Raw genomic sequence first — 57,671 nt, 5'->3', positions numbered from 1 at the left:
TACCGGCAATGAAGACGTTTACATCATCGTATCCGGCAAAGGCATGTTTACCGATAGCGAAGGCAAACAAATCGAAGTCGGCGCCGGCGACATTACCATCGCCCGCCCCGGTCAGTCCCATGCACTCAAAAATATCGGCAAAAAGCCGTTGGTATTCTTGGATCTGATTGCCGAGACCGCTGGCGCTAAAGCCGCCGAAACCAAGTAATGCTTTCAATGAAAGCAAACCATCTGCCATGACTTTCTGCCTTACCCAAACCCGGCAGCAGAGAGATTGTTCCGTTTTTATTTAAACCCACATACAAGCTAAAGGCCGTCTGAAAACCACGCTTCGTTTTCAGACGGCCTTTTTTTCTCAAAAGTCTTATCATATAAATAATGAAATGTTATATAATAACAGCCTTTCAAAATATGATGAGAAACTAAAATGACACAAACCACACTCAAACCCATTGTTTTATCTATTCTTTTAATCAGCGCCCCGATTCTCTCCCAAGCGCATGAAACCGAGCAGTCGGTTGACTTGGAAGAGGTTACCGTCGTCGGCAAAAGCCGTCCGCGCGCCACGTCGGGGCTGTTGCACACTTCGACCGCCTCCGACAAAATCATCTCCGGCGATACCTTGCGCCAAAAAGCCGTCAACCTAGGCGATGCTTTGGACGGCGTACCGGGCATTCATGCCTCGCAATACGGCGGCGGCGCGTCCGCTCCCGTTATTCGCGGTCAAACAGGCAGACGGATTAAAGTGTTGAACCATCACGGCGAAACCGGCGACATGGCGGACTTCTCGCCCGACCATGCCTTGATGGTGGACAGCGCCTTGTCGCAACAGGTCGAAATCCTGCGCGGCCCGGTTACGCTCTTATACAGCTCGGGCAATGTAGCCGGCTTGGTCGATGTTGCCGATGGAAAAATCCCCGAAAAAATGCCTGAAAACGACGTATCGGGTGAAGCCGGATTGCGTTTGAGCAGCGGCAATTTGGAAAAACTGACATCCGTAGGCATCAATATCGGCTTGGGTAACAACTTTGTGCTGCATACCGAAGGCTTGTACCGCAAATCGGGCGATTACGCCGTACCGCGCTATCAAAAAGAAGAAGGCCGTCTGAAACGACTGCCCAACAGCCATGCCGATTCAAAAACAGGCAGCATCGGCCTGTCTTGGGTTGGGGATAAAGGTTTCATCGGCGTAGCGTACAGCGACCGTCGCGACCGCTACGGCCTGCCTGCCCACAGCCATCTCTACGACGACTGCCACGCCGACATCATCTGGCAAAAGAGCTTGATCAACAAACGCTATTTGCAGCTTTATCCGCACTTGTTGACCGAAGAAGACGTTGATTACGACAATCCGGGCTTGAGCTGCGGCTTTCACGACGACGATAATGCACACGCCCATGCCCACAACGGCAAACCTTGGATAAACCTGCGCAACAAACGCTACGAACTCCGCGCCGAATGGAGGCAGCCATTCCCCGGTTTTGAAGCCCTGCGCGTACACCTGAACCGCAACGACTACCACCACGACGAAAAAGCAGGCGATGCAGTAGAAAACTTCTTCAACAACAAAACACACAACGCCCGTATCGAGTTGCGCCACCAACCCATAGGCCGTCTGAAAGGCAGCTGGGGCGTGCAATATTTGGGACAAAAATCCAGCGCGCTTTCCGCCATCCCCGAGACCGTCCAACAACCGATGTTGATTGGCAACAATGTGCGCCATTACAGCTTTTTCGGTGTAGAACAGGCAAACTGGGACAACTTCACGCTTGAAGGCGGCGTACGCGTGGAAAAACAAAAAGCCTCCATCCAGTACGACAAAGCATTGATTGATCGGGAAAACTACTACAACCAACCCCTGCCCGACCTCGGCGCACACCGCCAAACCGCCCGCTCGTTCGCACTTTCAGGCAACTGGTATTTCACGCCACACCACAAACTCAGCCTGACCGCCTCTCATCAGGAACGCCTACCGTCAACGCAAGAACTGTACGCACACGGCAAACACGTCGCCACCAACACCTTTGAAGTCGGCAACAAACACCTCAACAAAGAGCGTTCCAACAACATCGAACTCGCGCTGGGCTACGAAGGCGACCGCTGGCAATACAATCTGGCACTCTACCGCAACCGTTTCGGCAACTACATTTACGCCCAAACCTTAAACGACGGACGCGGTCCCAAATCCATCGAAGACGACAGCGAAATGAAGCTCGTGCGCTACAACCAATCCGGCGCCGACTTCTACGGCGCAGAAGGCGAAATCTACTTCAAACCGACACCGCGCTACCGCATCGGCGTTTCCGGCGACTATGTACGAGGCCGTCTGAAAAACCTGCCTTCCTTGCCCGGTAGGGAAGATGCTTACGGTAACCGTCCTTTCATCGCACAGGACGACCAAAACGCGCCTCGCGTTCCAGCTGCGCGCCTCGGCTTCCACCTGAAAGCCTCGCTGACCAACCGTATCGATGCCAATTTGGACTACTACCGCGTGTTCGCCCAAAACAAACTCGCCCGCTACGAAACGCGTACGCCCGGACACCATATGCTCAACCTCGGCGCAAACTACCGCCGCAATACGCGCTATGGCGAGTGGAATTGGTACGTCAAAGCCGACAACCTGCTCAACCAATCCGTTTACGCCCACAGCAGCTTCCTCTCTGATACGCCGCAAATGGGGCGCAGCTTTACCGGCGGCGTGAACGTGAAGTTTTAAAATCGGACAGGCAAACAAAAAAGGTTTTCAGACGGCCGTCTGAAAACCTTTTTCTTGTTTTAACCAATCATTTAAAACTGACTATTAATCTTTCAATACATCTTGCACAGCCGCTTGAATTTTAGCCGCCGCCGCTTCGATTTGCTGCTGTTCGGTAGATTGGTTTGCCACTGTCTCAACCGGAGCAGCTTGTGAAGCCGGAGTAGCTTGTGAAACTGGCGCGGCTTGTGGAGCTGCGGCTTTAGGCTCAGATTCAGTTTGCGGCGCAGTCAGCGGCAAACGCGCCAATACAGTGCTGACGCCGGTAACTTTATCACCAATCGCCACTTGCGCCTGCGCATCGACAGGCAGATACATATCCACGCGCGAACCAAAGCGGATAAAGCCATAGCGTTCGCCGCGAGACAGTTTCGCGCCTGCTTGGGTGTAGCACAAAATACGGCGCGCCACCAAACCGGCCACTTGAACAAAAGTAATTTCACGACCAGAAGCCGTAGTCGCCAACACCGCATTACGTTCGTTTTCCGTGCTGGCCTTGTCCAAATCCGCATTCACGAATTTGCCTTTGTTATAGACCACTTTCGTTACCGTACAATCGGCAGGCGATTTTTGCGAATGCACGTTGAACACGTTCATAAAAATACTGATTTTCAAAGCATCGACATCACGATACGGATCGCGTGCGCGCTCGACCACCACGATACGGCCGTCAACCGGACTCAACACCGCCTCAGGATTTTGCGGAATTTCACGCGCAGGGTCGCGGAAAAACTGCAGTGCAAATACGGTAAACACCCAAAACGGCAAAGACCACCAGCCGCCGCACATCGACACCAGCAGGCTCAAAGCCAAACCGCCGCCGATAATCGGCCAGCCCTCACGGGCGATAATCGGGTGGGGATACAAACGGTTCATCACTTATCCTTCATTTAATAATTTCAAAATTGCCGCCATTATATCTGAAACTCCAAACATTGAGGCCGTCTGAAATGTTCAGACGGCCGGTGTCTTTTGTAAAAAATACTCAACATAGATAAAGTTTCAGTTTCGGCAACACAATGACGCAGCGTCCTCAACAAGCGACTCACATGAGCTAACAACTCGCCGCAAATATCATTTTGACCAAACCTCCGCCCTCGATTATCTCGACAAACCCAGTATGACCGCCAACACTAGCCAGATCCAATGCCGACGGCGCGATGTAGAAAACAAAGAGCGTTGAGACAGCAAACGCGTTTGGCTCAACTGATACGCCACATCTGCGAGCTTAATCAACTGATTGCCCTGTCGTGTTTTGCTTTCTTCCGCTTTACGCAGTTTCAAATTTTCCGCTTCAATCCGCAGCCGCACCAGCTTGGCTTCCAAAAGCAGCAGCTCGCGCGCTTCTTCATACTCCTGTTGCTTCATCGTCCGCATCCTTATCTATCTCACCACGCAAATACGCAATATCCGACCGAATATCCTGCAAGGTTTCAGCCACGCGACTGCCCTGCTCCCGATAATCTGCCGATACTTTGCGGAACAATACGGCAATAATCAGCAGGCTCACGAAGAAAATGCCGAAAAATACCCACAAAGCGGCCACATCCGTCAGCACGCGGTTCAAGCCGAACAGCAAACCGACCAAGCCCACCATCAACAGCGCGCCGGACAATACCAGCCAAATCGCCAATCGGAACACATTCTCCGCCTGACGCGTCAAATCCAAGCTCAATACCTGCAAACGCAGCAGCAGCAAATCCGCGCCCTGATTCAACAAAGCCTTGCCATGTTCAAAACGTTGGCGAATTCCCATCTTAACTATCCTTTTTTTCAGGAAAACATAAGGCAGAGGCCGTCTGCACGGCGCAATGAAATCCATGATTTCATGTGCACGCCTGTTCAGACGGCCTTAACATATTCGCATTAACGGCGGTTCAACAACACACCGACAACCAAACCGGCCAATGCGGCAAAACCCATCGCATAGTATGGTTTTTCATGCACCACTTCATCAGCGTGTTTGGCACCGCGTTTCAAGCGCGCACCAGCATCTGATTCTAATTCGGAAAAAAGCTCTTTGCCTTCTTTCAAACGCTCCTGAGCCGCTTCTTCAAACTGCTCGTATTTTTCACGCGCACGCTCGGCATGATGGCGCAGACGCTCGCCGGCTTCTTCTTCAAAACGGCTCAAACGCTCTTTGGCCACAGCCAATTTTTCCTCCAATTTGGCTCGGGCTTTGCTGCCCTCTTCCGAACCGGCTTCAACACCATTGCGGTACAACTCTTCCACATCATCCATCACTTCTCGGATGTCTTTCAGCAAAGCCTCGCGACGTGCTTCAAAATCGTGTTTTTTCATGCTTTTCTCCTTGATATAGGTTGATATGGTTACAGACTATTTATCTGTTAATAAATTATAACCGTTTATTTCCAAATAAACGTTAATTTAAATTAAATTAAGTGCTTATTCTGAAAACAAGCAAATAAAATTTAAAAAAGGCCGTCTGAAAACTTCAGACGGCCTTTTCAATTCAGCTTAAAGACTTAAGTCTTATGCCAAACCTTTTGCTTTCAACACTTCCAGCATAGTAGTACCCAACTCGGCAGGACTGCGGGTGTAAGCGATACCGGCTTTTTCGAAAGCGGCGAATTTTTCTTCGGCAGTACCTTTACCGCCGGAAATAATCGCACCAGCGTGGCCCATACGTTTGCCTTTAGGAGCGGTAACACCAGCAATGTAACCTACAACAGGTTTGGTTACGTTGGATTGGATGTATTCGGCTGCTTCTTCTTCCGCAGTACCGCCGATTTCACCGATCATGATGATGGCGTCGGTATCTGGGTCTTCTTGGAAGAGTTTCAGTGCGTCGATTTGGTTCATGCCAGGAATCGGGTCACCGCCGATACCGATACAGGTTGATTGACCCAAGCCGAGTTTGGTGGTTTGTGCCACAGCTTCGTAAGTCAATGTACCGGAACGGGAAATAATACCGATGCGACCTGGAGTGTGGATGTGGCCCGGCATAATACCGATTTTGCACTCACCCGGAGTAATCACGCCCGGGCAGTTAGGGCCGACCAAGCGGGTACCGTTGCCGTTGGTTTCCAAGTAACGTTTGGCTTTGAGCATGTCCAAAGTAGGCACGCCTTCGGTAATCACAACGACCAAGCCTACGCCTGAATCAACGGCTTCAACGATAGAATCCAAAACAAACGGAGCTGGAACGTAAATTACAGATGCGTCAGCGCCGGTTTCTTTAACGGCTTCTTTCATGGTGTTGAATACAGGCAGGTCCAGATGGGTTTGACCGCCTTTGCCTGGGGTAACGCCGCCGACAACTTTAGTGCCGTAAGCCAGAGCTTGTTCGGAGTGGAAAGTACCGTTTTTACCGGTGAAACCTTGAACCAATACTTTGGTGTCTTTATTAATCAATACGCTCATTCTTTTCTCCTTAGGCGTTTACGGCTGCAACAATTTTTTCGGCTGCGTCATTCAGGCCGTCTGCAGAAGTCAGTTTCAGACCTGATTCGTTCAGGATTTTCGCGCCGAGTTCGGCGTTGTTACCTTCCAAACGAACAACGACAGGAACGTTGACGTTGATTTCTTTAACGGCTGCCACGATGGCTTCCGCAATCATGTCGCAACGTACGATACCGCCGAAGATGTTGATCAATACGCCTTTAACGGATTTGTCTTCCAAAATCAGTTTGAACGCTTCAACCACGCGGTCTTTGGTTGCGCCGCCACCAACGTCCAAGAAGTTGGCAGGTTGGCCACCTTTCAGTTTGATGATGTCCATAGTAGCCATCGCCAAACCTGCACCATTAACCATACAGCCGATGTTGCCTTCCAGGGCAACATAGTTCAGGTCGAATTCGGAAGCTTTCAGCTCACGTTCGTTTTCTTGAGATTTGTCGCGCAAAGCGGCAATTTTCGGCAGGCGGTAGAGCGCGTTGCTGTCGATACCGATTTTGCCATCTACGCAAGCCAGCGCGCCGTTTTCGCGAACTGCCAATGGGTTTACTTCAAACAGGGCGAAGTCGTTTTCGATAAACGCTTTGTACGCGCCGGTCATCAGTTTGACGAACTCGTTGATTTGTTTGTCTTTCAAGCCCAGTTGGAAGGCAACTTCGCGAGCTTGGCAAGGTTGCAGGCCAACCAGCGGATCAACGGTTACTTTGAAGATTTTTTCTGGAGTTTCGGCAGCAACTTTTTCGATTTCCACGCCACCTTCGGTAGAAGCCATGAATGTAACGCGGCGGGTAGAACGGTCAACCACTGCGCCCAAGTACAGCTCAGTTTGAACCGGATACATATCTTCGCAAACCAAAACGCTGTTGACAGGTTGGCCGTTGGCATCGGTTTGGTAAGTTACCAAGTTGGTGCCAATCAGGCTTTCAGCCACTTCTTTAGCTTCTTCGCGGCTTTTAACGACTTTTACGCCGCCCGCTTTACCGCGGCCGCCGGCGTGTACTTGTGCTTTGACAACAGCGAATTTGCCGCCCAATTTGTCGTAAGCTGCAGCGGCTTCTTCGCCGTTGTGTGCCAAAATACCGCCTTGTACGGGCAAACCGTAGCTAGCCAGCAGTTCTTTAGCCTGATACTCGTGTAAATTCATGGATTTCTCCTTAAGGTGAGTGGGTTTTAGGAATCGCCCTGCGGCCAATCCCATATTTTCAGACGGCCCTACTATTTACTGAAGGGCAACCACATCCGCGCCAGCAGATACATGGCTGCACCGCCTCCCCCGAGAATAAAAAAGACGATGCCTTTTTTACGCGAATTCGGGCAGAGCAGATAAACGGCAAGGCTGAAACTGATAAACAACAATGCCACGCGCCAAACCAATTCTTTATCTTTGAAACGGTTGAGCGTATAAGTTTCGGTCATCATCACATACATCTGCCACAATGCGGCCATACACATGCTGATGATGCCCATCGGTATAAAGAAAATACCGACTATTTCTTTGTTCATAATGAATGTAAATGCTGTGTGTTTGTCTGACGGAATTATAAATCAGAAAACGAAGCTCTCGAAACATTCAATTTGTCGAAGGCCTTAAGGCCGTCTGAAAAATTTCAGACGGCCTTAATGTCTATCAACCGTGCAAAGCGCGTTTGTCGGCCGCCAATGCAGCTTCGTGAACCACTTCGGACAAGGTTGGGTGGGCATGGATAATGCGGGCGATGTCTTCGCTGCTGGCGAAGAATTCGAGCGCAGTCACGCCTTCGGCAACCAATTCGCTGACAACCGGGCCGATCATGTGTACGCCCAAGATACGGTCGGTTTTGGCATCTGCCAACACTTTAACCGTACCTTTGGCTTTGCCCATTGCCAATGCGCGACCGTTTGCACCGAAACCTGAAGTACCTTTTTTGTACTCTACGCCTTCGGCTTTGAGCTGCTCTTCGGTTTTACCCACCCAAGCGATTTCAGGGTCGGTGTAAATAACAAACGGTACGTTGTTGAAGTCGATATGCGGTTTTTGACCGGCAATGCGCTCGGCAACGGCAACGCCTTCGTCCATGGCTTTGTGTGCCAACATCGGGCCGCGAACCACGTCGCCGATTGCCCATACGTTAGGCAGGTTGGTACGGCATTCGCCATCTACCTTGATAAAGCCGCGCTCGTCTTTTTCCAAGCCTACGGCTTCGGCGTTCAGGCCTTTGGTGTTTGGAATACGGCCAATAGCAACGATCAGTTTGTCGAATACTTCGGTTTTGGCTTCACCGGCAGCTGTTTCGTAAGCAACGGAAACGCCTTTGCCTTCAGATTTGATGTCGCCGATTTTCACGCCCAATTCAATGCTCAAGCCTTGCTCTTTAGTGAAGTATTTGAAGGCTTCTTTGGCGATTTGTTGGTCGGCAGCAGCCAGGAAGGTCGGCGCAGCTTCAAGAATGGTAACTTCTGCACCCACGCGGTTCCATACGGAACCCATTTCCAGACCAATCACGCCGGAACCGATCACGCCGAGTTTGGCAGGCACTTCGGTCAGGTTCAATGCGCCTTCGTTGTCCAAAACGTTCACGTTGTCGATAGCGACTTGTGGCAGCGGACGCGGTACGGAACCGGTTGCTACGATGACGTGTTTGGCTTCGATAACGGTTTTCTCGCCTTTGTTATCGACTTCGATTTGGTAAGCATCGCCATTTTTACCGGCAAAGGAAGCAGTACCGAACAGGCTGGTTACTTTGTTTTTTTGGAACAGGAATTTCACGCCGCCGGTCAGCTTGGTTACGATGGCATCTTTGCGCTCAATCATTTTGGCCGCGTCGAATTTTACGTCGCCGACAGTGATACCGTGTTCGGCAAACTCGTGTTGCGCAGCGTGGAAATGTTCGCTGGATTGCAACAGGGCTTTGGAAGGGATACAGCCCACGTTCAAGCAAGTACCGCCCAATGCAGGGGCATTGCCTGCTTTGTTAACGCCTGCATCGACGCAAGCGGTTTTAAAACCCAGTTGCGCGGCACGGATGGCGGCAACGTATCCGCCCGGGCCTGCACCAATCACTACTACATCATATTGAGACATCGTGTCATCCTTTGCTTTTGCAGTATCTCAAAATAAAAACGATACTTTTTGTTTCTTTTTTATTTTGAATGACTGCGTTTTGATGGTTTTAAGAAAAGGCCGTCTGAAAGTCCATATCTGCCGATTCATTCGAATCAAATGTTTCAGACGGCCTCAATCGTTTGTTGAGCCTATTGTAGCACGATACTACATTACGCTACATCTAAATAAAAATTCAGACGGCCTTTTCATTAACAAATAAAAGGCCGTCTGAAACGATTACAGATCCAACAACAGGCGAGCTGGGTCTTCCAACGCGTCTTTAATGGCTACCAAGGTCAATACAGCTTCGCGGCCGTCGATGATACGGTGGTCGTAAGACAGGGCCAGATACATCATCGGACGGACAACAACTTGACCGTTTTCAACCACGGCGCGCTCTTTAGTGGCGTGCATACCCAAAATCGCAGATTGAGGTGGGTTGATGATCGGGGTAGACATCATAGAACCGAAGGTACCGCCGTTGGTAATACTGAATGTACCGCCGGTCAAATCTTCGATAGCGATTTTGCCGTCTTTGGCTTTTTTCGCGTAATCAACAATTGCTTGTTCGATGTCAGCAATGCTCATTTGGTCTGCATCGCGCAGAATTGGTACAACCAGACCGCGTGGGCTGCCAATTGCGATACCGATGTCGAAGTAGCCGTGGTACACGATGTCTTTGCCGTCAACAGAAGCATTCACAACCGGGTATTTTTTCAGGGCGGCAACAGCGGCTTTAACGAAGAAGGACATAAAGCCCAGTTTCACGCCGTGTTCTTTCTCGAATTTATCTTTGTACTTCGCACGCAAGTCCATGATTGGTTTCATGTTGACTTCGTTGAATGTAGTCAGAATGGCGTTTTCTTGTTGAGAAGCCAGGAGGCGTTCGGCAACACGGGCACGCAGGCGGCTCATCGGTACGCGTTCTTCAGGACGTGCGCCTACAGGAAGTGCAACAGCAGGAGCAGCGGCTGCGGCAGGTTTGGCAGCAGCATTTTGTACGTCTTCTTTCAATACGCGACCGTCACGGCCGGAACCTTGCAATGCGTTCACATCAACACCGGTCTCGGCAGCCAGTTTGGCGGCGGCAGGCATAGCGGCGTTGTTTTGTGCAGCAGCAGGAGCGGCGGCTGGGGCTGCTTCGGCAGGCGCAGCGGCTGGAGCTTCGGCGGTGGCAGTAGCAGCTGTATCGATGCGTGCCAAAACTTGATCAGCAACAACGGTTTCACCGTCTTGCGCTACGATTTCAACCAATACGCCGGCTTGTGGAGAAGGTACTTCCAAAACCACTTTGTCAGTTTCGATATCGATCAGGATTTCGTCACGGGCAACTGCTTCGCCAACTTTTTTCTTCCATTCCAAGAGCGTGCCTTCAGATACGCTTTCAGACAGCATAGGTACTTTTACATCAATAATCATTTTGTGTCTCCAATGGCCCTTTCAGACGGCCTGTTGTGTGTTTTTAATTCTGCATATGGGCATTCCGCCTGAGCAGCCTCAGACGGAATGCCACTTGGTTTACAACGCCAAAGCGTCTTCAACCAATTGTTTCAATTGAGCAATGTGTTTGCTTGAGTAGCCCACTGCAGGCGATGCGCTGCTTGGACGACCGGCATAAGACAGTTTTTGCTCTTCGCTGATAACGTCCTCGATGCGGTGGCGGATTTGGTAGAACGCGCCTTGGTTTTTCGGCTCTTCTTGTGCCCAAACCACAGATTTTGCGTTCGGATATTTCGCCAGTTCAGCTTTAACCTCGTCGTATGGGAACGGATACAGCTGCTCAACGCGGACGATAGCAACATCATCTTCCAGTTTACGCTCAGCACGACCAGCTTCCAAGTCATAGTAAACCTGACCGGCACACAATACCACGCGTTTCACGCTGTCGTTGCTTGCGCGTTCAGCAGTATCGCCGATAACCGGACGGAAAGTCGAACCTTCGGTGAAGTTTTCCAGCGGGCTCATTGCACCTTTGAAGCGCAACAGGCGTTTGGACATGAAAATCACCAGCGGTTTGCGGTATGAACCCAAGACTTGACGTTGCAAGATGTGGAACATTTGCGACGCTTCAGACGGCATGATGACTTGCATATTGTTCTCGGAACACAGTTGCAACCAACGTTCTACGCGTGCAGAAGAGTGCTCAGGGCCTTGACCGTCGTAGCCGTGCGGCAGGATGGTGGTCAGACCGCACAAACGACCCCACTTGGTTTCGCCTGAAGACAGGAATTGGTCAATAGTCACTTGTGCGCCGTTGGCGAAGTCACCGAATTGAGCTTCCCAAATGGTCAGCTTGTCAGGAGCGGAGCAGGCAAAGCCGTACTCGAACGCCATCACGGCTTCTTCGTTCAAAATGGAGTCGATAACCAGGAACTCACCCATGCCTTCGCCCATATGACGCAGAGGAACATAAGTACCGTCGTCCCATTTTTCACGGTTTTGATCGTGCAATACTGCATGGCGATGTGAGAATGTACCGCGACCGGAGTCCTCACCGGAAATACGTACGCCATGACCTTTAGTCAGCAGGCTTGCGTATGCCAAGGTTTCGGCCATACCCCAATCGATGGCTTGTTTGCCGGATGCCATGGCTTTACGCGCTTCAATCACACGTTTCGCAGTCGGATGCAGGGCAAAGCCTTCCGGTACAGCGGTAAACTTCTCGGTAAGACGCTCAATATCTGCGGCAGGCAAACCGGTTTCGATGTGTTCGCGCCAATCTTTGCCTTGGTATTTGCTCCAGTCGATTTGTGTGCGTTGAAAGTTGCTCAAAGTTGTTTGTTCAACATGTTCGCCTTTGTCCAAAGCATCACGGTAGGCTTGGATGTAACCGTCAGCTTCAGCTTGAGTTACCACGCCTTCGGCAATCAGTTGCTCGGTGTACAAAGCACGCGCACCTGGGTGTTGTGATACTTTTTTGTACATCATCGGTTGGGTTAAGGTCGGATCATCGCCCTCGTTGTGGCCCCATTTACGGTAGCAAACAACGTCGACCACGATGTCTTTATGGAATTTTTTGCGGTAATCCAAGGCAGCTTGGATGGCAAAGCAAACGCGTTCAGGATCATCGCCGTTAACATGGATAACCGGAGCGGAAACCATTTTCGCGATATCGGTACAATGTACGGTAGAACGGGTATCGCGGGTATCGGAAGTCGTAAAGCCGATTTGGTTGTTGATCACGATGTGAACAGTACCACCGGTGGTATAACCGCGTGTTTTAGACAGGTTGAATGTTGCTTGGTTAACACCCAAACCAATAAATGCGGAGTCACCGTGAATCAATACCGGCAAGACTTTATCGCGGCCGTTTTCGCCCAAACGTTTTTGTTTGGCGCGTGCAGAACCTTCCACTACCGGGTTAACAATTTCCAAGTGTGACGGGTTAAATGCCAAAGAAACGTGCATCGGGCCGTGTGGCGTAGCGATGTCGGAGCTGAAGCCCATGTGGTATTTCACGTCGCCGCTAGGCAATTTGATTTCGGCACGGCCTTCAAACTCAGCGAACAAATCGCTGGGTTTTTTACCCAGAATGTTCACCAAAACATTCAGACGGCCACGGTGTGCCATACCGATGATGACTTCTTCCACACCGTCTTTACCGGCATTTTGAATCAGGTAGTTCAAACCGGCAATCGCGCTTTCGCCGCCTTCTACACCAAAGCGTTTTTGACCGACATATTTGGTATGCAAGTAGCGTTCCAGAGTTTCGGCAGCAGTCATTTCTTTCAAGATACGGCGTTTCTGTTCAACGTTGTAGCTTGGCGTAGACAGTACGCTTTCAAAATAATTGCGAACCCAGCGACGCTCTTCGGTATTTGGAATGTAGATGTACTCTACCGCGATATGGCCGCAGTAGGTTTGTTTGAGGTTGCTGATGATTTGGGACAGAGGCAGTTTGCTCTGACCGGAAAAATCGCCCTCGCCCATATTGAACTGAAGCGCCATATCGGCATCTGACAGACCGTGGAATTTAGGATCGAGCGCTTCGATATTTTGAGGAGGAATACGTTTGAGCGGATCAAGTTGGGCTGCGCCCACGCCTTGGATACGATAGGCAGAAATCAGTCGCAAAACGCTGACTTGCTTTTTCATCATTGCCTCATCTACACCGCCTGCGACGGCTGCGGCAATTTTCTTTTTAGCCAAAGTGGCAAATGATTCACGAATCGGTGTATGGGCAACATCGACAGCGACTGCGCCCGGCTGCTTACTCAAATCGGTAAAGTACTGTTTCCATTTTTCATCGACAGATTCCGGATTATCCAGAAACTTTTCATACAACTCCTCGATGTATGGCGCATTAGAACCAAACAGATAAGAGAAATTGAGTTTTTCGTCCATCATGGCGTGAGCTCTTTTCTTTAAAATATAAACAAAGGGTAGAATCCCGTGTTCTCCGAACGGAATTCAGGCCGTCTGAAATGACACTTTATTCTACCCTATTTCAAATCAAATTACCTGCTATCAACTTAATTAATTACGACCAACCTCATTGAAAACGGCAATTCGATTTTTTCAAACGACTTTTCAACAATATATTAATGTATTGTCTATTAGCGTTTATCTACCGGAACGTAATCGCGACGCTCTGCACCGGTATACAGTTGACGTGGGCGGCCGATTTTCAGTGCCGGATCGCTAATCATTTCATGCCAATGAGAAATCCAACCTACACTGCGCGACAATGCGAAGATAACGGTAAACATTTCAGTTGGAATGCCCAATGCGGACAAGACGATACCGGAGTAGAAATCGACGTTTGGATACAGCTTGCGTTCAACAAAGAACGGATCTTTCAGTGCAATTTGTTCCAATTCCATCGCCAGCTTAAATTTAGGACTGTCTTCCAAGCCCAATTCTTTCAAGACTTCATAACAGGTTTCGCGCATGATGTTGGCTCGTGGATCCATATTGCGGTATACGCGGTGACCAAAGCCCATCAGACGGTATTTGCGTTGTTTCACACCTTCCATGTATGCGGCAACATTAGATACATCGCCGATTTCGTCCAGCATTTTCAACACAGCTTCGTTTGCACCGCCGTGTGAAGCACCCCACAGACAGGCGATACCGGCAGCGATACAGGCAAATGGGTTTGCACCTGAAGAACCTGCCAAGCGTACAGTCGAAGTAGAAGCGTTTTGCTCGTGGTCGGCATGCAAAATAAAGATGCGGTCGAGCGCGCGAGCCAATATTGGATTAGGTTTGTATTCTTCACATGGTGTCGCAAACATCATGTGTAAGAAGTTTTCAGCATAGGAAAGGTTATTTTTTGGATAATTGAACGGCAGACCGTTGGAATAACGGTAACACATTGCCGCAATTGTCGGGATTTTGGAGATCAAGCGGTAAATCGCAATTTTGCGGTGTTCCGGATTGGCAATATCCAAGCTGTCTTGGTAGAAAGCAGACAAAGCGCCAACCACACCAACCATCATCGCCATCGGGTGCGCATCGCGACGGAAACCGCGGAAGAACCAAGTCAACTGCTCATGCAGCATAGTATGGCGGCTGACTGTGGCATCAAATTCTTTTTTCTGTTCAGGGGTTGGCAGTTCGCCGTAAATCAACAGATAGCAAACTTCCAAATAATCGGATTTTTCGGCCAGCTGCTCGATAGGATAACCACGGTAATACAACAGACCTTCATCGCCATCAATATAAGTGATTTTGGATTCGCAACTTGCAGTCGACACGAATCCTGGGTCGAAGGAAAACAGACCTGTATTTTTTGTCAACGCACGGATATCAACCACATCATGGCCGATACTTGCTTCCAATACTGGCAGTTCCAAGGTCTCTTGATTTGGGGTGGTGAGCTTGACTGATTTAGACATTCTTAAACTCCTTTGTAAGTTGGGGCTTTCGTTGCCGCCCAAGCGGCACGGTCCTTTTTTTCAGACGGCCTCAGTATGGAAAGAGCTTGTTCGGATTGGTATCGCAAACAAGCTCTATAATACGTCATGCCTGTCTGATTTTTTCAAGCATGGGAATCAGGTGTTTCTTGTCCGTCGCCGAATGTCCGTTAATCAAGGCAAGCAACTCTTGGTCTTGAAACTCGAGGATTTCGGAAAATTCGGACAACTCCTGATCACTCAGGTGCTCGAATTCTTTTTCCATAAACCTGCCGAAGATTAAGTCTAATTCCAACAATCCCCGGCGGGTTTGAAAACGGATTTTCCGTTTGGCAATATCGTCAAAAACCATCATTTCTTAAACGGCTCGTTTCAACATAATCTCTTTAATCTTACCGATGGCTCGGGTCGGATTCAAGTGTTTAGGACATACGTCTACGCAGTTCATAATGGTGTGGCAACGGAACAAACGGTATGGGTCGTTCAGATTATCCAAACGCTCATTAGTGATGGTATCACGGCTATCCGCAATGAAACGGTAAGCATTCAACAAGCCGGACGGGCCAACGAATTTATCAGGGTTCCACCAGAATGACGGGCAGGCAGTCGAACAGCAGGCGCACAAAATACATTCGTACAAACCGTCCAACTCTTTACGCTCTTCCTGAGTTTGCAGACGCTCTTTGTCCGCATCGATAGGGTTATCGTTGACAACGTAAGGTTTGATGGAGTGATATTGTTTGAAGAATTGGGTCATATCTACAATCAGGTCGCGGATAACAGGCAGACCTGGCAGAGGACGGATTTTAACCGGCTGTTTCAGGCCGCGCAGATCGGTCAGACATGCCAAGCCGTTTTTGCCGTTGATGTTCATACCGTCAGAACCGCAAATACCTTCGCGGCAAGAACGGCGGAAAGACAATGTATCGTCTTGTGCTTTCAGGCGCACTAAAGCGTCCAAAAGTTTAACGTCGGTTGGTTCCAATTCCAACTCGTAACGTTGCATATAAGGTTTAGCATCAACGTCCGGGTTGTAACGGTAAATTTCAAAACTCATTTTTTCCATGAGAAGTGTTCCTTTTCTCATAAACTGCCCAATGATTTTGTATTATGAATTCAAGCAGTTCAATGTGGGTATGGTTAGGTTTCAGACGGCCTTTAAGATAAAGGCCGTCTGAAAACTCATCAATAAACGCGTTTAGCCGGTTTGATGTATTCCACGCTCAAAGGCTTGGTATGTACCGGTTTGTAAGACAAAGTATTGGTATCTGAATGATACAGGGTATGTTTCATCCAGTTTTCGTCATCGCGCTCAGGATGGTCGTCTGAAGCGTGTGCGCCACGCGATTCTTTACGCGCTTCGGCGGACACCAAAGTCGCTTTCGCTACTTCAATCAGATTATCCAATTCCAAAGCTTCGATACGCGCGGTATTCCACACTTTGCTCTTGTCTTTGATTTCAGTACGTTTCACGCGCTCGGCAATCTCCATGATTTCTCGAACGCCTTTGCTCAGAATCTCATCGGTACGGAACACACCGGCGTGCAGTTGTACGGAGCGTTGCAGTTCGCGACGCAATGCATCAACGTTTTCGCCACCGGTTTGGTTGTCCAAACGCTCGATACGTTGACGAGTCAACTCACCTGCATTAGCAGGCAGAGGTTTCCAGTCGCTTTGCTCTTTGATGAATTTAATCATGCTGTCGCCGGCAGCTTTACCGAATACCACCAAGTCCAACAGGGAGTTAGTACCCAAGCGGTTTGCACCATGTACGGAAGCACATGCGCACTCACCTGCCGCATACAGACCTTTCACCGGCACTTCATATTCGTCGCCTTGCGGCACAACAACTTCGCCGTGATAGTTGGTCGGAATACCGCCCATCATGTAGTGGGTAGTCGGCACGACGGGAATCGGGTCTTTAATCGGGTCGATACCGGCAAACTGAATGGAAATCTCGCGGATGCCCGGCAGTTTTTCCATAATTTTTTCGGCACCGATATGGTCGATTTTCAGCAAAACGTGGTCTTTGTTTTTACCGCAGCCGCGACCTTCGTAAATTTCCATTGCCATCGCACGGGAAACCACGTCACGGGAAGCCAAGTCTTTTACAGTCGGAGCGTAACGTTCCATAAAGCGTTCGCCATCGGCATTCAACAGAATACCGCCCTCACCACGCACACCCTCGGTAATCAATACACCGGCACCGGCCACACCGGTCGGGTGGAATTGCCAGAACTCCATGTCTTCCAACGGAATACCTGCACGAGCACAAATACCCAAACCATCACCGGTATTCATATAAGCATTGGTAGAAGAAGCATAAATACGACCGCCACCACCGGTAGCAAACATCACAGCTTTAGCGTGGAAAATATAAACTTCGCCAGTTTCCATTTCCATGGCGGTTACACCGACTACGTCGCCGTTTTCATCACGAATCAAATCTTGCGCTGTCCATTCCACAAAGAATTGTGTATTGGCACGGACATTTTGTTGGTACAAAGTATGCAACATCGCATGACCGGTACGGTCGGCAACCGCACATGCACGTTCTACCGCACGTTTACCGTGTTCGGCAGTATGGCCGCCGAAAGGACGTTGGTAGATTTTACCGCTTTCCACACGGTCAAAAGGCATACCCATGTGTTCCAACTCAATTACAGCTTCAGGCGCGGCGCGACACATAAACTCAATCGCATCTTGGTCGCCCAACCAGTCGGAACCTTTCACAGTATCGTACATATGCCAATCCCAACGGTCTTCCTGCACATTACCCAATGAAGCAGAAATACCGCCTTGAGCTGCTACAGTATGAGAACGGGTTGGAAATACTTTAGACAAAACAGCACAATTCAGACCGGATTTAGACAATTGGAGGGCTGCGCGTAAACCTGCACCACCACCGCCAACAATCACGGCATCAAACTTGCGAACAGGAAAACCCATATTTACCCCCAAATTACTTTAACTGAATACACCAAGCAGCCTACCAACCAAACGATGGTGGCAACTTGTAAAAACAAACGCAGGCCGAAAGGCTTAATGTAGTCCATCCACAAATCGCGGATACCTACCCATGCATGCAGGAATACGGCCAAAAAGCTCACTTGGGTAAACACTTTCACCCAAGTTTGATCAAAAAATGCCTGCCATGCCGAATATTCTTTAGGCAATGTGAACAAAACAACCAAAAGAACCACGGTGTACACCAGCATGATGACCGCAGTTGCACGTTGCATTGCCCAATCGCGCAAACCGTAATGCGCACCTGTCAATTTACGTTCTACCATAACAAAGCTCCCAAAACGACGGTCAGAATCAAAGCAGAAGCAAATACAACTTTAGCAGTAGCACGGGCAGTATTTAATTCCAAGCCTTTATGCACATCCAAAAACAGAAAGCGGATACCGGCCAAAAAGTGGTGCAGATATGCCCACAACAGACCGATAAGAATCAGCTTCACAAACGGATTGGAGATAGCAGAACGATATGCTTCGAACGACGCTTCGCGATCCAGCGTTCCGGAGAAGAAATACAAGAGAACAGGCAGCATCACAAACAAGCCGACGCCGCTGATACGGTGAAGAATAGATACAATCCCCGGTATGGGCAATCGGATATTCGGAATTTCCAAAAATACCGGGCGTGATTTGGCGGACATGGTCAGTTCCTCTAGATTTATTATCAGCTCAAAACCTATAGCTCAGCACTACAATAAGCTACATAAACCATAATTTACCTGTTTTATCTCATTTTGAACAGTGCAATTTATAAATGCTCTAATGATTTTTACCAAAAAACTAATAAAATCAAACAATCATTCTTAGATTTTTTTTTGTGTGCTTAGCCTTTTTTGTTACTTTCCTGCAATTAAGCCATCTCCCCATCAAAGCACTTACGATAACATCATTATGATTTGAGAATTGTATCTATTGCGAGATAAATTCTCATTCTTGATACCTAATCTTTACAAAGGCATAAGCCATTCCTAACTTATTACCACTGCATTATCACCACTACTCTTACATAGTTATACATTCAAAGGCATTTCATTCATCCCTAGATGGACTAAAATACAGTGCAATACCAATAATGTTTCCATACCTTATAAGGAGGCTGCATCATGACACACTCCCCTCATCAAAACACTCCCAATCCGGAGGACTACATCCCCTCCTTCCGCCGTCGAAACTTGGACACATCCGGTTTTATGAAAAAACTCGGACGTTTTGCCGGCCGCCTGGGCAAACCTGTCGTCCGTCAACTTTATGCACTTTATTACCTTTGGGAATCCGAACATACGCCCAAACGGGCCAAAATGATTATTGTCGGCGCACTGGTTTATTTCCTCAGCCCTATCGACAGCATTCCCGACCTTCTGATTCCATTTGGCTTCAGTGATGACATTGCCGTCATTGCGTTGGTTTATTCTCAAATGAAAAACTACCTGACCGAAGATATTCAAGAAAAAGCCCGTCAAGCGGCTGACAAGCTGTTTGGTTCTTAATTGGATAAAGTTCGACTACACATATATAAATACAAGAAGAAGGCCGTCTGAATATTCAGACGGCCTTCTCGGTTTATGACTTTTTTATTTCAAAGGCTGCATACCCATAACTTCCATCAGGAAGTTAGTAAACGCAGGATTGCTTGGTTTGGTATCCATGTTTTTCCAACGTTGCTGCCAACCGCGCAAAGCGCCTTGGATGTATTGTTTGGATTGCTCGGTAGTAATTTCACCACGTTGGCTATCAACGGCAGAACGCAGATAAACTTCGTACATACTGTCATCGACGGAGTTGCGTCCTACTTGTTGGATACGGAAGCGGTTCAAATATTGGGCAGCCTGGACTTTGGTCAGACTACCTTGGCTCACTTGGGTACTCAAGCGACGTGCTTCATCATGAATCTTGGAAACATCTGCCCAATGCGAAGGAGCCAAATGATAACCGGTAGCTGAAACTTGTGAATCAGCCTTAGGTTTCTTGACGTTGGTTGGTCGAACTGGCACTTCTTTCAATGTTGGAACATAAATCGATTCACAACCGGCAAGTGCCGCCACAGCAAGGATAGGAAGAATGTATTTTTTCATAATGCGCATTATAAGCATGATTCGTTGAAGAAACCAACTTTTGAATAACGGTATTCAAAGCTCATTAACTGAATTACAACAGATTTCATATGATATCTCAAGCCCATACGCAAAAAAGGCCGTCTGAAAACGGCCTTTTAACAACAATCCTATATTATGCCAAATCAGCAAACAGAGGCGTAGAAAGATAGCGTTCGCCATACGATGGCAACAAGACAACAATCAGCTTGCCTTCGTTTTCAGGTTTTTTAGCCAGTTGCAATGCGCTCCATACCGCAGCACCGGAAGAAATACCTACCAAAATGCCTTCTTTTTCAGCCATAGCGCGCGCAGTTTCAAACGCTGCTTCGTTAGGTACTTTGACAATGCTGTCGTAAATAGCCGTATTCAAAACACTGGGGATAAAGCCTGCGCCCAAACCTTGAATCGGATGCGGGCCTTTTTCGCCACCACTCAATACTGGGGAAGCTTCAGGCTCGACGGCCACGATTTGAACTTCGGGTTTGTGTTTTTTCAATACTTCGCCCACGCCGGTAATCGTACCGCCTGTACCCACACCGGCCACGAAAATATCAACTTGGCCGTCTGTATCACGCCAAATTTCTTCGGCAGTGGTTTTGCGGTGAACTTCAGGATTGGCCTCATTATCAAATTGGCGCGGCATAAAGTAAGTATCTGGATGTTCGTCCACCAAAGACTGGGCTTTAGCGATAGCGCCAGCCATACCTTCGGCAGCTGGTGTCAAAATCAGCTCTGCACCGAATGCACGCAGCAGCATTTTGCGTTCTTTACTCATGCTTTCAGGCATAGTAATCGCCAATTTATAACCGCGGGCCGCACACACCATTGCCAAACCGATACCGGTATTGCCGCTGGTCGCCTCAACGATAACGGTATCTTTATTGATTTTACCGGCCTGCTCCGCCGCTTCAATCATGGCTTCGGCAATACGGTCTTTCACGCTGCTGCCCGGATTGAAAAATTCAAGTTTAACGGCGATTTGCGCTTTCAAACCTTCGGTCAGACGGTTCAATTTCACCAAAGGGGTGTTGCCGATCAGCTCGGTAATATTATTTGCAATTTTCATTTCCTGCTCCAGATTTAGATGTGATATAGCCTGCATATTAAACTCAGGCCGTCTGAAAAACCAATATCGAAAATTTCTTTCATTATAACTTTTAGTTTGGATAAATTAATATCCGCCCCGTTCAAAAATCAAAGCCATGGCAACCACAGCCTGCATGACAACCGCAACCAGCCAACCCATTTGCAGCTGAGTAGCACTAAACAAAGCCGCCGACTGCTTGCACACGACCACGCGGTGCAGATAAAACACCAGCATCAACACGCCCTGCAAAACAAACCAATAAATCGGTTTCAAGGCATAAATTTTCAGCAAGGCCACCCATGCAAAAACTGCGCCTGCCAATGGCAAGATGAAATAAACCACGCCTGCCAAAAAAACAAAAGCCAAAGTCATGACAACATTGGAAACCGCAAATAAGGTCAAACCGGCATATTCGCCTGCCGACCAAAACTTTTTGTCTTCCGTTTTACTGCAGTCATCGATAAAGAAGAAAATACTAGCGATTGTCAGATAAAAATGAGGGATAAACAAAGGGCCTGTATGCGTAAAGCCCCACATTCCGGGCAGCAAGCGCGCGCCTAGTGCCGAAATCCCCAGCCACAACAATACCGCAGCCCAAAGCCATTGAAACCGCTGCGCGCGAAAAATAAACGCCAACGATACCACAGCATACGCGACGGCAAACCAAAAATCCAAAGAAACCATCATGAATACTGCAACTCGCCTTCAAAAACGGTTTCAGCAGGGCCGGTCATTTGCACATCGCCACCTTCCTCCCAACTGATAAACAATTCGCCGCCAGGCAGAGTAACACGCACAGGCACACCCGCTTTCAGCAAGCCATTACGCACGCCTGCCACCACGGCCGCACACGCTCCAGTGCCGCAAGCCTGAGTTTCCCCCACTCCGCGTTCAAACACGCGCAGGCGGACTGACAATTCATCTTCGACCTGCAAAAAGCCGACATTGACCCGTTCAGGGAACTGCTCGTGCGATTCAATAGCACTGCCCCAATGCTCCACCGGCGCAGTTTCAACATCATCAACCAAAATTACCGCATGCGGATTACCCATATTCACGCAGCTTACCGGTACAGATTCCAAACCGACCAAGACAATATGTGTCAGCGCATCTTCATTTTCACCATGTGCAGGCACAAACGGAATTTCAGACGGCATGAAACGCGGTTTACCCATATTGACGGTAACCAAACCGTTATCCAACAGCTTCGGCACAATAATCCCTTTGGCCGTTTCGACCAAGATTTCCGTTTTATCCGTCAAACCCTTATCCGCGACAAAACGCGCAAAACAACGCGCGCCATTGCCGCACTGCTCTACTTCCCGACCATCGGCATTGAAAATGCGGTACCGAAAATCGACCGCTTCAGAAGAAGGCTTCTCCACTACCAAAAACTGATCAAAACCCACGCCGCGATAGCGGTCTGCCCATTGGGCAAGCGGCGCAGCCAACGGATCAAAGTCCTGATTGATGGCATTGACCACCATAAAATCATTACCCAAGCCGTGCATCTTCGTAAATTTCAAAGTTTTCATTATTCATTCACATTCTTATTAAATCATTATTTCGGCACATTCTACACCAGAATGATATATCCGTTTCTATCTTGTTCTTCAGACGGCCTTGCGCCCTTTTACCAATACTAACACCAGCCACCCTACAAAAATACTATACTTCCCACATTACAAACATTTCTTATTACAAGGATACACATTATGAAAAAAGTTCTCTTACCTGCCCTTTTGGCCGCTTCACTCAGCGCATGTACAGTCGGCACGCCCGGAGTTTCCGTCGGCTTAGGCGTCGGCACCAGCATCGGCCGCCACGTCGGCTTGGGTACATCCATCAATATCCCTGTCGGCTTAGACAAAACCAAAACCACCAAAGGCACGGATTCAGACGGCATCCGTATCTCAGAAGAACAAATCGTAACCTATTTCGATGCACACGGCACACCCAGCAACAGCGCAGTCAAAGGTGGCTTCCATCGCCAACTGATCAGCAAACGCAACAACGAATATGTCGTCCAAGACTTTTACAGCGACAACAGCCAAAAACGCACGGATCCCTATGTCCTCAACCGCAATCAACTGATGCAGTTCCGCGCCACGCCAAGCAACGGCTCGCTGACCACTTACGCCTACAACGGCACGGTGATGCAGCAGCAAGTATTCCAAAACGGCAAATTGGTTAACGCCAAATACTAAAGGCCGTCTGAAACGGCTGGAAAGCATGTGAAACTTGATTACAAAATATTTTTAACATTCAAACATTTGAAATATTTTGCACCATTTTCTTGAAAATACTGATTGACACATTTTTTCCAGCCATTATAATACGCCCCATTCCCCGATAGCTCAGTCGGTAGAGCGACGGACTGTTAATCCGCAGGTCCCTGGTTCGAGCCCAGGTCGGGGAGCCAAATTTAAAAAGCCTGAACTTCTGTTCAGGCTTTTTTACATCAATAAGGAACGACTGTTCTTTTCTAAAAAACTCCATGAACCCTCATAATAAAAAAGGCCGTCTGAAACCCAAATCTGGTTTCAGACGGCCTTTTATTTGTTTTTAAATCAACGGAAGAAATCGCCCATGCCTGCTGGCAGGCCTTGGGTAAACGCACCCATGGTTTTGTTGGTGGTTTCTTCGGCTTTTTCAGAAGCGGCATTGATGGCGGCCAATACCAAATCTTCCAGCATTTCTTTGTCGTCAGCGGCTTCTTGAATCAAATCAGGGCTGATTTCAAGTTTGCGGACAACGTGCGAACACGTCATCACAACTTTCACCAAACCATTGCCTGCTTCGCCTTCCACTTCGGTTTCAGCCAGCTTGGCTTGTGCTTTTTTCATGTTTTCCTGCATTTGTTGCGCCTGTTTCATCAGGCCGCCTAATCCGGCTTTTCCGAACATGTTTTACTCCTATGGGTTTGAATAAATGGATTTCACTCATGCCGTCTGAAAAACGCTATTGCCTTTCAGACGGCCTTGTATATCGGTATTTTAAGAATGTCCTGCCAACTCTAAAGAATCCGGCAGCCATTGTGCTTCAAAGGTTTGCAAGATTTTCTGCGCCGTTGTATCCGCTTCCAGCAAATCTTGCGCCTGCTGCCGCCCTTCTTCTTGAATACGTTTGCGGCGCATGACCGGCGTTTCCCAGCCTTTATCATCCTGCCAAGGCTCGGTTTGCAGCCTTATATTGCCAAGATGGTAGGCCTCGCTCAACGTCTGGCAGATTTTATCCAAGCGCTCTTTATTGGCAGTCGCTTTGGCTTCATCCGTCAAAGACAGCATGATTAATCCTGCTTCCGCATCATAACTCGTCCATGCCGCATTTTGTGCCAACATCTGCGCTGCGCCTAATTTACGGGCAAAGCGTTCGATAATGCTGTGCCAATTCTCTGTTTTAAACTCAGGCAAAGGAGCGAACTGAAGCTCTTCTTCATCTCCCTCCTCTTCTTCAGACTCAGTAGACGCAACCGGCTGCGGTACTTCCATCACATCAGCACGGTGTGAATCTTCATATGTATATGCTTCATCAAAATACGGAGGTGGAATTTCCTCATCCATGTGCGGATATTCTTCCGGCGCAGGGGCCGTCTGAACTTTTGCAACAGGCAATGGCTCCGCAGTTTCTTGCATTTGCGCCGTTTGAGTTTGAGGCGGCTCAGCCGATACTTGGCTCGGCATTTCCTCCCAAGGCGGCACATCCGCCTGCTGCTGGGCAGACTGAACGGTTTCTTCAGACGGCCTTTCAACAGTATCCTGCTTGGCAGGAGCAGCCTCTTTCTCAACCGCCGGTGCTGCTATCGGCTCAGATTTCGGCAGCTGAAAAGGCTTTTTTTCGGCCTCAGCTTTCTGATGATCGGAATGCAAATCCGTGTGTTCAATCTGACTTTGCGTATCGCAACCCGAAGCGGCCAACGGCGCAAATGCAAGCATGCGCAAAAGCGTCATGACAAAACCGGCATACTCGTCCGGAGCCAGAGGCAAATCCTGTTTGCCATGAATAGCACATTGATAATAAAGCTGAATCTGCTCGCCACTCAAAGCCTGACTTAATCGCAGCAAAGTTTCACGTTCAGGGTCGTCATTCGCTAAGGCGGAAGGAATGGTTTGAATCAAAGCCAAACGTTGCAACAGCATGGCCAATTCTGCCAATGCGCTGTCAAAACCAATCGCACGGGCAGACATTTCCTGAGCTTTTTCCAGCAAGGCCTCACCGTTTTGATTGATGATTCCTTCAAGCAATTCAAACAAATATTGTTTATCGACCGCTCCGATCATCTGACGGACATCTTGTTCGGCCACTTTACCCGAACCCATGGCAATCGCCTGATCCAAAAGGCTCAACGCATCGCGCATCGAACCGGCGGCGGCGCGGCCTAAAAGCTGCAAAGCCTGCGGCTGATAAGGTACATTTTCACGGTCCAGGACATGTGCCAAATGCTCGGCAACCTGTTGGGTTGTCATGTTGCGCAACACAAACTGCAAACAGCGGCTCAATACGGTAATGGGGACTTTGTGCGGATCGGTGGTCGCCAAAATGAATTTAACGTGTTCAGGTGGTTCTTCCAAAGTCTTCAGCATGGCATTGAACGCGCTTTTGGAAAGCATATGCACTTCGTCGATGATATAGACTTTGTATTTACCCGCAGTCGGCGCGTATTGTGCGTTTTCCAACACTTCGCGGATATTGTCGATACCGGTATTCGATGCCGCGTCGATTTCCAATAAATCCACATAACGGCCGCTGTCGATTTGCGTACAGCTTTCACACTGACCGCATGGCTCGCCATGCACGGCATTTTCGCAGTTCAAGCTCTTGGCCAAAATCCTGGCAATCGTGGTCTTGCCCACACCGCGCGTTCCTGTCAGCAGATAGGCATGGTGCAGACGGCCTTCGTCCAGCGCGTTGCGCAGGGCTTTGACGACGTGTTCCTGACCGACCAAATCGGCAAAGGTTTTCGGACGCCATTTTCGTGCAAGAACTTGATAAGCCATGTTGTTTCTCTACGGGAAATAAATCGGAAGGCCGTCTGAAAAGAATTATCCGCTTTTCAGACGGCCTCAGAAAATGGCGTATATTCTAGCATTTTTTTGATTTTTATTAAGGATTTTCTATCAAGCCGACGGCGACAGCATGTCATCGCAATGTTAGAATGCTACACAAATGATAAACAATTTGAAGCTCAAATCATTATGTCTGAAATCATACTACGCAATCAATCAGCCACTATGCGAGTCAATACGATGGGCGGGTATATTGACTCCCTGACTCTAAAAGGACGGGAAGTCTTATTTCCGAAAACCAGCGTTCAAGTGAGCGATGACACAAAATTACGCGGCGGCATGCACGTCTGCTTGCCCCAATTCGGACCGGACAGCAAAAATCATCTGGCCCAACATGGTTTCGGCAGAACTTCAGACTGGGAAATCCGCCATCAAAATGAATCGGATATCGGTTTGAAATTAATCAGCACAGAAAGAGGCTATGAACACGTCGAATGGTTGCTTGATTACAGTCTGCCTAACGAAAATGAAGCCATCGCCATCCTAACCGTCTGCAATTACGGCGAATCGCCCGTCCGCACATCCCCGGGATTCCACCCCTACTTTACCGCCGCCGGTACACAATTTGATTTCAACGGCGCCCCATACGATGCCGACTATATCTCCCATACCGAATTTGTTTCCTCCGACCAGGATGCACACGTTGCATTTGACGGCTTGAAACTGGATATCCGCACCCACAATCTGCCTGTGTATGCCCTCTGGAGCGATCGAAACGGCCAATATACTTGTGCAGAGCCAACCGCAGAAGGCAATGCGTTTTTATCCCCCGCCCGAGGCGGACAATTTGTTTCAGGGCACAGCAAAAAACGTTACGCCATGAAAATCAGACTGACAGCTTAAATTATTCTGTAAAGTCATAAATACTTAAAAACCACCCCGAAGGGTGGTTTTCTTATGGCTTACAGGCCATTGTTATTGATTGCATTCGCAATATCGCGTACTGCTGTTACATACATACGGCTGTGGTTGTATTGCCATACTGTGTAGAAGTTATTCAGACCCAAATAGTATTCAAATACGCCTGGACTCGTTTCCAAAGCATACAACACAGCCTTTTCATTATCCGCAACAGCAGCTTGAGGCACCACACCCAAAGCTTTGAAATCTGCGACAGTGCGTGTCAAAGCTGTTTTCTCATCGATAATCGCCTGCAAGTGCGGAGTAATCGTCAGACTTACCGGCACAACCATCTTGCCGCCTGTCTGCCAGCCATGCTGTTTCATATAATTGGCGACAGAAGCCGCCACATCGCCGACATTATTCCAAATATCGCGATGACCATCACCATCATAGTCTACCGCCCATTTACGGTAGCTTGAAGGCATAAATTGCGGCATACCCATCGCACCGGCATAGCTGCCTTTGAAGTCAAAGACATTTTCTTTTTCTTCTTTTGCCATCTGCAAAAGTTCGCTCAACTCGTTTTGGAAAAACTCGGCACGGCGAGGATAATCAAAGGCCAATGTACTCAAGGCATCGGCAACGCGGAAGCTGCCCGTATTTTTGCCGTAATTGGTTTCGATACCGAGAATCGCCACAATCAATTCGGCAGGTACGCCGTATTTGCGTGCCACATCATCGATTACGGCACGGTTTGCCGCATAGAATTGTCTGCCGCCATTAAATTTGACCGCACCAGAGTTACCGGTACGGAATTCATACCAAGGACGCGAAGTGCTTGGGCGGTACATAATGGTAATAATGTTGCCTTTATACACCACGCCATTAAAGAAATTGCGCAATTCTTCCGCACTGAAACGGCGGTTTTTCACTTCATATTGGATAAACTGCTGAACATTGACGTTCTCATTAAAACCGCTGCTGGCAACAGATTCAGCCGCAGCATCAAATACAGGACGCTTTACAGAGGAAACAGGCTCAACCGGTTTTGCCGTATCAACAGCAGGCTTTTGCGGTGTACTACATGAAGCCAGAGCCAAAGCAGCCAGACCCATCCCAAAGATTTTGATTTTATTCATAAATAATCTCTTTATTAAAATACTATGATAAATCCGAATACGAAAGAATATTCGTCCAACACATCATCTCTCTATGCCAACTGCCATACTTTTAACCAGCCAAAAATATAAACAACTCGGCACTGATTTGCTTTGGCTCAAGCACATAGACAAGGCCGTCTGAAATCCAAGGAAACCCTTGATTTTCAGACGGCCTTGAATGAATCAATTACTCAGCGGCTGCAACAACAGCAACGGTAATTTTAGCAACAGCGTCAGTGTGCAGAGCCACTTCAACTTCGTATTCGCCAACAGCTTTCAAAGGACCGTTAGGCAGACGTACGTTTGCTTTAGCAGCTTGGATACCGGCAGCAACAATCGCTTCAGCGATGTCAGCATTGGTAACAGAACCGAACAGACGACCATCAACACCGGCTTTTTGAGCAACAGTAATGGTTTGGCCTTCCAGTTTTTCTTGACGTGCTTTAGCATCAGCCAAGATTTCAGCTTGTTTGGCTTCCAATTCAGCGCGACGTGCTTCGAATTCTTTCATGTTGGCTTCGGTTGCACGTTTTGCTTTACCGGCAGGGATCAGGAAGTTGCGTGCGTAACCGTTTTTAACGGTAACGATGTCACCCAAGTTACCCAGACCGCCGATTTTTTCTAACAGAATAATTTGCATGATTTAAACTCCAAAATTATTTGTGTTGATCGGTGTAAGGCAACAGAGCCAGGAAACGGGCACGTTTCACAGCGGTAGCCAACTGACGTTGGTAGTGTGCTTTAGTACCAGTAATGCGGGCAGGGATGATTTTGCCGTTTTCAGAGATGAAGTCTTTCAACAAATCAACTTGTTTGTAATCAACTTCTTGGATTTTTTCAGCCGTAAAGCGGCAGAATTTTCTACGTTTGAATGATTGACGAGCCATTGTCGTTTAACCTTTATATTCTTTAATGTTCTGTATGCGTAGTACCGGCTTGGGGAAGCGTTGGCTGCGTTGCGCCAAAAAACCTTCCGACTCGATGACGGCATCTTGCCGATACTGCCATTCTTCAGCCTGCTTACCTAAAATCCGCGCGGGAATTTCAAATTTGACCAGACATTTCTGTCCGTTTTCTTCCTGCCAAGACTCATGTTGTAACACAATATCTAAAACAGGAATTCCTGCCGGCGTATATCTCAAAGGCTGAACCTGCAAGATACGGGCGGTAAGCTTAATCAGATTATTCAATCTTATTCGGCTGCTGCAACTTCTTCAGCTGCACCGTTCAGCAAGTTTTTTGCTTTTTCGCCGCCCAGCATTGGGGAAGCTTCAGTTACAGCGTGTTTTGTTTTGATGGTCAGGTGACGCAGTACGGCATCATTGAAGCGGAAAGCAGTTTCCAGCTCTTCAACCACTTCAGGAGTAGTTTCGATATTCATCAAAACATAGTGTGCTTTGTGGATTTTGTTGATTGGGTAAGCCAATTGACGACGGCCCCAGTCTTCCAAACGGTGGATTTTACCGCTGGCTTCAGTAATCATGGTTTTGTAACGCTCAACCATAGCAGGCACTTGCTCGCTTTGATCAGGATGAACGATAAACACGATCTCGTAATGACGCATGTTATCTCCTTATGGATGATTAAAAACAGCCTTTCACCATGCGAAGTAAAAGGCAAGGCAAAGAGGCTGAATTTTATCCGCATTTCTTAAAGAATACAAGTCTGAATTCAAAATCTACTTTCTTTTCAATTAAAAAACAACAATAGGCCTTATGGTTATTTCCTAGCAAACCACTCAACTATCTGCCAAAAATCTGCTAAAATCTGCCCATCCTAATAAATACAGCATCAGAAGGCACACAATCATGGCTCTTTTGCAGATTTCAGAACCCGGCATGTCCGCCGCCCCCCATCAACACCGCCTCGCCGTAGGCATTGATTTAGGTACAACCAACAGCTTGGTTGCCACCGTCCGCAGCGGCAGCGCAGTCTGCCTGCCCGATTCAGACGGCCGCGCCACCCTGCCTTCGGTTGTTCGTTATTTGGATGGCGAAGTTGAAGTCGGCAAAAATGCCCTTTCCGCCCAAAAAACCGATCCGCTAAATACAATCAGCTCCGCCAAACGCTTAATCGGCCGCACCCTTACCGACCTCGCACAAGAGGCGCAATACCTGCCCTATCGATTTACACCCAATGAGCGCGTGGTCGAGTTAAACACCCGTCAAGGCGCGAAAACGCCTATCGAAGTATCGGCAGAAATCCTCAAAGCCCTCAAATTGCGTGCCGAAGAAACATTGGGCGGCGATTTGGTTGGTGCCGTCATCACCGTACCCGCTTATTTTGACGATGCCCAACGGCAAGCCACCAAAGATGCCGCGCGCTTGGCAGGTTTGAATGTCTTGCGCCTCCTTAACGAACCGACTGCCGCCGCAATCGCCTACGGACTGGACAACGCTTCAGAAGGCACGTTTGTCGTTTACGATTTAGGCGGTGGCACATTCGACGTATCCGTATTGCAACTAACCAAAGGCCTGTTTGAAGTAAAAGCCACCGGCGGCAACAGCGCATTGGGTGGCGACGATTTCGACCATCGTTTATTCTGCTACCTGCTCGAACAAAACGACCTTTCCAAACTCAACGAACAAGACAGCCAGCTTCTGCTTTCCCTTGTCCGTAGCGCCAAAGAAAAACTGACCACTCAAACCGAAGCCGTCATCGAAACCACACTTTCAGACGGCCATAAAATTCATACCGTCATTACCCGCCAAGAGTTTCACAATCTGACCCAAAATCTGGTACAAAAAACCATCGAGCCTGTCAAACAGGCTTTGAAAGATGCCGGCGTAACCAAGGCCGATGTCAAGGGTGTGATTATGGTTGGCGGCTCTACCCGTATGTTGCACGTTCAACAAGCAGTTGCCACATTCTTTGGTCAAACTCCTCTGAATAACCTCAATCCTGACGAAGTGGTCGCACTCGGTGCCGCCATACAGGCAAACGTCCTTGCCGGCAACAAAACCGACGGCGAATGGCTGCTGCTTGACGTTACACCTTTATCGCTCGGTCTAGAAACTTATGGCGGCCTTGCCGAAAAAATCATCCCGCGCAACTCCACCATTCCTACTGCGCGTGCGCAGGACTTTACCACTTTCAAAGACGGTCAAACCGCTATGACGATACACGTCGTACAAGGCGAGCGCGAACTCGTTTCCGACTGCCGCAGCCTTGCCAAATTTACCCTGCGCGGCATTCCGCCGATGGCAGCAGGCGCAGCACGTATCCGCGTGACCTTCCAAGTTGATGCCGACGGATTGCTGTCCGTTTCCGCCCAAGAACAAAGCACCGGCGTACAGGCGCAAATCGAAGTCAAACCTTCCTACGGCTTGGACGACAGCACCATCACCCAAATGCTCAAAGACAGCATGAGCAACGCCGCCGAAGACATGGCCGCACGCGCACGCGCCGAAGCCGTAGTCGAAGCCGAAAGCCTGACCGATGCCGTCAACGCCGCCCTTGAGTTAGATAGCGATTTGTTGGAAGCCGAAGAATTGCAACAGATTCAACAAGACATTGCTGCTTTGCAAGGCCGTCTGAAAGACGGCAAAGCCGAAGACATCCGCGCCGCCGTCGCCAAACTCAGCCACAGTACCGACAACTTCGCCGCCAAACGCATGAACCGCAATATCCAACGCGCGCTTACCGGACAAAGCGTTGATAATATTTGATGGTGAATAGTTTCAGACGGCCTTTGGAAATAGAGAGGCCGTCTGAAAAGAAAGAATAGTAAAAAATGTCCAATCGATTTCGACTAATAATACTAAGAATACTGAGTGTCGTTTGGTTTCTCGTTTGGCGACTGACCGTATCTATTCTAGTCGGAAAAGCTGTGTTTCATTTTTTACCACCTGAACGCGAAACTTATACTCAAGGCAGCAAAGTAAACCCCTCGTTTCAAATACCCGTCCTCACAACCGGCGACAGTAGTTGTACCGTGAAGCGATGGAATGAGTTCGACGCCAAGAAGGACAAGATTTGCACAAAAAGCCTTAAAGACCTGAATTGCCTCCCACATACGAAAAGCGGTTGTGATTTACAACAGATAAACTCTCAAGAATACAAGTTCATTTTTTATGATTTATTTAAAACACAAACCAATCACTACCGTTTGACAGAAGGACGTGCAGAACCTTTATCTTATACATTAGATACGCTTGACCGACGACTATCGGCAGGAATAAAAGTTGCCTTAATTGTCTTACTCTTAACCTTAGCACCTCCTTTTTACCGCCTGTGGCGACGCGACAGAGAAATTCAGGCGGCAGCCAAGCAAGCGAGAATAACTAAACAACGCAAAAACTGATCGCCCTAGACTTTACCCTACTTCCCTTGACTATCGAGATACTTGAACTACTCCGCGAAACATGAGACTCTGGCATCAAATCCTTATCCCGCTACTCCCCCGCGCCCAACTTTTAGGGCAGCATCGCGAATGCGCCGCGCTTCGCGGGGCAGGTTGGTGCAGGCCGCATGCGACGGTTAATTACGTTTTTACCCATTCTCCCTACAAACTCTATCTATATCACGCGTTGATTATGGAAGAGATGGAACAGCGCGGTTACAAACCTGATGCTTTATGGAAAGACCCGTTGTATCGCGGCAAAGCCGTTGCCCCATACCACACACACGCGGCTGAAACAGCCACTTCGCCGATTTATGCCGAACATGATGATGCCTACTTGGACGAATGTCTGGAAAATTTAAGAAGTAAAGGCATCATGTTATAAACCCATTTTTCAGACGGCCTGAATATTAAATACCTAAGGCCGTCTAAAACCACTTTAACCACAACCACTCTTAAACAACCGAGACAATAAAAATGCCAAAAATTACCGTACTCCCACACGCGACATTATGCCCCGAAGGCGCGGTTATCGAAGATGCACTGGAAGGCCAAACCGTCCTTGACGTACTACTCGACCACGACATCGAAGTCGATCATGCCTGCGAAAAATCCTGCGCCTGCACCACCTGCCACGTGATTATCCGCAAAGGTTTTGACAGCCTGGAAGAACCGACCGAATTGGAAGAAGACCTGCTCGACCAAGCATGGGGCTTGGAAGCCGATTCACGCTTGAGCTGTCAGGCAGTCGTTGCCGATGAAGATTTGGTCGTAGAAATCCCCAAATACACCATCAACCACGCTCGCGAAGACCATTAAAACGAGATTTAATGAAAAAGGCCGTCTGAAACCACAAATTTATGGTTTTCAGACGGCCTTTTGGTTATGCAGTAAATTATTTGATATGAGGAAAAATAAAACGCATACGCGAAATCTGCATAGCAGCCACTTTCTGCGTGGCGGAGTAATTTTCGATTTTTTCTTGCATTCTGATTTGATGCAGATTGCCGTTATGCTTAGGAGCAGATTTTTGAGGCTCGCTTGTCGCCTGTAACTCTTGCTCTGTTTTCAACGCTTCCTCTGCCTCGATGGCCGAAAGTGCAGCCTCATCTCTTGCCAAACCGAAACGCTCGATGATGGCATTGGCTTCATCTATATAATGAGATTTGTCCGCGCCATTTTCCAACACCGCATCTTCAAGCACAACCGACAAATGCTTGCCGCAATTTTCGATACGCTCTGCGATACGCGAATAAACCATCCAACGTTTCAACCTCAATGCTCCTGCATCATCATTGGGTGAAACGGCATCCAGTTTAATTAAGCCATAATGCTTGCCGTAATACAGACGGAACACCAGCTGCTTCAAACCTTCTGTTTCGTCCAGCATCCGATAAAGTTCGCGAACCAACAACAGCACACGGTCGAATGCACCTGCTTTAGACAGATACTCCGGATCATCAGAAGCAAGCGCGTAAATCAGTTTGGACAGCTTGGCGTTGAGTGCGTTATTCATCTTTTTTCCTTTTATTTTTACGTGATGGATTTCGTATTAAGAGCCGTTCCAGATGATTTGGTTGCATTGGGATAATGTAAATTATTCATGTGCAAACCATCATTCAAAACGGAATAAAATATATAAAACGGCAGATTCAAAGCGAATGTGCCGTAGTTTTTAAGTGTCGTGCCGTATTTTAACGCAAATATGCTATTTTGTTAAAAAAATACCCACATTATTTATATCCGCACCTGCAGTAAAACATTCTGGCAGTCCGCCTACTTCTTGATTAAAATAATTACCAATAGCCCAAACCCAAAAAAGGAACACATCATGAAATGGACAGATACCCAACGCATCGCCGAAGAACTCTACGACCTACACGGCGACAGCATCGATCCGAAAACCGTACGCTTTACCCAACTGCGTGATTTAATTATGGCTTTACCTGAATTTGACGATGACCCAGCACGTTGCGGCGAGCGTATTCTCGAAGCCGTGCAACAAGCATGGATAGATGAAGCAGAATAATCTTTCCTTCCTTTTCTATCAAAAAAGACCTCAGGCTGTTTTTCAGACGGCCTGAGGCCTTTATTAAATCTATTCATACAATTTCGGAAAATTTCGAAATTGACTCATACCAACCTCAAATTTATTATGCAGTCTGACAACGAATAAAAGATATGCAGAAGGTGCATAACCATGAATCACGCTCGAGAAATTAACGCATTAAATCACAGCCTTTCCGATTTGAAAGGCGATATCAACGTTTCATTCGAATTTTTCCCGCCGAAAAACGAACAAATGGAAACCATGCTGTGGGATTCCATCCATCGCCTGCAAACCTTGCACCCGAAATTTGTTTCCGTAACTTACGGTGCAAACTCAGGCGAGCGCGACCGCACTCACAGCATCGTTAAACGCATCCAACAAGAAACCGGCCTTGAAGCCGCCCCTCACTTGACCGGTATTGATGCCAGCCCTGACGAGTTGCGTCAAATTGCCAAAGACTATTGGGACAGCGGCATCCGCCGCATCGTTGCCCTGCGTGGCGACGAGCCGCCCGGCTACGAGAAAAAACCTTTCTATGCCGAAGATTTGGTCAAACTGTTGCGCTCCGTTGCCGACTTTGACATTTCCGTAGCAGCCTATCCTGAGGTACACCCGGAAGCCAAATCCGCTCAAGCCGACTTGATCAATCTGAAACGCAAAATCGATGCGGGTGCAAACCACGTCATTACCCAATTCTTCTTCGACGTGGAAAGCTATCTGCGCTTCCGCGACCGTTGCGTGATGATGGGCATCGACGTTGAAATCGTTCCCGGCATCCTGCCTGTAACCAATTTCAAACAATTGACCAAAATGGCCCAAGTGACCAACGTCAAAATCCCAAGCTGGCTGTCTAAAATGTACGAAGGTTTGGATGACGACCAAGGCACACGCAACCTTGTTGCCGCCAGCATCGCCATCGACATGGTCAAAGTCCTCTCTCGCGAAGGTGTCAAAGACTTCCACTTCTACACCCTCAACCGCAGCGAACTGACTTACGCCATCTGCCATATTTTGGGTGTACGCCCCCGTTAATAAAACAGACGGCCTCCCCATTCTGATTTACAATATCGAACATTCAGGCCATACCGGCCTGATTCAAAATTCCAACTAGGAGAGTTAACATGACAACATTACATTTTTCAGGCTTCCCGCGCGTCGGTGCCTTCCGCGAATTGAAATTCGCACAAGAAAAATACTGGCGCAAAGAAATCAGCGAGCAAGAATTGCTGGCTGTTGCTAAAGACTTGCGCGAGAAAAACTGGAAACACCAAGCTGCCGCCAACGCTGATTACGTTGCTGTAGGCGATTTCACTTTCTACGACCACATCCTCGACCTGCAAGTTGCTACCGGTGCCATCCCTGCCCGTTTCGGCTTCGACAGCCAAAACCTGTCTTTGGAACAATTCTTCCAACTGGCCCGCGGTAACAAAGACCAATTCGCTATCGAAATGACCAAATGGTTCGACACCAACTACCACTACTTGGTGCCTGAATTCCACGCCGATACCGAATTCAAAGCCAACGCCAAACACTACGTTCAACAACTGCAAGAAGCCCAAGCTTTGGGTCTGAAAGCCAAACCGACCGTTGTTGGTCCGTTGACTTTCCTGTGGGTTGGTAAAGAAAAAGGCGCTGTTGAATTCGACCGTCTGAGCCTGTTGCCTAAACTGTTGCCTGTTTACGTTGAAATCCTGACTGCTTTGGTTGAAGCCGGTGCCGAGTGGATTCAAATCGACGAGCCTGCTTTGACTGTTGACCTGCCTAAAGAATGGGTAGAAGCATACAAAGACGTTTACGCTACTTTGAGCAAAGTAAGTGCCAAAATCCTGTTAAGCACTTACTTCGGTTCTGTTGCCGAACACGCTGCTTTGCTGAAATCCCTGCCTGTTGACGGCCTGCACATCGACTTAGTACGAGCTCCTGAACAGCTGGACGCATTTGCCGACTACGACAAAGTTCTGTCTGCCGGCGTTATCGACGGCCGCAACATTTGGCGCGCCAACCTGAACAAAGTTTTGGAAACTGTCGAGCCTCTGCAAGCCAAACTGGGCGACCGCTTGTGGATCTCCAGCTCTTGCTCTCTGCTGCACACTCCATTTGACTTGTCAGTTGAAGAAAAACTGAAAGCCAACAAACCTGACCTGTACTCTTGGTTGGCATTCACCCTGCAAAAAACTCAAGAATTGCGCGTTCTGAAAGCCGCATTGAACGAAGGTCGTGATTCTGTTGCCGAAGAACTGGCCGCCAGCCAAGCTGCTGCCGACTCCCGTGCCAACAGCAGCGAAATCCACCGTGCAGACGTTGCCAAACGCCTGGCCGATTTGCCTGCTAACGCAGACCAACGCAAATCTCCATTTGCCGACCGTATCAAAGCGCAACAAGCATGGTTGAACCTGCCTCTGCTGCCGACTACCAACATCGGTTCTTTCCCACAAACTACCGAAATCCGTCAAGCACGCGCCGCCTTCAAAAAAGGCGAACTGTCTGCCGCCGATTACGAAGCCGCGATGAAAAAAGAAATCGCCTTGGTGGTTGAAGAGCAAGAAAAACTGGACTTGGACGTACTGGTACACGGCGAAGCCGAGCGTAACGACATGGTTGAATACTTCGGCGAATTGTTGAGCGGTTTTGCATTCACCCAATACGGCTGGGTACAAAGCTACGGCTCACGCTGCGTTAAACCACCTATCATCTTCGGTGACGTAAGCCGCCCTGAAGCCATGACCGTGGCTTGGTCTACTTACGCACAAAGCCTGACCAAACGCCCGATGAAAGGTATGTTGACCGGACCTGTAACCATTCTGCAATGGTCTTTCGTCCGCAACGATATTCCTCGTTCTACCGTGTGCAAACAAATCGCACTGGCCCTGAACGACGAAGTATTGGATCTGGAAAAAGCCGGCATCAAAGTCATCCAAATCGACGAACCTGCCATCCGCGAAGGTCTGCCTTTGAAACGTGCCGATTGGGATGCCTACCTGAACTGGGCCGGCGAATCTTTCCGCCTGTCCTCTACCGGTTGCGAAGACAGCACTCAAATCCACACTCATATGTGCTACTCTGAGTTCAACGACATCCTGCCAGCCATCGCCGCTATGGACGCTGACGTCATTACCATCGAAACTTCACGTTCCGATATGGAGCTCTTGACCGCGTTCGGCGAGTTCAAATACCCGAACGACATCGGCCCAGGTGTTTACGACATCCACAGCCCACGCGTACCGACTGAAGCTGAAGTTGAGCATCTGTTGCGCAAAGCCATCGAGGTTGTACCGGTTGAACGTCTGTGGGTTAACCCAGACTGCGGCCTGAAAACACGTGGCTGGAAAGAAACTTTGGAACAACTCCAAGTGATGATGAACGTAACCCACAAACTGCGTGCCGAACTGGCTAAATAATGTGAGTTAGATGAAAAGGCCGTCTGAAAATTTTCAGACGGCCTTTTTTTATTTATCGATATTTAAACCATAAAGATTAAGGCTTCAACAACTTACAAAATCCCTGTCGTTGTATGATGTTCTTCCACTCCTGATGTATAAACGTTCTTAGTATGGTGATACACAGTCTCTTTAGTCGTTTCAACAATATGGTTGGCTTCTGACAAGATATCGCTCAATGCAACTTTACTGCCGGTCGTATTCACCTTTTTCAGTGCTTCGCCGTTATGGCTATTGCCTTCAGAATACGTTTTGATGTCGTTTTCAAAGCGCAGCCATGAATCATACAGTTCGCCTTTGATGTCCGTCATGATTTTATTGTTGGCTACATTTAAAGATGCTTTGCCCTTAGGGTTGGTACTGTGTACGTCTACCAAAGCATCATTCAGAGTACCACCAAGTTTCAATGTGTTATTGGTGATGTTGTACTCTTTGGCATTGCTTTTCAAATAAGCAAATTCGACATAGCCGTCCGATTTTTCATGTACGGAAATTTTGTTGTCGTGAATCGTCACCGCACCATGCATCGCGACATTGCCATGGTGTTCTTCCACATAAACCGGTACCGCGCCTTTCATAATCTTGCCAATATCGGCATCGTTGCCGCTGATGGTAATGGTACCGCTGCCAATGCCGTTTTTAGATAAAACGCGGTCGTAGGTATCGTTGATGACGGCAATCAGATATTTGGTGGATTCACCGCTGATCTTGTTGTTTGCCATATTGAGCGTGTAATCCATTTTGCTTTCATGGTTACGGAACTCAATCGCGTAGGTCTGAATATTGTTTTGATAAACCGTCAGATTTTTAATGACATTATCGCTAATATCGAAATAACCTTTATCAGCCGAGTGCAAATCTTTGTATTGGGTATTGGTTTGCACCTGAATCCCTGAATACATGTGGTAGTACTTGCCTAAGTCATCATCAACATTCAAACGGAAGCTCGGGTCTTGGATAATGGTATTGCCGGTAATTTTGACTTTATCCATAGAAAACTGGCGGTTGTAGGCAACGATGCCATACAGCCGGTCACCCGTTAACACATTGTCTTCAATGACAATGCCTGTACCATCATGCACATCCAAGCCTTTGCGGTAGTTGTGGTCGGTTGTGTTTTTACGGTATGTGATGCCGTAATTGTAGCTACCCGCAGCCACAGCCATACCGTAGCCGGTACCGCCGTCCGCTTCGTGGCCGTTCCAATCCAAACGGTTGCCCTCGCCGATAAAGTTTTGTTGGAAACCGATCAGCGCACCGGCAACGCGGTTGTGGTGCAGATACGAATCAACAATACGGTTGTTTTCACCCAAAGGCAGCGCTTCATATTTTTCATCAATTTCGCCGCTTTGTACGCGCGCTTTAAAGGTCAGCTTTTGACCGTTTTCCGTTTCCAAAGAAGCGGTCGACGTAAACATCACACCAGCACGATTGGCTCCGGAAACCTCTACTTTGCTGATTAAAGTATTGTCCGCATCGTTCACCAAAATGCCGTTTACCTTGCCAAAATAGCTTAAGCCTTTGCGGTAAAAATCAGGGTTGGTATATTGAACCGACAAGTCGGCAATGGTTTTATTGTTTTGTCCATCAACCAAAATACCGGCAAATTCGCGGATATCGTTATGGTTGGTATCCGGATTGAACACGCCTGTTTGCGCCTTATCAAACGTTACTTTGGTTTTGCCCATGCCCGAACCAAACAAACCGCGCGCACCGGAAACAGTTTTATCCATCACAATCTGGTTGGAAATATAGTAAGTACCATCCAAAAAGACCATGGCTTTTTCTTTATGAGCCGCCTCTAAAGCCGCTTTAAATGCCTGAAGGCTGTCTTTTTTACCCTGCGCATCGGCACCAAAATCATTCACACGAACATAATTACCGTACTCTTTAGATTGATACACGCGGTATTTTCCAGATACACCGGCCCTGCTTTCGGCATGATCGTCAATTTTGTTTTCTTTGCCCGAACTGAGGTGGCTATCGTGACTCATATCGTGACTCATGGAGTTTTTTTTGCCGGCAGAAACGCTCGTGATTTTGTTATGGCCGTCTGAATCGTTCAAATTCTTTTTATGCGCAATTTCGATGGTTTCTTTTCCTTCGGCAATTCTGTCTTCCGCCTCTTTCTCTTTGCGGGCAGCTTCTTGTTTGGCTTTACGCTCTGCAATCGCTTTTTCGACTGCTGCTTTATGCGCTTCTTTTGCGCGTTCAACTGCCTGCGCTTTGGCTGCTGCGGCTTCGGCTATTTTTTTTGCTTTAGCCTCTTCGTAAATTTTTTGCCTTTCAGCCAGGACTTTTTCCATCGATTTATTGACTGGTTTGGCTGCCGTTACTTTATCGGTAGCGGCAGGTTTATTTGTTACTTTAGGCGCAATGGTGTTTTTACTGGAAACGCTGCTTGCAGAAGCAACGCTGGCCCGTGCGATATGCATTTTTGTCACAAGGCCGTCTGAAGATGATGAAGTGCTGTCCAATCTTGCAGCCTCAGCTACATGCACCGCCTCTCTCGTTACAGTATTTTTACCGCTTAATTGCTTGGGTTCTGGAAAAACCGACGGACTATCCCCCCAATTTTGAGTGTGTATCCATTCTTTTAGAGGAGAAGATGATTCGGAAGTGGTTTCAGGAGTTGAGGAGCCGTGACGAATATGGGTACGGCCAAGAGGAGCAAGTTTATGTGACATAATCAGCGTATTTCCTTGTATCAAATATCGTCCTTTCCCACCGCACAAGCGTGCAACAAAAAAGTTCGATTGAATAAAGAGGTAAGACGGATTCTGTCGTAACAGCAATTGCCTGTATAAAGGCCAAACTGAAGCTGGCCACTTTGAGAAACTCGGCAGCGTTTCCCCTTCTGCCGGTTTTCTGATTGGAAACGGTAATGGTGTATGGACAGAACCCTTGGATGACTTTTATAGGCAATCTGTCCGCGTACCATGTATCCGGTTATTTTTGACGGAAATGTATCAGAGTCCCTTTTTAATTGATTAGTTCATCCAAAGTTAAGTTATTTTTGATTTTTATAGCAAAATAAAAATGGTTTTATCTTGTATTACTTTCCTTTTTGGCGTGACAGAGTTAACCCCGCGAAGCCAAAAAGGAGGGAAATTCTAACACAACATGCCTTTAGCATTCCCAATTTAACTAAATTTACAAAATATACAAAATAAATATCTATAAATGTTTTTAACTTCATCGAAAAATCTATAAAATTCGATATTTTCAATATGTATTTTTACAACATAATTGCGCATTATATACCGATTATCTTAAAATACTACCGTTTATTTACAAAAATTAGTATTTTATTATTGCTTTCACCATCTAAAAACCAATAAAAAAAGGCCGTCTGAAAAAATATTTCAGACGGCCTTTTTATTACATGTGCTCTATTTAACAGACTTCGACCAACCAGCCGTGTTTATCTTCTGTCAAACCGTATTGAATGTCGGTAATCGCCTTACGGATTGCGTAACCGCGCTCTTGGCTCTTCACTTCGATTTCTTTGCCATCAATCACGAAAGAAGTTACCGGAGAAATGACCGCAGCCGTACCGGTCAGAATTGCCTCTGCGCCATTTTCCACAGCTGCTTTCAGCTCATCAACGGTAAAGTTGCGCTCGGTAATGGTGTAGCCCAAATCTTTGGCAACTGTCAGTACGGAATCGCGGGTAACTCCGTGCAGGAATTCGTCTGTCAACGGTTTGGTAATGATTTCATCGCCGTTAATCAGGATAAAGTTAGACGCGCCGGTTTCCTGAACGTCGCCATTCGGACAGAACAACACTTGGTTTGCGCCATATTCGGCTTTGGCTTTCAACACCCAAGGCATGGCGGAAGCGTAGTTGCCGCCGCATTTCACACGGCCCATATGTGGAGCGCAACGGATATGTTCGGTTTCCACCAAGATTTTAACGGGCGAACCGGCTTTGAAATAGTCGCCGACAGGAGAAGCCAAAATGTACAGCAAAGCAGTTTCAGAAGGAGAACCGGCTTTACCGATCACAGGGTCGGTACCGATCAAAGTCGGACGCAGGTAAAGAGCTGCTGGCGCATCAGGAATTTCTTCGGCAGAGCGTTTGACCAATTCAATCAAAGCATCCAAATAAGCCTCAGTTTCAGGGCGCGGCAGATGCAGAATATCCGCACTTTGCTGCATACGCGCGATATTGGCGGTCGGGCGGAACATCACGATTTTGCCGTTTGCCTGACGAAATGCCTTCAAGCCCTCAAAACATTCGCTGCCGTAATGCAAGGCATGCGCGCCGGGGGCGATTGTCAGGTCTTTGGAAGATTGCCATTCTACCGGCTGCCATTTACCTTCACGATAAGCGATAACGGGCATTTCAGCGTGAAAAACGCTGCCGAATACGGCTGGAACTGGTCTGCTCATGATGATTGCCTTTCTTATTCTGATGTGCAAAATAAATTAATTAAAGACTGAACAATACGCCTTTCAATATAGGTTTGACAAGTACCCGTCAGCATAAAGACACCGTCCCCCTGCCGTCTGAAACATGCCGTCCTATCCGAAATCCGGCAAATCGTTTAAACTGATACCATTTTTCAGACGGCCTGCCCCAACCGCGGCCAACTCGGAGTAACCCATGAAACTCATCTCTACCATCATCAAAATCTTGATTCTTCTTGTTTTCCTCCTGCTGGCCATCGCCAATACCCACACCGTATCCTTCTTCTACCTGCCCGGCCAAAACATCAATCTGCCGCTGATTGTCGTGCTTTTCGGTGCATTTATTATCGGCATCGTGTTCGGTATGTTTGCCCTCCTCGGCCGTCTGCTGTCCCTGCGCAGCGAAAACAACCGCCTGCGCGCCGAAGTGAAAAAACATGCCCACCTTTCCGAAAAAGACCTGACTCCAGTCAAAACCGAAACACCGGCAACGACTTCCGAAGCCACTCCCAAAGCGTAACGCCACCAATCAATAAAGGAATACCATGGACAACGAATTGTGGGTCATCTTACTGCCCATCGTCCTCCTCCCCGTTTTCTTCGCTATGGGCTGGTTTGCCGCGCGCGTCGATATGAAGACCGTCCTGAAACAGGCCAAAAGCATACCGGCAGGGTTTTACAAAAGCCTTGACGCCCTCGTTGACCGCAACAGCGGCCGCGCCGCGCGCGAATTGGCGGAAGTAATCGACCAACAGCCGCAGTCATACGACCTGAACCTGACTTTGGGCAAACTCTACCGCCAACGCGGCGAAAACGACAAAGCCATCAATATGCACCGCGCCCTGCTTGATTCGCCTGACACAGTCAACGAAAAACGCGCGCGCGTGCTTTTTGAATTGGCGCAAAACTACCAAAGCGCAGGCTTGGTCGACCGTGCCGAACAAATCTTCCTCGGCTTGCAGGAAGGCGATATGGCACGCGAAGCCCGCCAACACCTTTTGAGCATCTACCAACAAGATCGCGACTGGGAAAAAGCCATCGAAATGGCGCAGCTCTTGAGCCATGACGAACAAACCTATCAGTTTGAAATTGCCCAGTTCTATTGCGAAATCGCCCAAGCCGCGCTGTTCAAATCCAACTTCGACGCCGCCCGCTACAACATCGGCAAAGCACTCGAAGCCAACAAAAAATGTACGCGCGCCAACATCATCCTCGGCGACATCGAATACCGTCAGGGCAACTTCCCTGCCGCAGTGGAAGCGTATTCCGCCATCGAGCAGCAAAACCACGCCTATCTGAGCATGGTCGGCGAGAAACTCTATGAAGCCTATGCAGCGCAAGGCAAACAGGAAGAAGGCCTCAACCGCCTCATCGGCTATATGCAAACCTTTCCCGATCTTGACCTGATCAATGTCATCTATGAGAAGGCCCTGTTGCTCAAAGGCGAAACCGAAGCGGCGCAAATCGCTGTCGAACTCGTCCGCCAAAAACCCGACCTCAACGGCGTGTACCGCCTGCTTGGTTTGAAACTCAGCAATATGAATCCGGAGTGGAAAGCCGATGCCGATATGATTCGTTCCATTATCGGCCGCCAGCTGCAAAAAAGCGTCATGTACCGCTGCCGCAACTGCCACTTCAAATCCCAAGTCTTCTTCTGGCACTGCCCAGCCTGCAACAAATGGCAAACCTTTACGCCGAATAAAATCGAGATTTGATAAAGCGTTAAGCATCAAAAAAGGCTGTCTGAAATCTTTTCAGACGGCCTTTTTATTACGAAGCAAAATATCAAAGCGACTCAAAACACAGCCTTACACTCCGACAATATCTGCTCAACAACGCTGCTCTGCCCATGCCAACGCCGCCACAATCTGCGCCTCGATATCGGCATTAAATTCGCCGGCACGGTACGCATCGCGCAATTCTGTGCGACGGGTTTCATCTGCCGCAATTTGGTTCAATACCACTTGCGGAAATTCGTTAAACACAGGCCCGTCCTCTTCATGCCCCATCAAAAACAGCGCAGGAATTTTTTGGTTGGCACGGACGATTTCCTGTTGGCGCGGATTCTCAAAACGGCTGCTGTCGTCAAAATCGTTGCGGGCAATATAGTTGACGCAGATATTGGGGTTCAACTCCGCCATTTTTTGAATAAACGGCACAAACACGCGGCAATCCGGGCAATACGGCGCAGCGGCAAGCAGCCAGTTTTGCGGACGGCTGATCTTTTTAACCGCCGCCACCGTTTGCGCCGACAGCTCGGTCGCCTGATAGAGCTGCTGTTGTTTCAATTTATCTTCTTCGGTATCAAAATCCAAATATTCTGCATAAGTGGCCATACTTTACTCCTGTTCTGTTGTATCGGTTTTTCCTGCCACGCCGGTCAAAAGCGGAACAAGCAGATTGACGACGAGGTTTTCAAATAGCGGCTCATCAAGAGGTGATTCTTCCGAATGGCCAAACACCAGCTTCACTTCGGTATATTCTTTCTGCCCTTTGCTCATTTTGTTGCCGTTAAAAACCTCATGGGCTTTTCTCAAGGCAGCATCCCAATCCTCTTTCTTGTTGTACTCCTCCGCAGCAGCAAGGCTGGTTTTGGCAAAAAACGGCAAGGGGGTATTTTGTCCGATTCGGAAATATACCAGCCATTCTTTCAAAAGTTCTTTTGCTGTTTGTTGCTCGATGGCGGCATAGGTTTCAGTCTGCCCCAAGCTGACAATATAGGTTTGTCGGTTTGCAACGGATTTAGGGGCGACGGCGCAAAAAATCAAATGCTCCAACAAACGGGCAATGCGGTTGGGCGCATTGTCTTTCTGATTTAGGAACACAATGCGGCCGCATTCATAAAGATTACCAATGCTGCCTTGTAAAACCAAGTCGTCAAAGTGTGCCTCATAAGGTTCAGACGGCCTTTTGTTACTGCGTATCAGCTCGGCATCTACGTTTTTTGCAGATATTTGATACTGCTTCTGCCATAAACTGCCCAATTCGCCTACCGGCATCAGGCTTTCGGCATTCAGCCGAATGGCCGTATCTTCAAAATCTTCCCCTTTGCGCCGCGCATCCAAATAGGCATCGGCAATCCGACCTTCATGTTGCGGCTCAAACGGTTCGGCAGATTCCCATGCACCGTCCAGATACGGCTGATCCCAGCTTAAATTTTTCTTCAGCCAAACTTTGACAGGGTTGCGCCAAAAACTGACGAGCTCACCCTGATGAATGGCTTTGCCCGGCTCTTCCTGACTTAAGGCCTCAAGGAAAAACGGCTGCGCTTCCGCTTGCGGTTGATTCAACGCATCGGCGTAATCTTGGCGCGTACTGAAGAGGCCATCTGAAAGCGCGTCCTTTTGGAAATAACGGCGTGAGAACGCCTGCAAAGGATGATGTTTTACCCATTTCTCCGACAACTCGCGCCCGCTTTTCCCCGTCATGGCGGCAATGGTATCCAGCAGCTCGCTGATTAAAGAAGACGGCGCGAACTCGGCATCATTGCGTATATCGCGGCCGACATAAGACAAATACAGCATTTCGCGTGCGCTGATTAAGGCTTCGAGGAAGAGATAACGGTCGTCGTCGCGGCGGGCGCGGTCGCCTTTTTTCGGATGTTTGGCAATCAGGTCGAACACCGCCGCTTTGGTATTGCGCGGAAAATCGCCGTCATTCAGACCCAACAGGCAAACCATTTTAAATGGCAGGCTGCGCATCGGCACCATACTGCAAAAAGTAATGCCGCCGCTCAAAAATCCGGCTTGGCTTTCGCTGTCCAAAAAGCGGCGGATATGGCGGATAACGGTTTTACACGGCAACAATCCGTCAAATCCGGCCAACTGCGCCTCTTCCTGCCATTTCGCCAAAGACTGCTCAAACTGCTGCTTAGCGTATTGGTCGTCCGTATCCGGAGCAAACAGTTTCTCCAGCAAATCACGGCAACGCAGCACCCAGCCTTCCACATTGGCAGGCGCTTGCCATTGCGCCGCCATATCGGCCAAGGTACGGATAAATTCGGCAAAACCGCTGAACACGTCCAGCTGGTTGACATTGCTATGCCACGCGCTCACGCCCTGCCACATGCCGTTGCCGCCTTCGGGCAACATCCAGCCCAAGGCCAAACGCTCTACCGCCTGCTGCCAAGTAAAGAGGTTGTCTTTGCCCTCGCGCATGGTTTGGTCCAAACCCCAATGCACATTCAATCCGGCAACAGTCTCATGCAGCAGCGGCACATCTTCCTCGCTCAAACCGAAGCGTTGCAGCACCAACCGGCTTTCCAGCAAAGGCAACACCTTGTCCACTTCAAACCGGCTCTCCAGCAAGTCCAAAGTTTGCGCCAAAGCATACAGCAACGGCTGGCTGCGGCTGAGCTTCACATCCGAAATCGAATACGGCAAAGCCTGGCTGCCTGCCTGTTCCTGTCCAAAAACGGCTTCGATAAACGGGCTGTACGGCTCGATGTTCGGCGTCAACACGGCAATATCGTGCGGTTGCCAGTCGGGATTTTTTTGCAACACCAGCGACAGCTCTTCTTTCAAAATCTGCAATTCGCGCAAAGGGCTGTGTGCTGCAACGATTTTAATGGAGCCATCATTCAGCAGTTCGTCCGGCTCAACACACACTGGATTGCCGTCCGCATCGTGAACTTGAACCAAAGCCGGTTGCCCGCCTGCTTCGCCTTCTTCCTGTTGATACAAGCGTTCAGACGGCATGATTAAGTTTTGAATATCGTTTTGCAGGCAATGCAACAAGGTATCGTCTTTTCCCTCTTCATAAACCTGAATATCCTGCTCGGTTTCCACTTCCGACAGAAAATCAAAGAAATCGCGCCCCTGCTTGCCCAAAGAAGCCAACAGCGGATGCCCTGCCTGCGACAAGTCCGCCTCATCACCCCTTTTCAAAATCTGCGCCTCGTCGATAACTTCGCCCCAATATTGGCTGCTCGGGTTGAGTGCAAACACAAACACATCGCAATGCTTGGAAATTTGGTGCAACAGTTGCAGATACATCGGCGCCATTGTCGAAATGCCGAATACGAACAACCTTTGCGGCAAGACCGATTTATCCAACTGCGCCAACAGCTTTTCCCACAAGGCCACGCGGTGCGGCGCAGATTGGCTGCCGTCGTCCAAATAACGCCACAGCCGCGCCTGCCAATCCTCATCATCGCCCAAACCCAGCAGCTTCCCAGCCTGCCACGCATCAATCCAATCCGGTCGGTACACCAAATATTGGTCGAAAATATCCGCCATCTGTCCGGCAAGCTGATAATCCGCCGATGCCGAGCTATGCAAATAACTTTCCAGCTTCAGGCGCACGTTTTCGTATTCCGGGGCTGTCTGAAACGCTTCGCTGCGGAACAAATCCAGCAAACGCCAGCGCATGACTTCAGGCGAAAACGGACTGAGCGGCGGCACATCGGGAACCAATTTGCGCATCAGCTGCCACGCCAAACCGGCAGGCAGGCTGAACTTCAAATTCGCCGCCACGCCGAGTTCGCGCGCAAAAAACACATTCAGATAACGCCGCATACCCTGGCTCTGTACCACCACTTCTTCCTGCGCCAATACAGAGTCCAAGGGCGAAGCCTGATGAATACGCGCGCACATTTCGGCAAGCGATTCCAAACGGTCGGATTGAAAGAGATAAAACATGACATGCCATCAAAAAAACAATTACGCGCATTATAATGCCATCAGGGCAAACGGTTCAGCAGCGTATGAAAATAAAAGGCAAAAGATTACGGTAAAGGCCGTCTGAAATCGCTTTTCAGACGGCCTTTGCCGTTTAAATATCGTGGACAGCGCAAACGCTGGGCTTTGATGTATTTCTTTTTGAACTTCGGCTTTATTCGATCTTAATTCCCACACAAAATAAAAACCTGCTTCCCTCAAAGCAGGTTTTGAATCTATCTGACTCAAGCAGGCGGCAACGGCGCGCCTTCGGGATGTTTGTAGCGGTTGTACATAAACAAATATTGTTCCGGAAAACGGCGTATCCAATATTCGGTATTTTCATTGATCACGCGCGCGTCGTTCTCCTTATCGCCGTTCAATTCGCCGCGCAAAGGCTCGATGTGCAAGACAAAGCCTTTACCGTCGGGCAAACGCTCGCCGCAGAAAAACAAAGCCTTCACGCCTTTGACTTGCGCCAGCTTGCCCGCCAACGTCATGGTGTAGGCAGGTTTGCCGAAAAAGTCCACCCACACGCCGTCGCCACCTTCTTCGGGAGACGGTACATGGTCCGGCAACACAATGGTCGCTTCGCCGCCGCGCAGGGCCTTGATAATTTGTTTGACGCCCTGAATACTGGTCGGCGCAGTCTTGCCTTTGCCGCGCACGCGCCCTGCCTGCATCACCGCATCAAATGCCTTAATTTTCGGCGGCTTGTACATCGCTGTCAGCGGAAACGGCAGTTGCTGGCTGATGTAGCGGCCGGCCAAATCATAGCTGCCGATGTGCGGCGTGATAAACAGCAAACCTTCGCCCGCACTCAAGGCCGTCTGAACATGTTCCCAACCGTTGACGCTGACAAACAGGTTTTCAATTTCCTCAGGCCGTCTGAAAAACGCCACCGGCAATTCCAAGCCGCCTTTTGCCGTTTCACGGAAAACTTTTTTCACCGCCTCGTCCGTCGGGTTCAAACCGGCAAGTTTCATGTTTTCGAAAACACGCCGGCGATCTTTCGACAGCACGCGGAAACCCAAACTGCCGAGCAGATTGCCTAATTTGTGCAACCAAGCCAAAGGCAGCGCGGCCAAAAATTTAAAAACAAAGGTAACAAGCGTTTGCATAAGGTTTTACCAAAATGAAGTGGACAGATTGTAAACGAAACAGGCCGTCTGAACAAAACAGACTTCGGGCAAATATATTGCGGCACACCTGCTTTTCTGCTACTATCCGCGCTGCATTAAGAGTTGGGAATTCCATGCCAACCTGCTTTTCAAACGGAAAGGTAAGGTGGACGGTTGAAAAACCGATGTGGCTCGCCAGAGCAATCCAAACCCGCTTAATGCGGGAATTTTTTTGCCTGTAAGAAACGCGCAACAGGATTCCGAAACAGCAGGCAAGTGCGAATGTTTCTCACTTGTATAGAGAAAAAGCGGAGTTTTTGTTATGATTTCCGCTGTCCGAAATAAAAGGCCGTCTGAAAACACAGCAGCCTGTTTTTAATGAAAGAATAGCAATGAGCGAATATCTGTTTACTTCCGAATCGGTATCCGAAGGCCATCCGGATAAAGTTGCCGACCAAGTATCCGATGCGATTTTGGATGCCATCTTGGCGCAAGACCCAAAAGCGCGTGTCGCCGCAGAAACCTTGGTCAACACAGGCTTATGCGTATTGGCAGGCGAAATCACCACCACTGCCCAAGTGGACTACATCAAAGTCGCACGCGAAACCATCAAACGCATCGGCTACAACTCCTCCGAGCTGGGCTTTGACGCCAACGGCTGCGCAGTCGGCGTGTACTACGACCAACAATCCCCCGACATCGCCCAAGGCGTGAACGAAGGCGAAGGCATCGACTTAAACCAAGGCGCGGGCGACCAAGGTTTGATGTTCGGCTATGCCTGTGACGAAACCCCTACCCTGATGCCGTTTGCCATCTATTACAGCCACCGCCTGATGCAGCGCCAAAGCGAATTGCGCAAAGACGGCCGCCTGCCTTGGCTGCGTCCTGATGCCAAAGCGCAACTAACCGTGGTTTACGACAGCGAAACCGGCAAAGTAAAACGCATCGACACCGTCGTCCTGTCCACCCAGCACGATCCGTCTATCGGTTACGAAGAGCTGAAAAACGCCGTGATCGAACACATCATCAAACCAGTTCTGCCGTCTGAAATGCTGACTGCCGAAACTAAATACCTGATCAACCCGACTGGCCGCTTCGTTATCGGCGGCCCGCAAGGCGACTGCGGTTTGACCGGCCGTAAAATCATCGTCGATACCTATGGCGGCGCAGCTCCGCACGGCGGCGGCGCATTCTCCGGCAAAGACCCGTCCAAAGTGGACCGTTCCGCCGCTTACGCCTGTCGCTATGTTGCGAAAAATATCGTAGCCGCCGGTTTGGCAACCCAATGCCAAATCCAAGTTTCCTACGCCATCGGCGTTGCCGAACCGACTTCGATTTCCATCGATACTTTCGGCACCGGCAAAATCAGCGAAGAAAAACTGATTGCCCTGGTTCGCGAACATTTCGACCTGCGCCCCAAAGGCATCGTCCAAATGCTCGATCTGCTGCGCCCGATTTACAGCAAATCCGCTGCCTACGGTCATTTTGGCCGCGAAGAGCCCGAATTTACTTGGGAGCGCACCGACAAAGCAGCCGCATTGAAAGCAGCCGCAGGCGTATAAAAAAATAATAAAGGTCGTCTGAACGGGAGTTTCAGACGGCCTTTTTACATCTAAATATTCAAAACCTTTTTACGGACGACACATCATATTTTCATAAAAACAGTGCAACGAAATTTTGGATTGCTATGCTGTCTTTGTGAATCTACATAAATAAAATTGAAAGAATACATCATGAAAAAATGGCTGCTGGCTGTTTTGCCTGCCACCGCACTGGCTGCTCCGCCTCAAGGCTTTTATCAAAATTACAAAGACTGGGACATTGCTTGCGACAATACCGGCACCTGCCGTCTTGCCGGATATCAGGCAGATGAAACAGAACCGCCGGTTTCTATCCTGTTTACCCGACAAGCAGGGGCGAACGCCTCCGTAATTGGCGAAGTTTCCCTGCTGCCATTTAATGACGATAACGCACAACTTGCCAACATTGCGGCACACAACGAATTGGTATTGAATGGTAAATCACTGGGCAAATTGGCGTTCAATAAAAAAGGCCAAGGCAAATTGAGCAACGCGCAAACCAGCGCCTTACTCGAAGCATTGAAAAAAGAGAGCAAAATCAGCATCCGCTCTGGAAAATATGAATGGCACTTGTCCGACCAAGGTGCAGCGGCGGCGATGTTGAAAGCGGACGAATTTCAAGGCCGTCTGAATACGCCCTCCGCGCTGATCCGCAAAGGCAACAGCAGTCAGGCCGTATTAAATCCTCAGCCCAAACCCGTAATCCGTGCCGTTGCCGTACCACAAAAAGCAAGCTATATGCTGGAACAGGACACACCGCGCCACCGCGCCGTCATGAAGCTCTTGAGCGAGAGCAACCGCGTTTCCGAAAGCGACGATAATTACTGTTATGCCCTGCACAATAAAGAGCAAATGCATTGGAACCGCAGCCTAAGTATTTATCCGCTCAACAAACAACAAGTATTGGTAGAGGCCACCTGTATCGGCGGCGCTTATCAAACCAGTGGTTACTATGCCATTGCCAACAAAGAACTGACCAAGATCGAACAAGTGCTACCGCCAATGACATACGGCGGTCATGGCGGATTTGATGAAAAAACAGCCACACTCAGCGGCAGCTTCAAAGGCCGCGGCATAGGCGATTGCTGGTCTGGCAATACGGCTGTATGGGACGGAAAAACCTTTGTCCGTAATGAGGAACACACCACCGGTTCATGCAAAGGCTTTGCAGGCGGCGCGTGGCTGATGCCTATTTTTGAAACCCGTATTGAGCGTTAAAACACGTTGAATATTTACGGCAGAAAGCAAAAGCCGTCTCAAAAATTCTCGTTTTCAGACGGCCTTTTTCCTTATACAATAGCCACTTGAATTTCTATATACATTCTGAATAAAGGATACGGATTATGTTCGGCAAACAACTTTTTGAAGAAGTCAGCTCCAAAATCAGCGAAACCATCGCCAACAGCCCTGCCAAAGACATGGAAAAAAACGTTAAAGCCATGCTCGGCAGCGCGTTCAACCGCATGGATTTGGTGACCCGCGAAGAATTCGACATCCAACAACAGGTTTTGATTAAAACCCGTACCAAACTGGCTGAATTGGAAGCCCGTTTGGCCAAACTCGAAGCTGCTCAAGAGCCTGAAGAAGCTGCTTTGAAAGCTGCTGAAGCCGCTGCGGAAGAAGCTGTTGCCGAAATCAAACAACAAACCGAAGCTGCCGAATAAGGCCGTCTGAAACATGTCGCTTGCTTTGGTTTACAGCCGCGCCTTAAGCGGCATGAATGCGCCGTTGGTCGAAGTGGAAGCCCACCTTGCCAACGGTTTGCCACATTTCAATATCGTCGGTTTGCCTGATACTGAAGTCAAAGAAAGCCGCGACCGTGTGCGTGCCGCCATCATCCAAAGCGGCTTCGACTTTCCCGCCAAGAAAATTACCGTCAACCTCGCACCGGCCGACCTCCCAAAAGAATCAGGCCGTTTCGATTTGCCAATTGCCTTAGGCATTCTTGCCGCATCGGGACAAATCAACCCTGAAAAGCTCTCGCAATATGAGTTTGCCGGAGAATTGGCGCTGTCCGGCCTGCTGCGTCCCGTACGCGGCGCGCTGGCCATGGCATGGCAGGGAATGCAGGCAGGCCGTTCGTTCGTCTTGCCGCAAGAAAATGCCGAACAGGCTGCCGTCATGCGCGGTATCGCGGTTTATGGTGCGCGTTCTTTAGGCGAAGTGGCCGCACATTTAAACGGTATCGAACCGTTGATACAAACTGAATGCAAGCTGACGCAAAGGCCGTCTGAACAAAGTAAAATTCCTGATTTAGCCGATGTCAAAGGCCAACATACCGCCCGCCTTGCTTTGGAAATCGCAGCGGCAGGCGGACACAGCCTGTTGATGATGGGCCCTCCGGGTACGGGCAAGTCCATGCTTTCGCAACGTTTACCCGGAATCCTTCCGCCTTTGACCGAAGACGAATTGGTCGAAGTATGGGCTTTGCGTTCGCTTCTGCCCAACCATCAACAGCAACTCGACAGCAACCGTCCTTTCCGCAGCCCTCATCACAGCGCCAGCTCGGCTGCCATGGTGGGTGGCGGTTCAGACCCACGTCCGGGCGAAATTTCATTGGCGCACCACGGTGTGTTGTTTTTAGACGAATTGCCCGAGTTTGACCGTAAAGTATTAGAAGTATTGCGCGAACCTTTGGAAAACGGCGAAATCCATATTTCCCGCGCCGCACGCCAAGCAGTTTATCCAGCCAAATTCCAACTTGTCGCCGCCATGAACCCCTGCCCTTGCGGCTATCTTGGTCATCCGTCCAAACCTTGCCGTTGCACGCCTGAAAGCGTTGCCCGCTACCGCAACAAAATTTCAGGGCCATTGCTCGACCGTATTGATTTAACCATCGAAGTACCCAGCCTTTCTGCTGCCGAGTTGATGCAACAAGAAGCAGGCGAATCCAGTGCCACCGTATTGGAACGCGTTACCGCCGCACGTAAAATCCAATACAACAGACAAGGCAAAGTCAATGCAGAACTGAGTGTCGGCGAGCTTGATGGCAAAGCCCGCATCCAAAAAGAAGCGCAAGAAGCCTTGGGAACCATGCTCGAAAAACTGTCCCTTTCCGCACGAAGTTTCCACCGCATCATGCGCGTCGCCCGTACGCTGGCCGATTTGGCAGGCGACGAAGAAGTCAGCAAAACCCATGTGATGAAAGCCATCGGCTTCCGTCGCGCCCTTTAACTTTTCAGACGGCCTGAATCTTTATGTTTAAGTAAAACTAGAGTAAACAAAGCATCAGGATTTTGCCGTCTATAACGGTTATTGATAAAATATCGAATCCAAACTCAGACAGTCTCCTTTCAGGCCATCTGAACACATTATTACAAGGTAAGTCATGAAAAAATCTACACAATATGGTAAAGGCTTGGCCGGTTTCTTTTTCGGCCTGATACTGGCAACAGGTATTATTGCCGGTATTTTGTTCTTCTTGAACCAAGGCAACCAAAACGTTTTCAAAGAGCTGACTCAGCCTAAACAAAGCGAAGAACCTGAAATCCTGAAACCTCAGGACAAAGCAGAGAAACGCCCAGCTACCGACACTTCATCTACCCAAGCAGATGAAGAAAAAGCCAAAGCAGAAAAAGAAGCGGCAGAGAAAGAAGCCAAAGCTAAAGAAGAGGCTGAAAAGGCCGCCAAAGAAGCTGAAGAAAAAGCTCAAGCAGAAAAAGAAGCTCAGGAAAAAGCCGAACAAGCAGAACGTGAAGCCAAAGAAAAAACAGAGCAAGCCGCTGCTGATAAAGCCGAACGCGAAGCTAAAGAAAAAGCTGAAAAAGCTGCCGCCGATAAAGCCGAACGTGAAGCCAAAGAAAGAGCAGACAAAACTGCTGCCGACAAAGCCGAACGCGAAGCTAAGGAAAAAGCTGCGAAAGCTGAAGCAGAAAAAGAAGCTACTAAGAAAAAACTGGCCGAGAAAAAAGCCGAGTTAGAGAAAAAACGCGCAGAAAAAGCCAAAGCAGAAAATGAAGTTGCCGATAAAGCTGCTAAAGACAAAAAAGCAGCCGACCAGCTGACAGCCAAACAAAAAGAGCGTGCCGAGCGCAAACTGGCCGAGAAAAAAGCGGCCGAAGCCAAGAAACAAAACAAGCCGACACCTGAGCAAATCCTCAACAGCGGCAGCATCGAAAAAGCACGTAAAGCAGCAAATGCCTCTGCAACAAAAGAAAGCAGTAACGCTGCAAGTAAACAGTCAGCAGAAAAAGCCGAAGCAGCTGCCAACAGCGGTAAAAAAGCATTCCTGCAGCTTGGTTCATATGCAGACCGCTCCAGCGCAGACTCACAACGTGCAAAACTGGCTATTTTAGGTGTATCTTCCAAAGTGGTGGAATCGCAAAACGGCAACAAAACCATTTACCGAGTTCAAAGTAACACCATGCCGCAGGAAGCTGCTGTAAAACTGCAAAAAAACCTGCAAGGCCATAATATCAACAGCTTGATTCGTTCTAGCAAATAATGGAATCACTGATGAAGCAGCGTATAAAACAAACCATTGCCGCACTCAGCCTGAGCCTGCTCAGCCTGAGTGTGCAGGCTGCTACCGAAGGTGTGGACTATACTGTTCTTAGTCGTCCTATCCTGCAGCAACAAGCCGGAAAAATTGAAGTACTTGAGTTTTTCGGCTACTTCTGCGTTCATTGTTACCATCTCGATCCGGTTTTGTTGCAACACAGCAAAACCTTCGCTAAAGATGTTTCCTTACGGACAGAGCACGTCGTTTGGATGCCTGAAATGTTGGGTTTGGCCAAGGTGGCCGCAGCCGTCAATCTTTCAGGTTTGAAATATCAAGCCAATCCAGTCATCTTCAAAGCAGTTTACGAACAAAAAATCAACCTGGCCGATACCAATGTATTCCGATCATGGGTGGGCAAACAAACAGGTTTTGACAGTAAAAAACTGCTTCAAGCCTACAACAGTCCTGCTGCCGCATCGGCTGCTGCAAAAATGCAGCAATTGACGGAAACTTATCGAATTGAAAACACACCAACTGTCATCGTCGGTGGTAAATACAAAGTCAATTTCAGCGGTACCGACTGGAAAGCCGGTATGAAAACCATAGACGAGCTCATCGTCAAAGTCCGCCGCGAACAATCCTCAAAACCACTTTAACTATTCAACAAAAGAAAGACGGCCTCAAGGCCGTCTGAAAACTTATGGACATTCTGATTTTATTTAAAGCACTAATTCTCGGTATCATCGAAGGTTTAACCGAGTTTCTCCCTATTTCCAGTACCGGTCACTTGATTGTATTCGGTGACTTAATGAACTTTCAAAGCAACGGAAAAGTATTTGAAATTGCTATTCAACTTGGTGCCGTATTAGCCGTCGTATTTGAATACCGCCAACGATTTACCCATATCATAAAAGGACTGGGTAAAGAACGAACAGCCAATCGCTTTGTACTGAATTTATTTATTGCATTCATACCGGCTGCGGTTGTGGGTCTATTGTTCAGCAAACAAATCAAATTACACCTTTTCAACCCAATTACCGTTGCTACCATGCTGGTACTGGGTGGTTTCTTCATTTTATGGGTTGAAAAACGCCAAGCAACAGTCAAACCCAAAGTCAATCATGTAGATGATATACGCCCAATCGACGCATTTGTTGTAGGATGCGCCCAAATTTGTGCCCTTATACCTGGTACATCACGTTCAGGCAGTACGATCATGGGCGGTATGTTGTGGGGGCTGGAACGTAAAACAGCTACTGAATTCTCATTCTTCCTTGCTGTACCGATGATGATTGCCGCAACAGGTTACGACATCTTAAAAAACTACAAACTCTTTACCTTGCAAGATGTCGGACAAATTGCCATCGGTTTTATCGCAGCATTTATCGCCGGTTTATTGGCAGTAAAAGCTTTGCTGAAATTTGTCTCCAGTAAAAACTATGTGCCTTTTGCCTACTACCGCATCGTATTCGGTGGTCTGATTCTCCTTACTTGGATGTTAGGCTGGGTCAGCTGGAGCGAATAACCCCTCCCCCCAAAGGACGTGCCTGAGCACGTCCTTTTTCTTTATCCGCATTCTCCCTTTCGATCAGGTTTCTACCCCGTAAAAGGCCGGCACTCCGCATCATTACCCCTAAATATCTCCTCGCCGTCCGTACAGCTGCCCTTCCCCTTCATCTTTCCGCACACCACTGCCGTCAGCGACTCGTTCAAGCGCAATATCCTCGGCTCCGCCTCCCTGTCCAACGCCACCGCCTTCAAAGTAAACTTCCCTTCCAGGATCCCCTTAGCCTGACCGCTCATCCTGATACAGAAACCGCCCGCCTCCTTCACCGGCAGCTCCGGCCACTTCGTCGACGTCAGCTTAAAGCTGCCCTTTTTCGTATAGAACTGCTCCATAAAGCGCACATTTTCCAGCAGGGCGGCATGCGCCGCGCGCAGGTTGGCCGATCGAACCGATTCCCGGTAGGCCGTAAATGCCGCCGTCGCCAATATCGAAGCCACCAATATCACCACCAACAGCTGTATCAAAGAATAGCCCCTCTGTACAGTTGCCCTATTCCGTTTTCCGTCAAATGACTTTGAGTACATATCTTTATTCCCTTTATCTTTTATCCCCCTATCCAACAAGAGGCTATCCGTTTATCCCTTTACCCAATGGCCCCGTTAGCCCAAGCTCTCATTCCCGGCCCCATACAAAGCCGCCCGTCAGCCCAAACCGGCAAACGGTTCGGCCTCGGGGCGGC

The 57,671-nt window shown here is 48.7% G+C and carries 55 protein-coding genes, 1 tRNA gene and 1 riboswitch (1 of these 57 running past the window's edge); of the genes, 22 read left to right on the top strand and 34 right to left on the bottom strand.

From position 1 onward, the window contains the following. Together ACTHS8_RS07805 and znuD are read left to right on the top strand one after the other, a co-directional pair. On the top strand, window positions 1-208 hold the 3' portion of the coding sequence (locus ACTHS8_RS07805; RefSeq protein ID WP_440373412.1) for a cupin domain-containing protein. Its footprint begins 275 nt before the window's first position; 208 of the gene's 483 nt are visible here — the last part of the coding sequence; its start codon lies beyond the left edge, outside the window; the stop codon is at window positions 206-208. 219 nt (window positions 209-427) lie between these two features. After that, window positions 428-2,716, top strand: a complete 2,289-nt coding sequence (gene znuD, locus ACTHS8_RS07800) for a TonB-dependent zinc receptor ZnuD (RefSeq protein WP_440373411.1) — start codon at window positions 428-430, stop codon at window positions 2,714-2,716. 84 nt (window positions 2,717-2,800) lie between these two features. Here znuD and ACTHS8_RS07795 read toward each other — a convergent pair whose 3' ends face one another. The 16 genes from ACTHS8_RS07795 to sdhC all read right to left on the bottom strand — a co-directional run bounded on the left by ACTHS8_RS07795 (window position 2,801) and on the right by sdhC (window position 18,776). Next, complete coding sequence (locus ACTHS8_RS07795; RefSeq protein ID WP_440373410.1) at window positions 2,801-3,631, bottom strand: phosphatidylserine decarboxylase; 831 nt, start codon at window positions 3,629-3,631, stop codon at window positions 2,801-2,803. Between the two features lie 225 nt (window positions 3,632-3,856). Beyond that, complete coding sequence (locus ACTHS8_RS07790) at window positions 3,857-4,123, bottom strand: hypothetical protein (RefSeq protein WP_254322456.1); 267 nt, start codon at window positions 4,121-4,123, stop codon at window positions 3,857-3,859. Continuing rightward, entirely contained in the window at window positions 4,104-4,511 is a 408-nt protein-coding gene (locus ACTHS8_RS07785; protein ID WP_137040303.1) for a phage holin family protein, read from the bottom strand. The genes ACTHS8_RS07790 and ACTHS8_RS07785 overlap by 20 nt, the downstream gene beginning before the upstream one ends. Before the next feature lie 110 nt (window positions 4,512-4,621). Then, window positions 4,622-5,056: a DUF883 family protein gene (locus tag ACTHS8_RS07780; protein ID WP_440373409.1), complete on the bottom strand. Its 435-nt coding sequence runs from the start codon at window positions 5,054-5,056 to the stop codon at window positions 4,622-4,624. Between the two features lie 192 nt (window positions 5,057-5,248). Then, the gene (gene sucD / locus ACTHS8_RS07775) at window positions 5,249-6,139 is read right to left on the bottom strand and encodes a succinate--CoA ligase subunit alpha (RefSeq protein WP_002244992.1); all 891 of its coding nucleotides are present in this window, start codon (window positions 6,137-6,139) and stop codon (window positions 5,249-5,251) included. A 10-nt stretch (window positions 6,140-6,149) separates the two neighbouring features. Beyond that, window positions 6,150-7,316, bottom strand: coding sequence for an ADP-forming succinate--CoA ligase subunit beta (sucC, locus tag ACTHS8_RS07770; RefSeq protein ID WP_036491521.1), 1,167 nt, complete (start codon window positions 7,314-7,316; stop codon window positions 6,150-6,152). A 71-nt stretch (window positions 7,317-7,387) separates the two neighbouring features. Then, on the bottom strand, window positions 7,388-7,675 hold the full coding sequence (locus ACTHS8_RS07765) for a hypothetical protein (RefSeq protein WP_002213751.1): 288 nt from the start codon (window positions 7,673-7,675) through the stop codon (window positions 7,388-7,390). 124 nt (window positions 7,676-7,799) lie between these two features. Continuing rightward, window positions 7,800-9,233, bottom strand: coding sequence for a dihydrolipoyl dehydrogenase (gene lpdA, locus ACTHS8_RS07760; RefSeq protein ID WP_063075932.1), 1,434 nt, complete (start codon window positions 9,231-9,233; stop codon window positions 7,800-7,802). 258 nt (window positions 9,234-9,491) lie between these two features. Next, window positions 9,492-10,673, bottom strand: a complete 1,182-nt coding sequence (odhB, locus tag ACTHS8_RS07755) for a 2-oxoglutarate dehydrogenase complex dihydrolipoyllysine-residue succinyltransferase (protein WP_440373408.1) — start codon at window positions 10,671-10,673, stop codon at window positions 9,492-9,494. 99 nt (window positions 10,674-10,772) lie between these two features. Continuing rightward, complete coding sequence (locus ACTHS8_RS07750; protein WP_063075930.1) at window positions 10,773-13,601, bottom strand: 2-oxoglutarate dehydrogenase E1 component; 2,829 nt, start codon at window positions 13,599-13,601, stop codon at window positions 10,773-10,775. A 209-nt stretch (window positions 13,602-13,810) separates the two neighbouring features. Beyond that, the gene (gene gltA / locus ACTHS8_RS07745) at window positions 13,811-15,094 is read right to left on the bottom strand and encodes a citrate synthase (protein ID WP_063075929.1); all 1,284 of its coding nucleotides are present in this window, start codon (window positions 15,092-15,094) and stop codon (window positions 13,811-13,813) included. A gap of 124 nt (window positions 15,095-15,218) precedes the next feature. Beyond that, window positions 15,219-15,467 carry an FAD assembly factor SdhE gene (locus tag ACTHS8_RS07740; protein ID WP_003678830.1) on the bottom strand — a complete coding sequence of 83 codons (249 nt, stop codon included), beginning with the start codon at window positions 15,465-15,467 and terminating at the stop codon, window positions 15,219-15,221. Window positions 15,468-15,470: 3 nt separating this feature from the next. Then, window positions 15,471-16,178 carry a succinate dehydrogenase iron-sulfur subunit gene (locus ACTHS8_RS07735; protein WP_002241462.1) on the bottom strand — a complete coding sequence of 236 codons (708 nt, stop codon included), beginning with the start codon at window positions 16,176-16,178 and terminating at the stop codon, window positions 15,471-15,473. 119 nt (window positions 16,179-16,297) lie between these two features. After that, entirely contained in the window at window positions 16,298-18,061 is a 1,764-nt protein-coding gene (gene sdhA / locus ACTHS8_RS07730; RefSeq protein ID WP_107768903.1) for a succinate dehydrogenase flavoprotein subunit, read from the bottom strand. A 2-nt stretch (window positions 18,062-18,063) separates the two neighbouring features. Next, a complete protein-coding gene (gene sdhD / locus ACTHS8_RS07725) occupies window positions 18,064-18,405 on the bottom strand; it encodes a succinate dehydrogenase, hydrophobic membrane anchor protein (protein ID WP_003678837.1) in 342 nt (113 codons plus the stop codon). Further along, complete coding sequence (sdhC, locus tag ACTHS8_RS07720) at window positions 18,399-18,776, bottom strand: succinate dehydrogenase, cytochrome b556 subunit (protein WP_003678839.1); 378 nt, start codon at window positions 18,774-18,776, stop codon at window positions 18,399-18,401. Before sdhC ends, sdhD begins: the two co-directional genes overlap by 7 nt. Window positions 18,777-19,238: 462 nt before the next feature. Between sdhC and ACTHS8_RS07715 the strand changes: the two genes are divergently transcribed. Further along, window positions 19,239-19,622: a YkvA family protein gene (locus ACTHS8_RS07715; protein WP_063075928.1), complete on the top strand. Its 384-nt coding sequence runs from the start codon at window positions 19,239-19,241 to the stop codon at window positions 19,620-19,622. Window positions 19,623-19,706: 84 nt separating this feature from the next. On the opposite strand, the gene ACTHS8_RS07710 is transcribed toward ACTHS8_RS07715, so the two are convergent. The 4 genes from ACTHS8_RS07710 to dapF all read right to left on the bottom strand — a co-directional run bounded on the left by ACTHS8_RS07710 (window position 19,707) and on the right by dapF (window position 22,850). Beyond that, the gene (locus tag ACTHS8_RS07710; RefSeq protein WP_371444493.1) at window positions 19,707-20,207 is read right to left on the bottom strand and encodes a membrane lipoprotein lipid attachment site-containing protein; all 501 of its coding nucleotides are present in this window, start codon (window positions 20,205-20,207) and stop codon (window positions 19,707-19,709) included. 154 nt (window positions 20,208-20,361) lie between these two features. Then, window positions 20,362-21,294, bottom strand: a complete 933-nt coding sequence (cysK, locus tag ACTHS8_RS07705; RefSeq protein ID WP_283121182.1) for a cysteine synthase A — start codon at window positions 21,292-21,294, stop codon at window positions 20,362-20,364. A 105-nt stretch (window positions 21,295-21,399) separates the two neighbouring features. After that, entirely contained in the window at window positions 21,400-22,002 is a 603-nt protein-coding gene (locus ACTHS8_RS07700; protein ID WP_440373407.1) for a hypothetical protein, read from the bottom strand. Next, a complete protein-coding gene (gene dapF / locus ACTHS8_RS07695; RefSeq protein ID WP_440373406.1) occupies window positions 21,999-22,850 on the bottom strand; it encodes a diaminopimelate epimerase in 852 nt (283 codons plus the stop codon). The genes ACTHS8_RS07700 and dapF overlap by 4 nt, the downstream gene beginning before the upstream one ends. A gap of 180 nt (window positions 22,851-23,030) precedes the next feature. Here dapF and ACTHS8_RS07690 point away from each other — a divergent pair, with 180 nt between their 5' ends. Both ACTHS8_RS07690 and ACTHS8_RS07685 read left to right on the top strand, forming a co-directional pair. Next, the gene (locus ACTHS8_RS07690) at window positions 23,031-23,522 is read left to right on the top strand and encodes a NemA protein (RefSeq protein WP_440373405.1); all 492 of its coding nucleotides are present in this window, start codon (window positions 23,031-23,033) and stop codon (window positions 23,520-23,522) included. A gap of 139 nt (window positions 23,523-23,661) precedes the next feature. Beyond that, window positions 23,662-23,737 (top strand) — tRNA-Asn (locus tag ACTHS8_RS07685). A gap of 148 nt (window positions 23,738-23,885) precedes the next feature. On the opposite strand, the gene ACTHS8_RS07680 is transcribed toward ACTHS8_RS07685, so the two are convergent. After that, the gene (locus ACTHS8_RS07680) at window positions 23,886-24,221 is read right to left on the bottom strand and encodes a YbaB/EbfC family nucleoid-associated protein (RefSeq protein WP_003678854.1); all 336 of its coding nucleotides are present in this window, start codon (window positions 24,219-24,221) and stop codon (window positions 23,886-23,888) included. Between the two features lie 90 nt (window positions 24,222-24,311). Next, complete coding sequence (gene dnaX / locus ACTHS8_RS07675) at window positions 24,312-26,312, bottom strand: DNA polymerase III subunit gamma/tau (RefSeq protein WP_440373404.1); 2,001 nt, start codon at window positions 26,310-26,312, stop codon at window positions 24,312-24,314. A gap of 198 nt (window positions 26,313-26,510) precedes the next feature. On the opposite strand from dnaX, the gene ACTHS8_RS07670 reads away from it, so the two are divergent. Further along, on the top strand, window positions 26,511-27,224 hold the full coding sequence (locus tag ACTHS8_RS07670; RefSeq protein WP_440373403.1) for an aldose epimerase family protein: 714 nt from the start codon (window positions 26,511-26,513) through the stop codon (window positions 27,222-27,224). 59 nt (window positions 27,225-27,283) lie between these two features. Here ACTHS8_RS07670 and mltB read toward each other — a convergent pair whose 3' ends face one another. The 5 genes from mltB to rpsF form a co-directional block, all read right to left on the bottom strand. Further along, window positions 27,284-28,363 carry a lytic murein transglycosylase B gene (gene mltB / locus ACTHS8_RS07665; RefSeq protein ID WP_440373402.1) on the bottom strand — a complete coding sequence of 360 codons (1,080 nt, stop codon included), beginning with the start codon at window positions 28,361-28,363 and terminating at the stop codon, window positions 27,284-27,286. A gap of 208 nt (window positions 28,364-28,571) precedes the next feature. Next, on the bottom strand, window positions 28,572-29,024 hold the full coding sequence (rplI, locus tag ACTHS8_RS07660; RefSeq protein ID WP_003678862.1) for a 50S ribosomal protein L9: 453 nt from the start codon (window positions 29,022-29,024) through the stop codon (window positions 28,572-28,574). A 16-nt stretch (window positions 29,025-29,040) separates the two neighbouring features. Then, window positions 29,041-29,271, bottom strand: coding sequence for a 30S ribosomal protein S18 (rpsR, locus tag ACTHS8_RS07655; protein ID WP_003678863.1), 231 nt, complete (start codon window positions 29,269-29,271; stop codon window positions 29,041-29,043). Between the two features lie 6 nt (window positions 29,272-29,277). After that, complete coding sequence (gene priB, locus ACTHS8_RS07650) at window positions 29,278-29,580, bottom strand: primosomal replication protein N (RefSeq protein WP_180947864.1); 303 nt, start codon at window positions 29,578-29,580, stop codon at window positions 29,278-29,280. Next, entirely contained in the window at window positions 29,577-29,948 is a 372-nt protein-coding gene (gene rpsF / locus ACTHS8_RS07645) for a 30S ribosomal protein S6 (protein ID WP_003686150.1), read from the bottom strand. Before rpsF ends, priB begins: the two co-directional genes overlap by 4 nt. Window positions 29,949-30,192: 244 nt before the next feature. Between rpsF and hscA the strand changes: the two genes are divergently transcribed. The 4 genes from hscA (at window position 30,193) to fdx (ending at window position 33,545) form a co-directional block, all read left to right on the top strand. Continuing rightward, window positions 30,193-32,052, top strand: coding sequence for a Fe-S protein assembly chaperone HscA (gene hscA, locus ACTHS8_RS07640; protein ID WP_440373401.1), 1,860 nt, complete (start codon window positions 30,193-30,195; stop codon window positions 32,050-32,052). A 161-nt stretch (window positions 32,053-32,213) separates the two neighbouring features. Next, window positions 32,214-32,687 carry a hypothetical protein gene (locus ACTHS8_RS07635; RefSeq protein ID WP_440373400.1) on the top strand — a complete coding sequence of 158 codons (474 nt, stop codon included), beginning with the start codon at window positions 32,214-32,216 and terminating at the stop codon, window positions 32,685-32,687. A gap of 61 nt (window positions 32,688-32,748) precedes the next feature. Next, window positions 32,749-33,111: a TIGR02328 family protein gene (locus ACTHS8_RS07630; protein ID WP_440373399.1), complete on the top strand. Its 363-nt coding sequence runs from the start codon at window positions 32,749-32,751 to the stop codon at window positions 33,109-33,111. A gap of 92 nt (window positions 33,112-33,203) precedes the next feature. Continuing rightward, on the top strand, window positions 33,204-33,545 hold the full coding sequence (fdx, locus tag ACTHS8_RS07625; RefSeq protein WP_311476225.1) for an ISC system 2Fe-2S type ferredoxin: 342 nt from the start codon (window positions 33,204-33,206) through the stop codon (window positions 33,543-33,545). Window positions 33,546-33,621: 76 nt separating this feature from the next. Here fdx and ACTHS8_RS07620 read toward each other — a convergent pair whose 3' ends face one another. Continuing rightward, on the bottom strand, window positions 33,622-34,242 hold the full coding sequence (locus tag ACTHS8_RS07620; RefSeq protein WP_063075916.1) for a hypothetical protein: 621 nt from the start codon (window positions 34,240-34,242) through the stop codon (window positions 33,622-33,624). Window positions 34,243-34,557: 315 nt separating this feature from the next. On the opposite strand from ACTHS8_RS07620, the gene iscX reads away from it, so the two are divergent. From iscX to metE, 3 genes are all read left to right on the top strand, one after another. Next, window positions 34,558-34,755, top strand: a complete 198-nt coding sequence (gene iscX, locus ACTHS8_RS07615) for a Fe-S cluster assembly protein IscX (protein ID WP_003682097.1) — start codon at window positions 34,558-34,560, stop codon at window positions 34,753-34,755. Between the two features lie 171 nt (window positions 34,756-34,926). Further along, complete coding sequence (metF, locus tag ACTHS8_RS07610; protein WP_063075915.1) at window positions 34,927-35,808, top strand: methylenetetrahydrofolate reductase; 882 nt, start codon at window positions 34,927-34,929, stop codon at window positions 35,806-35,808. An 89-nt stretch (window positions 35,809-35,897) separates the two neighbouring features. After that, a complete protein-coding gene (gene metE, locus ACTHS8_RS07605; protein ID WP_070583672.1) occupies window positions 35,898-38,174 on the top strand; it encodes a 5-methyltetrahydropteroyltriglutamate--homocysteine S-methyltransferase in 2,277 nt (758 codons plus the stop codon). Between the two features lie 92 nt (window positions 38,175-38,266). On the opposite strand, the gene ACTHS8_RS07600 is transcribed toward metE, so the two are convergent. After that, window positions 38,267-40,519, bottom strand: a complete 2,253-nt coding sequence (locus ACTHS8_RS07600; RefSeq protein ID WP_440373456.1) for a right-handed parallel beta-helix repeat-containing protein — start codon at window positions 40,517-40,519, stop codon at window positions 38,267-38,269. Window positions 40,520-41,609: 1,090 nt separating this feature from the next. After that, window positions 41,610-42,608: a branched-chain-amino-acid transaminase gene (gene ilvE / locus ACTHS8_RS07595; RefSeq protein WP_440373398.1), complete on the bottom strand. Its 999-nt coding sequence runs from the start codon at window positions 42,606-42,608 to the stop codon at window positions 41,610-41,612. Between the two features lie 214 nt (window positions 42,609-42,822). On the opposite strand from ilvE, the gene ACTHS8_RS07590 reads away from it, so the two are divergent. After that, a complete protein-coding gene (locus ACTHS8_RS07590) occupies window positions 42,823-43,146 on the top strand; it encodes a lipopolysaccharide assembly protein LapA domain-containing protein (protein ID WP_440373397.1) in 324 nt (107 codons plus the stop codon). Between the two features lie 25 nt (window positions 43,147-43,171). After that, window positions 43,172-44,341: a lipopolysaccharide assembly protein LapB gene (lapB, locus tag ACTHS8_RS07585; protein WP_063076142.1), complete on the top strand. Its 1,170-nt coding sequence runs from the start codon at window positions 43,172-43,174 to the stop codon at window positions 44,339-44,341. 114 nt (window positions 44,342-44,455) lie between these two features. On the opposite strand, the gene ACTHS8_RS07580 is transcribed toward lapB, so the two are convergent. The 3 genes from ACTHS8_RS07580 to ACTHS8_RS07570 form a co-directional block, all read right to left on the bottom strand. Beyond that, on the bottom strand, window positions 44,456-44,962 hold the full coding sequence (locus ACTHS8_RS07580) for a thioredoxin family protein (RefSeq protein ID WP_440373396.1): 507 nt from the start codon (window positions 44,960-44,962) through the stop codon (window positions 44,456-44,458). Between the two features lie 3 nt (window positions 44,963-44,965). Then, window positions 44,966-48,265 carry an exodeoxyribonuclease V subunit gamma gene (recC, locus tag ACTHS8_RS07575; RefSeq protein WP_440373395.1) on the bottom strand — a complete coding sequence of 1,100 codons (3,300 nt, stop codon included), beginning with the start codon at window positions 48,263-48,265 and terminating at the stop codon, window positions 44,966-44,968. A gap of 263 nt (window positions 48,266-48,528) precedes the next feature. Beyond that, complete coding sequence (locus ACTHS8_RS07570; protein WP_440363929.1) at window positions 48,529-49,404, bottom strand: lysophospholipid acyltransferase family protein; 876 nt, start codon at window positions 49,402-49,404, stop codon at window positions 48,529-48,531. A gap of 108 nt (window positions 49,405-49,512) precedes the next feature. Continuing rightward, a riboswitch (SAM-I-IV-variant riboswitch) is annotated at window positions 49,513-49,623 on the top strand. A 173-nt stretch (window positions 49,624-49,796) separates the two neighbouring features. Between ACTHS8_RS07570 and metK the strand changes: the two genes are divergently transcribed. The 7 genes from metK to ACTHS8_RS07535 all read left to right on the top strand — a co-directional run bounded on the left by metK (window position 49,797) and on the right by ACTHS8_RS07535 (window position 56,950). Continuing rightward, on the top strand, window positions 49,797-50,966 hold the full coding sequence (gene metK / locus ACTHS8_RS07565; RefSeq protein WP_188209269.1) for a methionine adenosyltransferase: 1,170 nt from the start codon (window positions 49,797-49,799) through the stop codon (window positions 50,964-50,966). Between the two features lie 171 nt (window positions 50,967-51,137). Next, window positions 51,138-52,202, top strand: a complete 1,065-nt coding sequence (locus tag ACTHS8_RS07560; RefSeq protein WP_254322416.1) for a DUF1176 domain-containing protein — start codon at window positions 51,138-51,140, stop codon at window positions 52,200-52,202. Between the two features lie 125 nt (window positions 52,203-52,327). After that, entirely contained in the window at window positions 52,328-52,648 is a 321-nt protein-coding gene (locus tag ACTHS8_RS07555; protein WP_003684455.1) for an accessory factor UbiK family protein, read from the top strand. A gap of 13 nt (window positions 52,649-52,661) precedes the next feature. After that, a complete protein-coding gene (locus ACTHS8_RS07550; RefSeq protein WP_440373394.1) occupies window positions 52,662-54,158 on the top strand; it encodes a YifB family Mg chelatase-like AAA ATPase in 1,497 nt (498 codons plus the stop codon). Window positions 54,159-54,312: 154 nt separating this feature from the next. Next, a complete protein-coding gene (locus tag ACTHS8_RS07545; protein WP_440373393.1) occupies window positions 54,313-55,428 on the top strand; it encodes an SPOR domain-containing protein in 1,116 nt (371 codons plus the stop codon). An 11-nt stretch (window positions 55,429-55,439) separates the two neighbouring features. Next, window positions 55,440-56,081: a thiol:disulfide interchange protein DsbA/DsbL gene (locus ACTHS8_RS07540; protein WP_440373392.1), complete on the top strand. Its 642-nt coding sequence runs from the start codon at window positions 55,440-55,442 to the stop codon at window positions 56,079-56,081. 44 nt (window positions 56,082-56,125) lie between these two features. Next, window positions 56,126-56,950 carry an undecaprenyl-diphosphate phosphatase gene (locus tag ACTHS8_RS07535; protein WP_440373391.1) on the top strand — a complete coding sequence of 275 codons (825 nt, stop codon included), beginning with the start codon at window positions 56,126-56,128 and terminating at the stop codon, window positions 56,948-56,950. Between the two features lie 71 nt (window positions 56,951-57,021). Here ACTHS8_RS07535 and ACTHS8_RS07530 read toward each other — a convergent pair whose 3' ends face one another. After that, a complete protein-coding gene (locus ACTHS8_RS07530) occupies window positions 57,022-57,516 on the bottom strand; it encodes a type IV pilin protein (RefSeq protein WP_440373390.1) in 495 nt (164 codons plus the stop codon). Window positions 57,517-57,671 lie beyond the last annotated feature (155 nt).

Source organism: Neisseria sp. P0016.S008, from assembly GCF_051957775.1.
Taxonomy (GTDB): Bacteria; Pseudomonadota; Gammaproteobacteria; order Burkholderiales; family Neisseriaceae; genus Neisseria; species Neisseria flavescens_B.
The sequence above is the reverse complement of the archived record's forward strand: the minus strand, read 5'-3'. Positions and strand labels throughout refer to the sequence as shown.

Coding starts and splice junctions, on each gene's coding strand:
- odhB (WP_440373408.1), bottom strand. CDS start 10,673: ATGATTATTGATGTAAAAGTACCTATGCTGTCTGAAAGCGTATCTGAA.
- ACTHS8_RS07790 (WP_254322456.1), bottom strand. CDS start 4,123: ATGAAGCAACAGGAGTATGAAGAAGCGCGCGAGCTGCTGCTTTTGGAA.
- ACTHS8_RS07690 (WP_440373405.1), top strand. CDS start 23,031: ATGAAAAAAGTTCTCTTACCTGCCCTTTTGGCCGCTTCACTCAGCGCA.
- ACTHS8_RS07590 (WP_440373397.1), top strand. CDS start 42,823: ATGAAACTCATCTCTACCATCATCAAAATCTTGATTCTTCTTGTTTTC.
- znuD (WP_440373411.1), top strand. CDS start 428: ATGACACAAACCACACTCAAACCCATTGTTTTATCTATTCTTTTAATC.
- ACTHS8_RS07710 (WP_371444493.1), bottom strand. CDS start 20,207: ATGAAAAAATACATTCTTCCTATCCTTGCTGTGGCGGCACTTGCCGGT.
- sucC (WP_036491521.1), bottom strand. CDS start 7,316: ATGAATTTACACGAGTATCAGGCTAAAGAACTGCTGGCTAGCTACGGT.
- dnaX (WP_440373404.1), bottom strand. CDS start 26,312: ATGGCTTATCAAGTTCTTGCACGAAAATGGCGTCCGAAAACCTTTGCC.
- ACTHS8_RS07550 (WP_440373394.1), top strand. CDS start 52,662: ATGTCGCTTGCTTTGGTTTACAGCCGCGCCTTAAGCGGCATGAATGCG.
- lpdA (WP_063075932.1), bottom strand. CDS start 9,233: ATGTCTCAATATGATGTAGTAGTGATTGGTGCAGGCCCGGGCGGATAC.
- ACTHS8_RS07555 (WP_003684455.1), top strand. CDS start 52,328: ATGTTCGGCAAACAACTTTTTGAAGAAGTCAGCTCCAAAATCAGCGAA.
- ilvE (WP_440373398.1), bottom strand. CDS start 42,608: ATGAGCAGACCAGTTCCAGCCGTATTCGGCAGCGTTTTTCACGCTGAA.
- ACTHS8_RS07795 (WP_440373410.1), bottom strand. CDS start 3,631: ATGAACCGTTTGTATCCCCACCCGATTATCGCCCGTGAGGGCTGGCCG.
- gltA (WP_063075929.1), bottom strand. CDS start 15,094: ATGTCTAAATCAGTCAAGCTCACCACCCCAAATCAAGAGACCTTGGAA.
- ACTHS8_RS07750 (WP_063075930.1), bottom strand. CDS start 13,601: ATGATGGACGAAAAACTCAATTTCTCTTATCTGTTTGGTTCTAATGCG.
- ACTHS8_RS07630 (WP_440373399.1), top strand. CDS start 32,749: ATGAGACTCTGGCATCAAATCCTTATCCCGCTACTCCCCCGCGCCCAA.
- mltB (WP_440373402.1), bottom strand. CDS start 28,363: ATGAATAAAATCAAAATCTTTGGGATGGGTCTGGCTGCTTTGGCTCTG.
- dapF (WP_440373406.1), bottom strand. CDS start 22,850: ATGAAAACTTTGAAATTTACGAAGATGCACGGCTTGGGTAATGATTTT.
- fdx (WP_311476225.1), top strand. CDS start 33,204: ATGCCAAAAATTACCGTACTCCCACACGCGACATTATGCCCCGAAGGC.
- ACTHS8_RS07580 (WP_440373396.1), bottom strand. CDS start 44,962: ATGGCCACTTATGCAGAATATTTGGATTTTGATACCGAAGAAGATAAA.
- iscX (WP_003682097.1), top strand. CDS start 34,558: ATGAAATGGACAGATACCCAACGCATCGCCGAAGAACTCTACGACCTA.
- ACTHS8_RS07715 (WP_063075928.1), top strand. CDS start 19,239: ATGACACACTCCCCTCATCAAAACACTCCCAATCCGGAGGACTACATC.
- lapB (WP_063076142.1), top strand. CDS start 43,172: ATGGACAACGAATTGTGGGTCATCTTACTGCCCATCGTCCTCCTCCCC.
- rplI (WP_003678862.1), bottom strand. CDS start 29,024: ATGCAAATTATTCTGTTAGAAAAAATCGGCGGTCTGGGTAACTTGGGT.
- ACTHS8_RS07785 (WP_137040303.1), bottom strand. CDS start 4,511: ATGGGAATTCGCCAACGTTTTGAACATGGCAAGGCTTTGTTGAATCAG.
- ACTHS8_RS07535 (WP_440373391.1), top strand. CDS start 56,126: ATGGACATTCTGATTTTATTTAAAGCACTAATTCTCGGTATCATCGAA.
- ACTHS8_RS07670 (WP_440373403.1), top strand. CDS start 26,511: ATGTCTGAAATCATACTACGCAATCAATCAGCCACTATGCGAGTCAAT.
- ACTHS8_RS07540 (WP_440373392.1), top strand. CDS start 55,440: ATGAAGCAGCGTATAAAACAAACCATTGCCGCACTCAGCCTGAGCCTG.
- ACTHS8_RS07735 (WP_002241462.1), bottom strand. CDS start 16,178: ATGGAAAAAATGAGTTTTGAAATTTACCGTTACAACCCGGACGTTGAT.
- ACTHS8_RS07530 (WP_440373390.1), bottom strand. CDS start 57,516: ATGTACTCAAAGTCATTTGACGGAAAACGGAATAGGGCAACTGTACAG.
- ACTHS8_RS07620 (WP_063075916.1), bottom strand. CDS start 34,242: ATGAATAACGCACTCAACGCCAAGCTGTCCAAACTGATTTACGCGCTT.
- hscA (WP_440373401.1), top strand. CDS start 30,193: ATGGCTCTTTTGCAGATTTCAGAACCCGGCATGTCCGCCGCCCCCCAT.
- ACTHS8_RS07780 (WP_440373409.1), bottom strand. CDS start 5,056: ATGAAAAAACACGATTTTGAAGCACGTCGCGAGGCTTTGCTGAAAGAC.
- sdhA (WP_107768903.1), bottom strand. CDS start 18,061: ATGGGTTTTCCTGTTCGCAAGTTTGATGCCGTGATTGTTGGCGGTGGT.
- sucD (WP_002244992.1), bottom strand. CDS start 6,139: ATGAGCGTATTGATTAATAAAGACACCAAAGTATTGGTTCAAGGTTTC.
- metK (WP_188209269.1), top strand. CDS start 49,797: ATGAGCGAATATCTGTTTACTTCCGAATCGGTATCCGAAGGCCATCCG.
- ACTHS8_RS07570 (WP_440363929.1), bottom strand. CDS start 49,404: ATGCAAACGCTTGTTACCTTTGTTTTTAAATTTTTGGCCGCGCTGCCT.
- sdhD (WP_003678837.1), bottom strand. CDS start 18,405: ATGGTAGAACGTAAATTGACAGGTGCGCATTACGGTTTGCGCGATTGG.
- ACTHS8_RS07740 (WP_003678830.1), bottom strand. CDS start 15,467: ATGATGGTTTTTGACGATATTGCCAAACGGAAAATCCGTTTTCAAACC.
- ACTHS8_RS07680 (WP_003678854.1), bottom strand. CDS start 24,221: ATGTTCGGAAAAGCCGGATTAGGCGGCCTGATGAAACAGGCGCAACAA.
- ACTHS8_RS07545 (WP_440373393.1), top strand. CDS start 54,313: ATGAAAAAATCTACACAATATGGTAAAGGCTTGGCCGGTTTCTTTTTC.
- ACTHS8_RS07765 (WP_002213751.1), bottom strand. CDS start 7,675: ATGAACAAAGAAATAGTCGGTATTTTCTTTATACCGATGGGCATCATC.
- cysK (WP_283121182.1), bottom strand. CDS start 21,294: ATGAAAATTGCAAATAATATTACCGAGCTGATCGGCAACACCCCTTTG.
- recC (WP_440373395.1), bottom strand. CDS start 48,265: ATGTTTTATCTCTTTCAATCCGACCGTTTGGAATCGCTTGCCGAAATG.
- ACTHS8_RS07560 (WP_254322416.1), top strand. CDS start 51,138: ATGAAAAAATGGCTGCTGGCTGTTTTGCCTGCCACCGCACTGGCTGCT.
- ACTHS8_RS07700 (WP_440373407.1), bottom strand. CDS start 22,002: ATGATGGTTTCTTTGGATTTTTGGTTTGCCGTCGCGTATGCTGTGGTA.
- metF (WP_063075915.1), top strand. CDS start 34,927: ATGAATCACGCTCGAGAAATTAACGCATTAAATCACAGCCTTTCCGAT.
- sdhC (WP_003678839.1), bottom strand. CDS start 18,776: ATGTCCGCCAAATCACGCCCGGTATTTTTGGAAATTCCGAATATCCGA.
- metE (WP_070583672.1), top strand. CDS start 35,898: ATGACAACATTACATTTTTCAGGCTTCCCGCGCGTCGGTGCCTTCCGC.
- rpsR (WP_003678863.1), bottom strand. CDS start 29,271: ATGGCTCGTCAATCATTCAAACGTAGAAAATTCTGCCGCTTTACGGCT.
- rpsF (WP_003686150.1), bottom strand. CDS start 29,948: ATGCGTCATTACGAGATCGTGTTTATCGTTCATCCTGATCAAAGCGAG.
- ACTHS8_RS07600 (WP_440373456.1), bottom strand. CDS start 40,519: ATGGAAAAAGTCCTGGCTGAAAGGCAAAAAATTTACGAAGAGGCTAAA.